Below are 56,592 nucleotides of genomic sequence, written 5' to 3'. Positions count from 1 at the left end.
AGGGGTACATTCCAGCTGAAAGTCTTTTTTTTTGCCAGCAGGAATTGATTTTTCAGTATATAACGCCTTCACAAAATCACGTTTTTCCTGTTTGATTACCGCCTCTTCTTTTTCTACAATACGCATGGAAAGGAGAGGGAATCAAATTGGATTCAATAGAAAAGATAAGCAAAAACTTGATTGAAGAGGCATATCTAACAAAGGCTTCTGATATTCACATCGTGCCGAGGGAGCGAGACGCTATCATTCATTTTCGGGTCGATCATGCCTTGCTGAAAAAAAGGAATATGAAAAAAGAAGAGTGCGTAAGACTGATTTCACATTTTAAATTTCTTTCTGCAATGGACATAGGGGAAAGGCGAAAGCCGCAAAACGGTTCGCTTACGTTAAAGCTGAAAGAGGGAAATGTTCATTTAAGAATGTCAACGCTTCCCACAATTAATGAAGAAAGCCTCGTGATCAGAGTGATGCCTCAATACAATATCCCTTCGATTGATAAACTGTCGTTATTTCCAAAGACAGGAGCCACATTACTCTCATTTTTAAAACATTCCCATGGCATGCTCATTTTTACCGGGCCGACTGGTTCAGGGAAGACTACCACATTATACTCTCTCGTTCAATACGCAAAAAAACACTTTAATCGAAATATTGTTACATTAGAGGACCCTGTTGAAACTAGGGACGAAGACGTTCTTCAGGTTCAGGTGAATGAAAAAGCCGGTGTAACTTATTCCGCAGGTCTGAAGGCAATTTTGCGCCATGACCCCGATATGATTATTTTAGGTGAGATCAGGGATGCGGAAACAGCTGAAATTGCGGTGCGGGCAGCGATGACGGGACATCTGGTGCTGACCAGTCTTCATACGAGAGATGCAAAGGGCGCAATTTACAGGCTGCTTGAATTCGGTATCAATATGAATGAAATTGAACAGACCATTATTGCAATAGCGGCTCAGCGCTTGGTTGATTTGGCTTGTCCATTTTGTGAAAACGGATGTTCATCAGTATATTGCCGTCAGTCACGAAATACCAGAAGAGCTAGCGTTTATGAGCTTCTTTATGGGAAAAACCTTCAGCAATGTATACAGGAGGCAAAAGGAAATCATGCAAATTACCAATATCAAACGCTTCGTCAAATTATCAGAAAAGGAATTGCGCTCGGCTATTTAACGACAAACAACTATGACCGGTGGGTTTATCATGAAAAAGATTAGAAAAACCTGGCCGTTAAAGGATCAGGCCCGGTTATTAAAGCGGCTCGGAGAAATGACGGCAAGCGGATATACACTTCTGGATGGATTGCGCCTGATGGAACTTCAGATGAATAAGAGGCAGTCAGCTGACTTGACTGACACGGTCACTCGTTTGAGGGAAGGAGCTCCATTTTATCAAGTATTAAAGCGTTTGTCATTTCATAAGGAAGCTGTAGGTATTTGTTATTTTGCTGAAACACATGGTGAACTGCCTGCTTCCATGATCCAGAGCGGAGAGCTGCTTGAACGAAAAATTGCACAGGCAGACCAGCTGAAAAGGGTGCTGCGCTATCCGCTTTTCCTCATCTTCACCGTTGCTGTCATGTTTTATATGTTACAGTCCATCATCATTCCTCAATTTTCCGGTATCTATCAATCGATGAATATGGAAACCTCACGTTCAACCGATATGCTTTTTGCTTTTTTTCAGCATATTGATCTTGTGATCATTTTGCTGATTCTTTTTTCAGCTGGTATCGGGATTTATTACTGGCTTGTGTTTAAGAAAAAATCACCTGCCAGGCAAATGCTTATTTGTGTCAGGATTCCTTTTGTTGGAAATCTTGTCAGGCTGTTTAACAGCTACTTTTTTTCTTTGCAGCTAAGCAGCCTTTTAAAATCAGGCCTCTCCATTTATGACAGCCTTCATGCATTTAAACATCAAACGTTTCTCCCTTTCTACCGCTGCGAGGCAGAACACGTGATTGAACGGCTAAAAGCCGGTGAATCAATTGAAGCGGCTATTTGTGGGAGCCCTTTTTTTGAAACTGATTTTTCAAAAGTCATATCCCATGGCCAGCTGAGCGGCCGTCTAGATCGTGAGCTTTTCACATACAGCCAGTTCATATTGCAGCGGCTGGAACATAAAGCGCAAAAATGGACAGGCATCCTTCAGCCGATGATTTATGGATTTGTTGCTGCAATGATCTTACTTGTGTATTTATCTATGCTTTTGCCTATGTATCAGATGATGAATCAAATGTGAAAGGAAGAAGCTGATGAATGAAAAAGGATTTACACTTGTTGAAATGTTGATCGTGCTCTTCATTATTTCGATATTGCTTTTAATTACAATACCGAACGTGACAAAACATAATCAAACCATTCAAAAAAAGGGCTGTGAAGGCTTACAAAACATGGTTAAAGCACAAATGACTGCTTTTGAGCTTGATCATGAAGGACAAACTCCGAGCCTTGCTGATTTGCAGTCAGAGGGCTATGTGAAAAAGGATGCTGTCTGTCCAAATGGGAAGCGCATTATCATCACTGGCGGAGAAGTTAAGGTTGAACATTAAATTAATCGAGGAGGAGGGGTTTACCCTTTTAGAAAGTTTGCTTGTGTTAAGCATTACCTCTATCCTCCTAATTGCCGTCTTCACCACACTTCCTCCTGCTTATGACAATACAGCTGTCCGACAGGCAGCATGGCAGCTGAAAAATGATTTGATGCTCGCACAACAGACTGCGATTTCCAGTCAACAAAGAACAAAAATTCTCTTTCACAAAAAAGAATATCAATTAGTCATGGGTGATACGGTAATTAAACGTCCTTATGCAACGGGACTTTCTATAAAACCTCTGACATTAAAAGACCGTTTGGAATTTAATGAGAAAGGGCACCCGAATGCAGGCGGGAAAATACAAGTAAAAGGCTATGCGACTTATGACATAACAGTTTATTTAGGGAGCGGGAGAGCCAATGTGGATAGGAAGTAAAGGTTTTTCTACAATAGAAACAATGTCTGCGCTAAGCCTATGGCTGTTTGTGCTGCTGACAGTTGTTCCCTTGTGGGACAAGCTGATAGCTGATGAAAATATGGCGGAATCACGAGAAATCGGTTATCAGATGATGAATGAGAGAATTAGCAAATATGTCATGACTGGTGAAGGAGCCGCGTCAAAAACGATGACAAAGAACAACCATACCTATGCTATGACGTGGGAGGAGGAGGGCGAATATCAAAACGTATGCATCTCAGCGGCAGCTTATAAAGAAAAATCATTTTGCCTCAGCATTCTGCAGACAGAATGGCTACACGCTTCTTAACGTATTATTTTCTCTCTCTGTCTTTTTGCTCATATCAGGATCGTTAGCGACGATTTTCCATCTGTTTTTATCTCGACAGCAGGAGCATGGCGGTTTCACACAGCAAGAATGGATGATTTCGATAGAACAGATGATGAATGAATGCAAGGAGTCACAGGCAGTTAAGACAGCCGAGCATGGGAGCGTTTTAATTTGCACCAATCTTTCCGGGCAAGACATCCGTTTTGAAGTTTATCATTCTATGGTAAGAAAAAGAGTGGATGGCAAAGGGCATGTTCCCATTTTAGATCATATTACAGCTATGAAAGCTGATATTGAAAATGGTGTTGTTTTGCTGAAAATTGAGAGTGAGAAAAAAGTGTATCAAACTTCTTTTCCGGTTTATTCGTATTTAGGAGGAGGGTGAATGTACCATACGAGGGGGTTTATTTATCCAGCAGTTCTTTTTGTGTCAGCGCTTGTGCTGTTAATCGTGAACTTTACTGCTGCTCAATATATTTCACGCTGCATGTTTGAGAAGGAAACGAAAGAGTTATATACAGGAGAGAATTTGCTTCAGAATGGTGCGCTTCTTTCAATTCGGCATGTTCTTGAGCAACAGAAAGGGCAGAAGGGTACGCAGCAATTTCCATATGGACAGGTTTCTTATTACATTCGCGATACATCGATAAAAGAGCAAAAAGAAATCAACTTAAAAGTGTTAACGGAGTCGGGAACAGAAAGAACTGCACTGATCGTGTTTGATCAAAAAAAGAAAAAAATGCTGAGCTGGACAGAATAAAGCAGTCGAAAGGGTATAAAAAAAGTCATATGAGATAACACTTCATAATAATTGAATGATGAGGTGATCACGTGAAAACGAATGACTATGTGAAATATATGACGCAGCAATTTGTCAAATATATAGATACTCCGAGAGATGAGCGAAAAGAACGAAAAGAGGTGCGGAAAGAAACAAAAACGCCCGCTTCCCAGCAGTGGTTCGGTATTTTACCCTATGGCTTCCGTCTTTGGCTCAAGCGGAAAAAATAACCGCAAATTAACGAATAAGGTCCTTCAAAAATGGAGGACCTTATTGATATTCTTCTAAAATGGCAATTTTATTGACCTTTTGGCTATAAGGATCAAATGAAATCGTCACAAAAACACCGAATTCTTTTGACCCTTCCCTCAAAGTTAAATGGTATTGCTTCACTGCTTCATCTTTTCTTTTGCGGTCCCATACTTTTTGTTTGAACAGTACCTGTGCGAGCGGGTACCTTTTTTTGGCTTCTTTTACAGCGATTTCTTCCCATTTGGACATGTGGCGGGCGGTTACGAGCGGTGCGTCTTCTGCGTGAGCGGCAGCGGTGCCGAAGACGAGAAGAGATAGACAAATCACACATTGTTTGATCATCATGCTGTCACCCTTTCTTTGTTTATTATTACCAAATTAGAGCGGGATATGCATTTAATTTCTCACATAACAATCCCAAAAATTTCTAAAAAATTGAAAACATGAGCAATATGGAGCGAGACTTTGTAATATGGCGAAATCATTCTTTTAAACGAACAAAATGGTCGATTTTGATGTTTTTAAATCTATAAATCGTTGATTATACTCTATTTGTGTAGTTCTTTAAAGAGAACAATTGTCATATCAAGTTACAGTGTTTTACAGGAGGTAAGATATGTTTCGATTGTTTCGCAATCAGCAAAAGGCGAAGACAAAACTGAAAGTGCTGCTTATCTTTCAGCTTTCAGTCATTTTCAGTCTGACTGCCGCAATATGCTTACAATTTTCCGATGATACAAGCGCTGCTTTTCATGATATTGAAACGTTGGATGTCTCACTTCAAACGTGTAAAGACTTTCAGCATACAGATCAAAACTGCCATTATGATAAACGCTGGGATCAAAGTGATTTGCACATATCAGATCAAACAAATACGAAAGGGACTGTATGCTCACCTATTACCTTATTTGCTGAGCTCAAAAATACAGGTGAGAAACTTAAGAAATCAAAGTGGAAGTGGGAGCTTCATAAGCTGGAAAATGCCCGCAAACCGTTAAAGAATGGGAATGTGATCGAAAAAGGGTTTGTCTCCAATCAAATTGGCGATTCACTTTATAAAATTGAGACGAAGAAAAAAATGAAACCCGGCATTTATGCATTTAAAGTATATAAACCGGCCGGCTACCCGGCAGACGGCAGTACATTTGAGTGGTCGGAGCCTATGACGCTTGCAAAATGCGATGAAAAACCGACAGTTCCTAAAAAAGAAACGAAGTCGCACGTCAACAAGGAAACAACACAAAAGGATATACAGAAAAAAACAATTAAAGAAGAAACATCTCAAGAAGCTGTAATAAAAGAAAATGAAACTCAAACAGATCAGAAGGAAAGCGGGGAAGAGGATGAAAAAAGCAATGAAGCTGATCAGTAATATTCTTTATGTGATCATCTTTACTCTTATTATAGTGCTGACACTTGTCGTGATTTCAACACGTTCATCCGGGGGAGAGCCGGCAGTGTTTGGGTACACGTTGAAATCAGTTCTGTCAGGTTCGATGGAGCCGGAGTTCAATACAGGTTCCTTAATATTGGTCAAAGAAATCACTGATGTGAAAGAGCTCCAAAAAGGTGACGTTATTACATTTATGCAGGATGCAAATACGGCGGTCACCCACAGAATTGTTGGCATCACTAAGCAAGAAGACCATTTGTTATTTAAAACAAAAGGTGATAATAATGCTGCAGCCGATTCAGCGCCTGTATCCGACGAAAATGTTCGCGCGCAATACACAGGTTTTCAGCTTCCATATGCCGGCTATATGCTTCATTTTGCCAGCCAGCCGATTGGAACGGCAATTTTATTAATTTTTCCTGGTGTGATGCTGCTAGTGTACGCTTTTGTGACGATCACCAGCGCCATCAGAGAAATTGAAAGAAAGACAAAAGCCTTGGAAACAGATACAAAGGACAGCACCATGTCCACTTAACCTCAGTTGTAAACCTGGCAACAGGTTTCGATATAAAAATATTCAATAAAAGGGGAGTTAGCCATGGGTATGAAAAAGAAATTGAGTTTAGGAGTTGCTTCTGCGGCATTAGGATTAGCTTTAGTTGGAGGAGGAACATGGGCAGCATTTAACGATATTAAATCAAAGGATGCTACTTTTGCATCAGGTACGCTTGATTTATCTGCTAAAGAGAATTCAGCGAGTGTGAACTTATCAAATCTAAAGCCGGGAGATAAGCTGACAAAGGATTTCCAATTTGAAAATAACGGCTCACTTGCGATCAAAGAAGTTTTAATGGCACTTAATTATGGAGATTTTAAAGCAAACGGCGGCAGCAATACATCTCCGGAAGATTTTCTCAGCCAGTTTGAAGTGACATTATTGACAGTTGGAAAAGAGGGCGGCAATGGTTACCCGAAAAACATTATTTTAGATGATGCGAACCTTAAAGACTTGTATTTGATGTCTGCTAAAAATGATGCAGCGGCTGCTGAAAAAATTAAAAAACAAATTGACCCTAAATTCTTACATGCAAGCGGTAAAGTCAATGTAGCAACAATTGACGGTAAAACTGCTCCTGAATATGATGGTGTTCCAAAAACACCAACTGATTTCGATCAGGTTCAAATGGAAATCCAATTCAAAGATGATAAAACAAAAGATGAAAACGGGCTTATGGTTCAAAATAAATACCAAGGCAACTCCATTAAGCTTCAATTCTCGTTCGAAGCTACACAGTGGAACGGCCTGACAATCAAAAAGGACCATACTGATAAAGACGGTTACGTGAAAGAAAATGAAAAAGCGCACAGCGAGGATAAAAATTAAAAACAGCAATAAAAAGAGGCGGCCCAGTATATTGTATACTGGGCCTTCTCCATGTTTATTGACAAAAGAGGAGTTAGTGCCTCTGCTCAGGCACTACTCCTCTTTTTGGGATTTTCTCCATTTTTGATAATCTAAAAATTCACGAAATTGTTTTTTCGATACCCCGGATGTCATTGCATCGCGAACCAATTTCTCCCATTCACTATCTAATTGACCATCGTATTCGGTTTCATGTTTCTCATCGAGCAAAGTATGAACCGAGACGTCCAGAACAGCGGAGACTTTTTCGAGAAATTGAATGGAGGGGTTCGTTTGTAGATTTCGTTCTATTGAGCTTAAATAAGACTTCGCTACCCCAGCTTTTTCAGCTAGTTCTGATAGTGAGTAGCCTTTTTCTTTACGGTATTGTTTAATACGCTGGCCAATCAATGTCATCACCTTCCTTGTGATATTATAGCACATTCAGAAAGGATTTACGGTATGACTTCTGGCTGCCGGACCAGGATGAGCAGACTTTTTGTTTAAAAGTAAATATTTTCGTATTTCTTCCGGGCTGATATTTGCCTCTTTGGCTTCCACCATTAATTCAACCCATTCTTGATCCAATTCAAAGTGCTCTTGTTTTGCATTTTTCATGCAGTTTCTCCTCCTAAAATACTTGTTTATGTATTTCAGCCAGTCCGGCCATGACTCATTGTATGCTTCATTAGTCTCTGGAAGTCATTTGCCATTACAATTACCAGAATTTTTTTCCAATATACTTTTATTATAATCGCATTTTCTTAAAAAAAACGAGAATGGTGTCGAATGGTAAAAAAGTTAGCTTGAAATATTATTTTGCAGATAAAACAATCCGCCATTTTCAATTTCAACTGAAATCTTTGGTTGATACAACGTTTTCAGCGCCTGTTTTTCTAGATGGTATTCTTCTGGTTTTTCTTCTATATGCTCGTAAAACTTATCAAGCAATGTCATATCATTTCTCCACCTGTCAACCGCCTGTTCCGCCCAGTCGGACGGCTCCTGCATAGCGGATTTGGAAATATAGTTTTCCATACGTTTAAGCCCGCTTTCTGGTTTGATCATAGGTGAAATAGTGAAGCAATAGTCACATATTTGAGATGTCAGTGAAAGCTGGGTCAGCTTGCTTTGAAAATCTTCAATAATCGTTCCAGAGACTAGGTGAAGACCTAGTGACAATAGCTTATCCTTTTTCATGTCGGACTGGTATGAAATCGTGACATTTATACCAAGCCAAGGCTGAAGTGGGACTTTGGCTCCGGCTGATTCAATTTTCTCATACATTCTGGTAAATCTCCCATTTTGTTTAACAGCTTTAAATATTTGAAAAAGGCGCGGGGCCCCAAAATATATAAATTCGCCATCTAGGTCTTTTGGCGCATTTTCTTTATCTGTAATAAAGGTGATTTTCATTGGATTCGGATCACCGCCTGTCTTCTCACGCCAATGCCAATAGAAAGGGCGGTTCATGATCTGTTTGTCCATTTCAACTGTAAGCTGTACTGTCATATAGCCTAAGCCTTGATCGACGATTTGGCAGCTGTTTGCTTGAAAAAAACGCAGCAGAAAATCGTGAACCTCTCGCTGTCTCACTACTAAAACCTCCTTACAGGCTAAGATCCTCTTTTTTCAGCAGGCTGCTGTTTTTTATAAGACAAAAATGAGGTTAAGTTATCCATTTTTATTTTCATTTCTTCTTCTGTTGCTGAGTGATACAAAATGTCATGAAGGTGTTCTTCAAAATTGTTCACTTGAATTTTCGTTAAAATATCATCAAGTTCGCCAACCACTTTTTCAAACAAATGAATTTTTTCATATAAAAGCTTTAGAATATGCTCTTCCACCGTATGTTTTGTTGCCATGTTATAAATGTGCACGTCACGCTCCTGCCCGAGCCTGTGAATTCTTCCGATTCTTTGCTCAAGTCGCATCGGGTTCCATGGCAAGTCATAGTTGATCATGTGATTGCAAAATTGAAGGTTAATCCCCTCACCGCCTGCTTCAGTTGCAATAAGGACTTGAATCTTTCCGCGGAAAAGGTCCTTCATCCAGTCTTTTTTCCCGCGTTTAAATCCGCCTCTAAACGGCACAGAACTGATCCCGTTTTGTTGAAGAAACCACTGCAAATAAATCTGGGTTGCCCGGTATTCTGTAAAAATGATGACCTTATCGTCAATCTTTTTGATTAAATCAACGACTTGAAGCGCTTTAGAATTTTGTGTCACTTGATTGATGCGCTCTATTAAAACTGAAATCGTATGCTCATCAATGGCAGGTGCTTGTTTCTCTTTTTGATCAAGCATTTTTTTCAGCGTCATATATACCGCTTCTCTGCTCGAACAGCATTCTCTTTGCAAGGTCATAATTGAGAACATGCTGGCCGGCTTATTGATACTTTCCTTCAAGCGGGAAATTTCATCATAAAGGGCCTGCTCTGAAGGAGAAAATTCAATCGGCACTGTTTCAACATGGCGCTGTTTCCAATTCAGCCCGGTATCATGCCGCCTATTGCGGATCATGACTTTATTCACAAGATCTTTTAAATGTTCATGCGCTTCTAAACTGGTTTTCTTGTTGGCGAACTCCTCCTGAAAGTGATTCTGGCTGCCTAAATGGCCCGGTTTTAGTAAGGACACCAAATTGAAAATCTCTTCAATACGGTTCTGAATTGGCGTCGCGGTAAGAAGCAGGCAATATTTTTTTACGAGATTCCGGACAAATTCATAGTTCTTCGTTTTGCTATTTTTCAGTTTGTGTGCCTCATCAATAATGACAAGGTCATATGGGATAGACAGAACGATTTCTCGATGGGGCGAGCGTTTCGCGGTATCGATTGATGAGACGACAATATCGCATTGTTCCCACACATAACTTTTCTTTTGTTCAACAGCCGGAATCAAAAATTTTTCCTGAAGCTCTTTGACCCACTGTGACACAAGGGAAGCGGGCACAAGGATCAAAATTTTTTTTGCTAACCCGCGAATCATATACTCTTTTAAAATTAAACCGGCTTCAACCGTTTTCCCGAGACCGACCTCATCTGCTAAAATCGCTTTCCCGTTCATTTTTTCAACCACTTTTTGCGCCACCTCAAGCTGGTGTGGGAGCGGCGTAAAGGAAGGCAGGTATAAAGGAGCCCGTAAGCCTTCAAACTCTGGAATTGCTAATGTTTTCTGGATTTCTGCAGAGAGTTTGTACAGTTCCCAGTTTGCCCAAGGGCCATCGTTTTTCAGCCTTTCAGCAAATTCTTCAGGCCATTTTGCATCGTAGATCATTTCTGCATTCATTGCTTTGAAACCGCCTTTCTTATTCTTCGATTCTTAAGATGAACAATATAAGTAAAATCTGCCCAAATTGCTGTTGCCCAGCATATAGTGATGATGGTAGGATATGAGTATGTATTTGATGTAAGATATTGCTATAGTATGTCCACAACAGCATGAAAATATGAGCGAATGACAGCAAGGGGAGAGACCTGACCGAAAACCTCGGGATACAGGCGCCGAAGGAGCAAACTGCGGAGTGAATCTCTCAGGCAAAAGAACTCTTGCTCGACGCAACTCTGGAGAGTGTTTGCGCGGATGTGCAAACCACCAAAGGGGACGTCTTTGCGTATGCAAAGTAAACTTTCAGGTGCCAGGACAGAGAACCTTCATTTTACATGAGGTGTTTCTCTGTCCTTTTTTGTATGTTTTTTAGCTGCGCCGTTGAAAAAGGGGAGGAATTAGATGCTGAAAAGAACGCCATTATTTGACCTGTATAAGGAATATGGAGGAAAAACGATTGATTTCGGTGGCTGGGAGCTGCCTGTCCAATTTTCTTCTATAAAAAAAGAACACGAGGCTGTCCGAACTGCAGCCGGTTTGTTTGATGTATCCCATATGGGAGAAATCGAAGTATCAGGAAACGACAGTCTGTCTTTTTTGCAAAGGCTGATGACAAATGATGTTTCCGCGTTAACACCGGGACGTGCTCAATATACGGCGATGTGTTATCCGGATGGCGGAACCGTCGATGATTTGCTTATCTATCAAAAAGGAGAAAACCGCTATCTGCTTGTCATTAATGCTTCTAATATAGATAAAGACTTGGCTTGGATGAAAGAACATGCAGCAGGTGATGTGCAGATTGACAATCAGTCAGATCAAATCGCGCTCTTGGCTGTACAGGGGCCGAAAGCAGAAGCAATCTTAAAAAATCTGACAGCTGCAGATGTGTCTGCCTTAAAGCCGTTTGCGTTTATGGATGAAGCCGATATTAGCGGTTGCAAAGCGCTTATTTCCCGAACTGGCTATACGGGTGAAGACGGGTATGAAATTTACTGCCGCAGTGATGATGCTGTTCATATTTGGAAAAAAATCATTGATGCAGGGGATGCATATGGACTGATTCCATGTGGTCTCGGAGCACGTGATACACTTCGATTTGAAGCGAAGCTCCCGCTGTATGGTCAGGAGCTGACCCGGGATATTACACCGATTGAAGCAGGTATAGGCTTTGCCGTAAAGCACAAAAAAGAGTCTGACTTTTTCGGGAAATCAGTATTGAGTGAACAAAAAGAAAACGGAGCGAAGCGTAAACTTGTCGGTCTCGAAATGATTGACAAAGGGATACCGCGGCACGGATATGAAGTTTTTCATATTGGCAAATCCGTAGGAAAGGTGACAACCGGCACGCAGTCACCCACATTAGGGAAAAACGTCGGCCTTGCCTTAATTGCTTCGGAAGCGAGTAATATCGGGACTGTTGTAGATGTAGAGATTCGCAAAAAATTAGTGAAAGCAAAGGTTGTCAAAACACCATTTTATAAACGCTAATATTTTTCTTGGAGAGAGGAGTCAACACATGAAGCACCGTTATTTGCCCGCAACAGAAAAGGATAAACAGGAAATGCTTGCCGCGATCGGCGTAAGCAGCGTCGATGATTTATTTGCTGATATACCGGAGAACGTCAAATATAAAAAAGAGTATCAAATCAAAAAAGCGAAATCAGAAACAGAATTAACAAGAGAACTGACAAAGCTGGCCTCTAAAAATCGTGATACCGTACAATATGCTTCTTTCTTAGGAGCGGGTGTATATGACCACTATCAGCCTGTCATTGTGGATCATGTCATTTCGCGCTCTGAGTTTTATACCGCATATACGCCTTATCAGCCAGAGATTTCACAAGGAGAGCTTCAGGCGATTTTTGAATTCCAAACGATGATCTGTGAGCTGACGGGAATGGATATCGCCAACTCCTCTATGTATGATGGCGGTACAGCTTTGGCAGAAGCAGCAATGCTTGCTTCAGGCCACACGAAAAAGAAAAAAATCGTTGTGTCAAAAACCGTGCATCCTGAATCACGGGAAGTGCTGAAAACGTACGCAAAAGGTCAGTATATCGAAGTTGTTGAAGTACCCGCTGCAGATGGCGTTACAGATCTTGATGCTTTGCGCCAAACCGTTTGCGAGGACACAGCCGCAGTGATCGTTCAATACCCGAATTTTTTTGGCCGGATTGAGCCGTTACAGGATATTGAGCCTATCGCTCATCAAGGGAAATCCATGTTTATTGTATCAGCCAACCCGCTTGCACTTGGCCTCCTCACGCCACCTGGCAAGTTTCACTCTGATATCGTCGTCGGTGATGCGCAGCCTTTCGGCATTCCTTCAGCATACGGCGGCCCGCACTGTGGCTTTTTTGCCGTTACGAAAAAATTGATGAGAAAGGTGCCGGGCCGCCTCGTCGGGCAAACGGAAGACGAAAACGGGAAAAGAGGCTTTGTGCTTACATTGCAAGCCAGGGAGCAGCATATTCGCCGGGATAAAGCAACATCAAATATTTGCTCGAACCAAGCGTTAAATGCGCTGGCGGCATCAGTGGCCATGACTGCTCTCGGAAAAAACGGTGTAAAAGAAATAGCCCGCCAAAATCTCTTAAAAGCCAACTATGCAAAGCAAGAAGCAAAAAAAGCAGGCCTTACCGTTATGTTTGACGGATCGATGTTTAATGAATTTGTCATCAAACTGAAGGAACCAGTGAGAGCTGTGAACCAGCGTTTGCTGGCAAAAGGAATGATTGGCGGATATGATCTTGGGCTGACGTACCCGGAGCTAAACTGTCATATGCTGGTTGCTGTAACGGAGCTGAGAACAAAAGAAGAAATTGACGCACTCATTCAGGAATTGGGGGATCGCCATGAGTAATCAGGATCAGGCACTTATTTTTGAGCTTTCCAGAGAAGGCCGTATCGGCTACAGTCTGCCGGAGCTCGATGTACCGGAAATCGAATTGGAGGACCTCTTGTCAGACACCTATATTCGTGACGAAGAAGCAGCGCTGCCGGAGGTTTCAGAGCTGGATATCATGCGCCATTATACGGCGCTCTCCAAACGCAATCACGGGGTGGATTCCGGCTTTTACCCGCTCGGTTCTTGCACGATGAAATATAATCCGAAAATCAATGAGAAAATCGCGCGTATTCCCGGTTTTGCTGCGATTCACCCCCTTCAGGATGAAAGCACGGTACAAGGCGCGTTAGAGCTTTTATATGATTTAAGCAAGCACCTTGAAGAAATAACGGGAATGGATGAAGTAACGCTTCAGCCTGCTGCCGGAGCGCACGGTGAATGGACGGGGCTGATGATGATCCGCGCCTATCATGAAGCGTGCGGGGATTTCAAGCGGACGAAGGTCATTGTCCCTGATTCCGCGCACGGGACGAATCCTGCATCAGCAACAGTAGCAGGCTTTGAAACCGTTACGGTGAAATCGAATGAAAATGGGCTTGTTGATTTAGAGGATTTAAAAAGAGCAGTGAATGAAGAAACTGCAGCTCTTATGCTGACGAATCCGAACACGCTCGGCTTGTTTGAGGAACAGATTACAGAGATGGCGGAGATTGTTCACGAAGCGGGAGGGAAATTGTACTATGACGGCGCTAATTTAAATGCCGTTTTAAGCAAAGCGAGACCTGGGGATATGGGATTTGACGTGGTGCACCTCAACCTGCATAAAACATTCACAGGCCCTCATGGCGGCGGAGGCCCCGGCTCAGGCCCTGTCGGCGTAAAACAAGATCTGATTCCGTATTTGCCAAAACCCGTTTTAGTCAAAAAAGAAGGGCGCTTTACGTTTGATTATGACCGCCCTCATGCGATCGGCCGCGTGAAGCCGTATTACGGCAACTTTGGCATTAATGTCAGAGCGTATACGTACATCCGTTCCATGGGGCCTGACGGGTTACAAGCTGTTACTGAGAACGCAGTGTTAAACGCCAACTATATGATGAGAAAGCTCGCGCCTTATTACGATCTTCCGTTTGACCGCCATTGCAAGCATGAATTTGTATTGTCAGGGAAGCGGCAGAAAAATCTGGGAGTGCGTACGCTTGATATTGCAAAACGGCTGCTTGATTTCGGCTATCATCCGCCGACAATTTATTTCCCGCTTAATGTTGAAGAATGCATCATGATTGAGCCGACAGAGACAGAATCAAAGGAAACACTGGATGCGTTTATTGATGCTATGATTCAAATCGCAAAAGAAGCGGAGGAGAATCCGGAGCTTGTTCAGGAGGCGCCGCATACAACGATTGTAAAACGAATGGATGAAACAAAAGCGGCGAGACACCCGGTGCTCAGATACGAGGCGGAAGAGAAATAAATAAAAACAGCTGTCTGCCAGACAGCTGTTTTGCTTTATTTCTTCGCTTTAATCTTTCCGCCCCATTTTTTAAAGCCGCCTTTTAGGTTATAAATCTCAGTGCAGCCGTTTTTGCGCAGGGTTTGTGCCGCGCGTCCGCTGCGGACACTGTTTTGGCAGTATAGGTAAACAGGCTTGTCCGGACGGATTTCATTTTTTCTCTGTTTCAGCTGAGACAGCGGGATGTTGCGGGCGCCCAAAATATGTCCGCCCTCAAACTCATTCGGTTCACGAACGTCAATAAGCTGCGCTTTGCGGTAACCCGCGCGGAATTCTTCTTCGGTAAGTGTTTTCATAATACGCTGCTGATAAACATATGAAGCAATCATATAGACAATAAATGCAGCAAAAATAATCAAAACGATCATATTAGACAATGTGATTCTACTCCTTTAGCATATAAAATCAAAACCCTGCTTCATAAAACAAGGCCATAGAGCCGTTTTCGACAAATACTATTATAGTAAAGCACAGCGTGATTGTCATCTATAATGGAACTAAAATATTTTTCATTTTCCCGGCAGTTTGATAAACTGATTCTATTAAAACGGTAAGGAAGGTCTTAAAATGCAAAAAGAAACTTGGCGGTTTATAGACTCAGGCAATGCAAGTCCTGCATTCAATATGGCGCTTGATGAAGCGCTTTTATATTGGCACAGCGAGAAGAAAATTCCCCCGGTTATCCGTTTTTATGGCTGGAATCCGGCGACGCTTTCTGTAGGGTATTTTCAAAATATTAAAAAGGAAATCAATTTTGAAGCAGTACATAAGTATAATCTCGGATTCGTCAGACGCCCGACCGGAGGGAGAGGCGTTCTGCACGATCAGGAATTGACATACAGCGTGATTGTTTCGGAAGAGCACCCCGAAATGCCGGCGACTGTTACTGAGGCATACCGGGTTATTTCAGAAGGCATACTTCAAGGCTTTAGAAATCTCGGCCTGGATGCTTACTTTGCCATCCCGAGAACCGAAAAAGAAAAAGAAAGCTTAAAAAATCCGCGGTCATCCGTTTGTTTTGACGCGCCTTCGTGGTATGAGCTAGTGGTTGAGGGCCGCAAGGTGGCGGGAAGCGCGCAAACGAGACAAAAAGGCGTGATTCTTCAGCATGGCTCCATTCTTCTTGATTTGGATGAGGACAAGCTGTTCGATCTGTTCTTATATCCAAATGAAAGAGTAAGAGAGCGGATGCAGCGCAATTTCAAAAATAAAGCGGTTGCCATTAATGAACTAACCGAAAAACGGGTGACGATGGATGAGGCTCGTAAAGCCTTTAAAGAAGGATTTGAAACAGGTCTTAACATTCATCTGGAGCCGTACGAACTTTCTCAGGAAGAGCTTGATTTCGTTCATCACTTGGCTGAAACAAAGTATGCTTCAGATGAATGGAATTATAAGCGGTAAACAGGGCTTTTGACCCGCGGAGCATCCTTGTTTTTTCAAGTTCATTAGTGTAAACTTGTAATGGTTTATAAAGTTAAGGTGCTTTTTGGGAGGGTTTCGATGACAACACCAAGTATGGAAGATTATATTGAACAGATTTATATGCTGATTGAAGAAAAAGGATATGCACGAGTTTCCGATATCGCGGAAGCATTGGCAGTCCATCCCTCCTCTGTAACAAAAATGGTTCAAAAACTAGATAAAGACGAATATTTAATTTATGAAAAATATCGCGGTCTCGTGTTAACGTCTAAAGGGAAAAAAATAGGCAAACGGCTGGTTTACAGACATGAATTGCTTGAGCAGTTTTTAAGAATCATTGGTGTTGATGAAGAGAAAATATATAACGATGTCGAAGGAATCGAACATCATTTAAGCTGGAACAGCATTGATCGCATCGGGGATCTTGTTCAATATTTTGAAGAAGATGATACCCGTAAAAAAGATCTGAAATCAATCCAAAAGAAAACAGAACATCATAATCAGTAAAAAGGCGGTCTCAAAGGAGGCCGTCTTTTTTGATGCGGTGCGCCACCCGTCATTCGTTGGTCTATTTCTTCGCGTGTTTTCTTAAAATGGTAATAAACGATCAGATGGAGGGGGAGGGAATGAGATGTATATTGACGGTGTGTTTTCCGGCGGAGGAGTAAAAGGCATTGCGCTTGCAGGTGCTTATGAAGCGCTTGAGGAAAAAGGCTTCCGCTTTAAAAGGGTTGCGGGTACAAGCGCGGGCGCCATTATTGCCGCTTTTATTGCGTCAGGTTACACCAGTAAGGAAATCCACGCTTTAATTGAAGAAGTGGACGGAGAGAAATTGCTGGATCAGAGGTACTCTTTTCTCCCCTTAAAAATGCTCCAGTGGGTGTCCATATACTGGCGTCTTGGATTATACAAAGGCGATACGATAGAAAAATGGATTGCTGATCTGTTAAGAGCGAAAGGCATAAGGGTTTTCGGCGATTTGCAGAAAGGGTCTCTGCGCCTTATTGCTTCTGATCTGACAAACGGCACCATGATTGTTTTGCCGGACGATTTGCCCCGTTACGGGTTAAATCCCGATATGTTCCCGGTTGCCAGAGCGGTCAGAATGAGCTGCAGCATTCCGTATTTTTTTGAACCGATAAAATTAAAAACGGACACAGGCACCGCCACGGTTGTTGACGGTGGTGTGTTAAGCAATTTCCCCATCTGGCTGTTTTCAAAGGAAAGAAAGCGGCCTGTGATCGGTGTGACGCTTGCGCCGCGTGAAAGGGAACGTCCGAAAAAAAATATCCGCAACGCCTTCGAACTGTTCGGCGCCCTGTTTGAAACGATGAAGGATGCCCATGACGCAAGACACATAGCATCACGCTATGAACAAAATATTATTTTTCTCCCTGTTGATGACGTAATGGCGACTGATTTTCATTTAACGCAACAAAAAAAACTAGCCCTGATTGAGCTAGGCAAAAGACGGACAGAGCTGTTTTTAAAGCAGTGGACCTATTAAAAAAGCGCTCTGTTTTTCTTTTTATTTTTTTTCCCTTCTATAACAGTCAGCTGAGTCTGGCTTTTTTTCTTGAGAATCATCGGCTTAGGCTTGCTGGCGCTCGGAACGCTTCGCAGGTGGCTGACACGTCCCTTATGTCCGGCGCGGTGTTTTGCTTTTTGTTCTTTCATCCGGCGCCGCGATTGTTTCGCCGCTTTTTTAAAGGCTGCTCCTTCGCTGCCCGCATTTCGATTCATTACATATTTCACAATAAAATAAATAATGATACCTGCCACGATGACGGTAACCGCCATTTTTGCCATTTCCCCGGGATTGGTTACCAGCACATAGAGGAAACCGAACGCTCCCAGCGCAATTAATACAGCAACAATAGGTTGTACACGATGATTCATAACTGTCCACCTCCGAAAGTAGTAGCAGGGCAACGGATTTTAGATGACGTTGTGAGAAGGCTTCTGATTTTGCTCAGACAATTCTTCGAGTCTGAGAAGTTCGTTAAAGCTTTCAATGGCAACTTCAACCTGGTCATCCTTAGGTTCCTTCGTAGTTAGCAGCTGAAGCCAAAGTCCCGGGTACCCTAGTAATTTCAGACCGCGAATATCACGCACTTTGTTTGTCAGCTGCAGAACTTCAAAGGATATACCAAGTACGACCGGTATCAGTGCGACACGATCTATCACACGCAGCCAAAGCGGATCTGTCGGAACGAGTAAATAAACAAACATGCCGACAATAATCGTAAATAAAATAAAGCTTGATCCGCAGCGGTAATGAAGCCGAGATTGGTTTTGGACATTCTCCACAGTAATTGGCAAATTCTGTTCATAACAGTTTATGACTTTATGTTCGGCTCCATGATATTGAAACACTCTTTTAATGAGCGGTGTCATGGACAAAAAATAGATGTAACCGAGCAGCAAAATCAACTTAAACAGGCTTTCAACCGCGATTTGAGCTATGTCCGATGAAAAAATCGGCCTTGTCAGTTCAGCTAAGAAAACCGGAACCAATGTAAATACGAATTTACTGAACAAAAATGAAAGGACGCCGATAACCGCGAGGCTGAGATACATAGACAGTCCAGACGATTTTTTTTCTTCCTGCTCAAGTGTCTCGTCTTCAGATGGATCGAGCCCGTAACGTTCGCTTGAAAAATTCAAATGCTTTGTGCCGTTTGCACTCGCTTCGATAATGGCCGCGATCCCCCGTAAAAACGGTATCTTTTTTACGATGTTCAGTTTCGGGTTGTGTTTGCGGGGAAGCTTAAAAAAGTTCATGCTTCCATCCGTTCTTCTGATGGCTGTAACGTAATGATGCTTTCCGCCAAACATAACGCCTTCCACAACAGCCTGCCCGCCGTAAACGGGCGGAATTTTATGTTTTGACATATTATCAACCTGCCTATTTCTTTAGGATTGCTAACCATTTCCTTTCACTCTATTGTACAGGAAACAGCGCTAAACCTCTAGATTGACAGGCTGAAAAATTGCCATAGCCTTGCTTTTTCTACATGCATTATACCCGTTATTTTCAAATTTTACTCGCAGCTGTCAAAAAGTGTGAGCTTTTTTATTGACATTTCATTTTTTGGGCACACTTTAACTGGAGGTGCCATGATGACAAGCGAAAAAGATACAGAACAAAATGAAGAATTGAATGAGAAGCAAGGGCCGCCTGTTTCGATGGCCGGCAGGGTGGCAGCAACAGGTTTTTGCGGAGGCGTATTATGGAGTTTCGTTGCTTATATCGCATATTTGTTTCATTTTTCTGAAATCAGTCCGAATATGATTTTGCAGCCGTTTGTGCTCGGAGAGTGGAAAAAACATGGACTAGGAACGGTGATCAGCATCATTTTGATTGGAGTGATTTCAATTGGCGCAGCGTTTCTTTATTTTCTTCTATTGAAACGTTTAAAAACAATGTGGCCGGGTATTTTATACGGCTTGGTGCTTTGGCTGCTCGTGTTTTTTGTTTTTAATCCGATTTTTCCAGATGTGCGCACGGTGAACGAACTGACATCAGATACCATTATTACGACGATTTGCATTTATTTGCTTTACGGGCTGTTTGTCGGGTATTCCATTTCATTTGAATACAATGAGCTGAATTCGGAAAAGCTGGCACGTGCGCTGGGAATGCATAGAGAATAGTGTATAAACCTTTTCCAGTATGATAAAATGTTCACGAGAAGTGAACATTTTTTGCATGAGAAACCCTCGCGAAAAGGAGAGATTATGTGCCTCATTTTTTGATTTTGAACGGACCGAATGTCAATCGGCTTGGGAAGCGTGAGCCTGAAGTATTCGGCCGCCAGACGCTGACCGATATTGAAACAGATTTATTTCAATTTGCTGAAGCCTTACATATCCAGCTCACTTTCTTCCAGTCTAATCACGAAGGTGATTTGATCGATGCGATACATGAGGCTGAGGAGCAATACAGCGGGATTGTTCTGAACCCCGGCGCCCTGAGCCATTACAGCTATGCGATCAGGGATGCTGTTTCAAGCATCAGTCTTCCTGTGGTTGAGGTGCATTTATCAAACTTATACGCCAGGGAAGAATTCAGGCATCAGTCGGTTATCGCTCCGGTTGCGAAAGGGCAGATTGTCGGTCTTGGAGCTGAAGGCTACAAGCTTGCTGTTCGCTACTTATTAAGCCAGCAAGGGGGAGAATAAGGATGAAGCTAGAGAAATTAAGAAACCTTTTTGAACAGCTGGGAATTGACGGCATGCTGATTACAAGCAGTACGAATGTACGCTATATGACAGGGTTTACAGGTTCTGCGGGTTTGGCTGTTATATCGGGTGACAAAGCAGCATTTATTACGGATTTTCGTTATACAGAGCAGGCAAAGGTTCAGGTAAAAGGTTTTGAGATCATTGAACATGGCGGCAGCCTGATTCAGACCACTGCCGACACTGTGGAATCGTTCGGCATCAAGCGTCTCGGCTTTGAACAGAACAGCATGACATATGGCACTTACGCTTCATACAGCGCCGTTATCAGTGAGGCCGAATTAGTGCCTGTGGCTGAATCCGTGGAAAAGTTGCGCTTGATTAAGTCTAGTGAAGAGATTAAGATATTAGAGGAAGCTGCGAAGATTGCAGATGATGCCTTCAAACATATCTTGACGTTTATGAAACCCGGCATTTCTGAAATCGCTGTTGCCAATGAGCTGGAATTTTATATGAGAAGCCAGGGAGCTGACAGCTCTTCTTTTGATATGATTGTCGCCTCGGGCCTTCGGTCAAGCCTTCCTCACGGTGTGGCCAGTGACAAACTGATTGAAAGCGGAGACCTTGTTACGCTTGATTTTGGCGCTTATTATAAAGGATATTGTTCTGATATTACCCGTACGGTCGCTGTGGGTCAGCCCAGTGATCAATTGAAGGAGATCTATCAGGTTGTATTTGATGCTCAGGCGCTCGGCGTCGCACATATTAAGCCGGGAATGACAGGAAAAGAGGCTGACGCCCTCACAAGGGATCACATTGCGGCAAAAGGCTACGGTGAATATTTCGGTCATTCAACCGGGCACGGGCTCGGCATGGAAGTTCATGAATCGCCGGGATTATCCGTCAGATCTTCAGCTATCCTTGAACCGGGCATGGTGGTCACAGTGGAGCCGGGCATTTACATACCAGAAACAGGCGGTGTCCGTATTGAAGATGACATCGTGATTACAGAAAACGGCAACCGGACAATCACCCATTCCCCAAAAGAACTTATTATTTTGTGATTGTAATATAGGAGGACATTAAACATGATTTCAGTTAACGATTTCCGTACAGGATTAACAATCGAAGTAGATGGCGGCATTTGGCGCGTCGTTGACTTCCAGCACGTAAAACCTGGAAAAGGTGCGGCATTTGTCCGCTCTAAACTTCGCAACCTTCGCACTGGCGCCATTCAGGAAAAAACCTTCCGCGCTGGTGAAAAAGTAGCGAAAGCGCAAATCGAAACAAAAACAATGCAATATCTATATGCAAACGGTGATCAGCACGTATTTATGGATACTTCTTCTTATGAGCAGCTTGAACTGAGCGCAACTCAAATCGAAGAAGAATTAAAATACCTGCTTGAAAACATGTCTGTGCATATCATGATGTACCAGGATGAAACACTTGGTATCGAACTTCCAAACACAGTTGAGCTGAAAGTTGTTGAAACTGAACCTGGTATTAAAGGTGATACAGCATCAGGCGGTACAAAACCTGCGAAAACTGAAACCGGGCTTGTTGTAAACGTGCCGTTCTTTGTGAATGAAGGCGACACACTTGTTGTCAATACATCAGACGGTTCTTACGTTTCAAGAGCATAGAAAGAAAAAAAGAAGTCTGTTCCCAAATTGGGAGCAGGCTTTTTTTGTGCCCAAAAACAGAATCTTTCTTTTATACGAAAATGACAAGACTACTTCAGCAAGCTAGAGCATATCATATAAAAAAACAGGAGGTTGGGAGAGTGCTATGAAATTTTTTCTTGGAAATATCAATTCTACTGTTTTAACAATGGCGGGATTACGAGTTTTATCCTCTATGATTGAGCTGACTGCAGCCATTATCATGCTTGTGACAAACGATGTCCGGAAGGCGGTTGTGGTTAACAGCATTCTTGCAATTGTAGGGCCGTTGATTTTTATCATTACGATGACAGTCGGAATCTACCAAATTGCCGGGCAGCTTTCGTATGCAAAGCTGATTCTGATTTTCACGGGTGTTGTTTTGATTTTGGCGGGTGTTCATAAATAAGGAGAGGCTTGTCATAAAGTCTGCCTCACATCATACATTTTAAAGAAGCCAATCGGTAGAAAGGAGGAGGCTCTGTTGAATGAAATCGCTGAGGTTCTCCCTGAATCCATGAAAAACGCCCTTTCTGAAATACCGGAACAACAATGGCTGGAAATCGAAGAAGTCAGAATCCGGGTCAACCGCCCTATTGAATTGATTCGAAAAGGACAACCTGTTTTTTTATCCTATGCGGGTACGGCCGAGGATGCCCATCTGATCCTGAGCCGGCTCAGCAACTATAGCATGTATACACTTGAAGAAGAGCTGAAGAAAGGGTATGTCACGATCAGAGGCGGTCACAGAGTCGGACTGGCAGGCAGAGTCATTACGGAAAACGGAGGTGTGAAAGGACTCCGTGACATCGCATCTTTTAATATACGAATTGCCAGGCAAAAGCTGGGGATTGCGGAGCCGCTGCTTCCGTACTTATATCAAACCAGCTGGCTGAATACGCTGATTATCGGACCGCCCCAAACCGGCAAAACAACACTTCTTCGGGACCTTGCGAGGCTCTCGAGCACCGGCAAAAACCGCATGCTGCCCGTAAAGACAGGCATCGTCGATGAACGGTCAGAAATTGCCGGATGTCTGCGCGGCATTCCGCAGCATCAATTTGGACAGAGAATTGACGTATTAGACGCCTGTCCAAAGGCTGAGGGGCTGATGATGATGATTCGATCCATGAGTCCTGAGGTGATGATTGTCGATGAAATCGGGCGTATGGAGGATACAGATGCGCTTCTGGAGGCGTTGCATGCAGGTGTTTCAGTAATCGTATCGGCGCATGGCTGGAGCATATCCGATCTCATGAAGCGGCCTTCATTGAAGCGTTTGTGGGAAGAAAGAGCCTTTGACCGCTATTTGGAATTATCAAGAGCAAAAGGGCCGGGCACAGTGAGCCGCATTTATGACAAAGACGGACATGTGCTGTCTAGGACGACGGACGTGAAAACATGCTGAAGCTGCTGGGCGCAGTATTCATTGTGGTAGCGACAACATGGACAGGTTTTGAGATGGCGAAGATTTATACAGAACGGCCGCGGCAAATCCGCCAGCTGCGTGCGGCGCTTCAATCCCTCGAGGCTGAAATCATGTACGGCCATACACCGCTTCATACCGCTTCACAGCAGATTGCCAAGCAGCTCGCACAGCCTGTTTCAGCTCTTTTTTCCGCATTCAGTGATCAGCTGGAAAAGGGAAGCGATTCCGCGAAAACGGCGTGGGAGCAAAGCTTAAAAAAGGTATGGGACACCATGTCTTTGAAAAAAAGCGAATACGAGGTGCTAAAGCAGTTTGGCGAGACGCTCGGGATTCATGATCGAATCTCACAGCAAAAGCACATCAAGCTGGCGCTGACACATTTGGAAGCCTCAGAAGCGGATGCTGAGCAGGCGCAAGCGAAAAACGAAAAGATGATAAAAAGTTTGGGCTTTTTAGCGGGCTTGTTACTCATTCTTCTATTGATGTAAACATGAGGGGAGCAAAAATAAAATGGGAGTAGATGTGAATGTCATATTTCAAATCGCCGGAGTGGGAATCGTGGTCGCTTTTTTACACACGATATTGGATCAGATGGGCAAGAAAGAATACGCTCAGTGGGTGACGCTGTTAGGTTTTATCTATATTTTATTTATGGTGGCCACCATTGTAGATGACCTATTTAAAAAGATAAAAGCTGTGTTTTTATTCCAAGGATAGGGGGGCTTGCAGATTGACATTGTTCAAATTGTAGGTTTAGGGCTGATCGCCACCTTCCTTTCTTTAATAGTAAAAGAACAAAAGCCGACTTTTGCTTTTTTAATCGTCGTTTTTGCCGGATGTGCCATTTTTCTTTATTTAGTAGACCAAATCTACGACATTATACGAATGATAGAAAAAATCGCGATTAATGCAAATGTCAACATGGTCTATGTTGAAACCATTTTAAAGATTATCGGAATCGCCTATATTGCTGAATTCGGGGCACAGCTCACAAAAGATGCCGGTCAAGGAGCCATCGCCTCGAAAATAGAATTGGCGGGGAAAATTTTAATTCTCGTTATGGCTGTGCCTATTTTAACCGTCATTATCGAAACGATTCTCGGACTCATACCTTCTATGTCATAACCGAAAGGAGGCGGTAGATTGAAGCGTTTTCAATGGGTTTTGCTTTTGGCCGTGCTGATCATAGCAGGGCGTGCAGAAATTGTACAAGCAGCCGGTAATGACGAACAAACGGAAGATCATGCTGAAACGGCCGAGCAATTAGCGGAAAGGACAGCAGCCTCGCTTGAAACAGATAAGATCGGAGAATTTTGGAATGATATTATGACAGAATACGGCGGACTGCTGCCGGAAAGCCAAAAAGGCAGCTTAATCGAGTTTATCAACGGCGAGAAATCATTCTCACCGCAAGAATGGCTGAAAGCTCTCTTTTCTTATTTGTTCCATGAAGTGCTAGCCAATGGAAAGCTGCTGGGCACATTGATTTTGCTCACGATTTTTTGCGTCATTCTGCAGCTTCTGCAAAATGCGTTTCAGCAAAGCACTGTCAGTAAGGTTGCATACTCAATTGTGTACATGGTGCTGATTATCCTTGCGCTGAACAGCTTTCATGTGGCAATCAATTATGCAACTGAGGCCATTCAGACGATGACCAGCTTTATCCTGGCACTCATTCCGCTCCTCTTGGCGCTTTTGGCTTCCTCAGGCGGAGCTGTATCTGCTGCCTTCTTTCATCCTGTTATCCTCTTTCTGATGAACACGAGCGGCCTCTTGATTCAAAATATCGTCATGCCGCTGATTTTCTTATCAGCGATTCTGAGCATTGTCAGCACAATGACCGAACAATACAAAGTAACGCAGCTGGCCAACCTGCTCAGAAATATCGCCATCGGAGCACTGGCTGTTTTTCTTACCATCTTTCTCGGCGTCATCTCTGTTCAGGGAGCCTCAGCTGCAGTGACAGACGGCATTACGCTCAGGACGGCTAAATTCATAACCGGAAATTTTATTCCAGTGCTTGGCCGGATGTTTACAGACGCAACAGATACAGTAATCAGCGCCTCCTTACTGCTGAAAAATACGGTAGGGATTCTGGGTGTCGCTATTTTGATCTGTATCGCGGCATTTCCGGCAATCAAAGTGCTTTCCCTCGCTTTTATTTATAAGCTGGCAGCCGCGATTCTTCAGCCGCTTGGAGGCGGGCCCGTCATCACCTGCCTCGACGTCATCAGCAAAAGCGTCATCTATATTTTTGCAGCTCTCGCCATTGTGTCCCTCATGTTTTTTTTAAGCCTTACTGTCATAATCACAGCCGGGAACCTCACAATGATGATGAAATAAAGGAGGCAGGCGAATGAGTTTTTTAACAGAATGGCTTACCACCATCGTGTTGTTTATCCTATTTGCAATTGTGATTGATATGCTGCTGCCAAGCTCCAGCATGCAAAAGTACGCAAAAATGGTAGTCAGCCTGCTCTTGATTGTCGTCATGCTTACGCCAATTTTTAAACTTTTCAAGACAGACCCCGAAGTCATCTTTGAATACCTCACAAAAAACGAGCAATCAGAGTCTGCCGACATAAAAAATCAAATCAATTCAAAAAAAATAGAAATACAAGCTTCCCAGCGCGCATATATTCTAGAAGAAATGGCTGTCCAACTAAAAAAGAAAGCGGAGGAGAGATTCAGTCATGATGAATATAAAGTAGGCAGCATCAAACTCACGGCAGGAGAAAAGGTAGATTCAGAAGAGGATATTAAAACAATCAGCGTGTATATGGCCCCGTCTTCTGAAAAAACGGTCCAAACGGTCGCGCCGGTCCACATTGATACAGATCATGCATACGTAACGAAAGAAGCAGCCGAACAAAAAGAAGCCAAACAGATCCAAACGCAGCTCGCGGACATTTGGGAAATCGGAAGTAAGAAAATTACGGTTCATATGGAAGGCGGGGAGAGTGTCGGCAATGAATAAAAACGGATTATGGAATGTATTGAAAAAGCAGTTTCTTCCGGGGCAAACGAAGGACGGCGAAAAGCCGAAGCTGACCAAATATCATTACTTTCTGTTCGTTTTTGTTCTCGGAGTTTCCTTTATGCTTGTCAGCCAGTTGTTTTCTTCACCTGAGAAAACAGAAAACGCCAAAACGATAACGGCCGTATCCTCACAAAATTCTGGAGGCAGCAAAGAGAAAACAGCTGAAGTGTTTAAAGCCTCAAAATCTGATGAGCCTAAAAACTCGATCGATGATTATGAAAAAGAATACGAAAATCAGCTGAAAGAAATTCTTGAAACAATCATTGGAGTGGATGATGTCTCGGTTGTCGTGAATGTTGATGCAACGTCCCTGAAAGTATATGAAAAAAACAAATCAAATAAAAATACGACCACTGAAGAAACAGACAAAGAAGGCGGAACAAGAAGTGTTACAGACCAGACATCGGAGGAAGAAATCGTCATGATCAAAAACGGCGATAAAGAAACACCAGTCGTCGTCCAAACGAAAAAACCTGATATACGGGGTGTACTCGTTGTTGCTCAAGGAGTGGACAACGTTCAAATAAAACAAACCATTATTGAAGCGGTGACACGGGTCCTGGATGTTCCAAGCCACCGGGTTGCGGTTGCCCCTAAAAAAATAAAGGAGGATTCATAAATGCTTAAAAAACAAACCGTTTGGCTATTAACAATGCTCAGTCTTGTCGTGGTGTTAAGCGTCTACTATATCATGTCGCCGGAAAGCAAAAACGCCGTGCAAATGCAAAGTGAAAAAAGCGCGTCTGACAGTGGAGAGGTCGCAACTGAAAAAGCGCCTGCCAAGCAAGACACGAAGGAAAAAAGCGGTACAGAAACTGAAAAAGGAAAAGAAGATGGAACAAAGGGAACGAAAGATTCATCAGCAGACAAGGAAACATCCGCTGAAGCCAGTGAAAAAGGAACTGTTGTTACGGAAACAGCCGATGATGATCTATTTACGACGTACCGTCTTGATTTAGAAGATGCCAGAAGCAAAGAAAGAGAAGAGCTGAATGCCATTGTGTCAAGCGATGATGCAACAGCCAAGGAGAAAAGCGAAGCATACGATAAAATGACGGCTCTCAGTGAAGTGGAAGGAACAGAAAAACAGCTGGAAACGCTGATTAAAACACAAGGTTACGAGGATGCGCTCGTCAATGCTGAAGGAGATAAAATCAATATTACAGTCAAATCAGACAAACACTCCAAATCGAAGGCGACAGCCATTATCGACCTTGTTGCAAAAGAAATCAAAACAATGAAAGATGTCGCTGTCACATTTGAACCCTCTAAATAAGAATGAGGAGAAAAAAGCCCGCTAAACAAGCGGGCTTTTTGCGTTGCTATCATATTAGAGTTGAATTCAAAAGTCCGCTCCTGTAAGATGAACATAGTATGTACTTTTAGTAGTAACCTATAAAAAAAGAAATTTCATACATAGGAGTGCGATTGAATGTTAAATATCAAAGAAATCCACGAGCTGATTAAAGCAATTGACGAGTCTACAATTGACGAATTCGTATATGAAAATGAAGGTGTATCCTTAAAACTGAAAAAACACGAAGCAGGCACTGTTCAAGTCATGCAGCAGGCGCCGGCAGCACCTGTACAGGCACAGGCTCCGCAGGCAGTTCAGCCGCAAGCGCAGCAAGCAGCGTCTGCACCTGCCCAAGAAGCACCAAAGCAAGATGAGAATCTACATAAAATCACTTCACCAATGGTAGGAACATTTTATGCATCTTCATCACCGGAAGCTGGCCCGTATGTAACAGCCGGTTCAAAAGTGAATGAAAACACAGTTGTCTGCATTGTAGAAGCGATGAAGCTTTTCAACGAAATCGAAGCAGAAGTGAAAGGCGAAATCGTTGAAGTATTAGTAGAAAACGGCCAGCTGGTCGAATACGGACAACCTCTATTTCTTGTAAAAGCAGAGTAAGGAGACTGAACATGATTAAAAAGCTATTGATCGCCAACAGAGGAGAAATTGCTGTCAGAATCATCAGAGCCTGCAGAGAGCTCGGTATTGAGACTGTCGCTGTTTATTCAGAAGCTGATAAAGATGCCCTTCATGTTCAAATGGCCGATGAAGCTTTTTGTATCGGGCCAAAAGCATCAAAAGACAGCTATTTAAACGTTACAAATATTGTGAGTGTTGCAAAGCTGACTGGCACGGACGCTATTCATCCGGGATATGGATTTTTAGCTGAAAATGCTGATTTCGCTGAATTATGTGAAGAAGTGAATGTCACGTTTGTCGGCCCGAGCGCTGACGCCATTTCAAAAATGGGAACAAAAGACGTTGCGCGGGAAACGATGAAACAGGCCGGCGTGCCAATCGTACCGGGTTCACAGGGAATTATAGAAAATGTGGAAGAAGCGGTTTCGCTTGCTAATGAAATTGGGTATCCTGTAATTATAAAAGCCACCGCAGGCGGAGGCGGAAAAGGAATCAGAGTTGCCCGCACTGAAGAGGAACTGATTAATGGCATTAAGATTACACAGCAGGAAGCTGCAACAGCATTCGGAAATCCAGGCGTATACATCGAAAAATACATAGAAGATTTTCGCCATGTTGAAATCCAAGTGCTTGCCGATAACTACGGAAACACCATCCATTTGGGAGAACGCGACTGCTCGATCCAAAGACGCCTGCAAAAGCTTTTGGAAGAATCACCATCTCCAGCCCTTGATTCAGAAATCAGGGAGCAGATGGGAGATGCAGCAGTAAAGGCTGCAAAAGCGGTTGGCTACACAGGTGCTGGAACAGTTGAATTTATCTATGACTACAATGAACAGCGCTATTACTTCATGGAAATGAACACGAGAATCCAGGTAGAGCACCCAGTCACAGAAATGGTGACGGGAACGGACCTGATTAAGGAACAAATCAAGGTGGCATCAGGAATGGAACTGGACCTTAAGCAAGAAGATGTTGAATTTGAAGGCTGGTCCATCGAATGCCGAATCAACGCAGAAAACCCAAGTAAAAATTTCATGCCGTCACCTGGTGAAATTAAAATGTACCTGCCTCCTGGCGGTCTTGGTGTCCGCGTCGATTCAGCTGCGTACCCGGGCTATTCCATCCCGCCGTACTATGACAGCATGATTGCAAAGGTAATCACATACGGAAAAACGAGGGATGAAGCAATTGCCCGCATGAAACGCGCATTGAGCGAATTCGTCATCGAAGGCATTGAGACAACAATCCCGTTCCATTTAAAACTGCTTGAACACGAAACATTTGTGAGCGGAGAGTTTAATACGAAATTTTTAGAAACATATGATGTAATGGGCTCATAATTTTTACGGAGGTGAATTGAATGAAAGACAACAGCTTGCTTAAAATGGATCAAGAAGATACGCATTTAGGTAAGGTTGAGATTGCACCGGAGGTCATTGAGGTCATTGCCGGCATTGCAGCATCAGAAGTTGATGGGGTTGCCGAAATGCGCGGAAACTTTGCGACAGGCGTCGTCGAGCGCTTTGGCAAAGTGAATCATGGCAAAGGCGTCAAAGTCGACCTGGCGGATGCCGGAATTACGATCGATGTATACTGTGTCGTTACATTTGGCGTTTCGATTCCGAAAGTTGCAGCGTCCGTTCAGGAAAACATTCGTCAAACCTTATTAAATATGACGTCTCTTTCGATTAACGAGATTAATATTCACATCGTCGGCATTCAATTTGACACAAAAGCCCAGGAAGTCCAAATCGACGAAGAAATGTAAATGGCTTAACACGAAACCAAGGGGAGGGCGGCCCTTTGGTTTTTTTACACGTTACCCTTTATTTCAAAGCATGAAGAAAGCCGGCTCAAAAGCCGAGTTTCTTCATGAACGTGAAATCCGAATGATCATATTAAGGTTTATGAAAATATTCGGTAATAGGGTGAAAAAACCTTGATTTCAATATGCGGATACGAAAAAAATATGTTATGATCTCTTTGTGGCTTAACGACAAGCGGATAAAGAGGATCAAAGGAGAAAGAAAATGAAAAGAAGAACAGCAAGAGAAAAAGCTTTGCAGGCACTATTTCAAATTGATGTCAGCGATATTGCAGTGAATGAAGCCATAGAACACGCACTGGATGAAGAAAAAACAGATCCTTTCTTTGAACAGCTTGTATACGGGGTATTGGAACACCAAGACCAGCTAGATGAAATGATCTCCAAGCATCTGGTGAATTGGAAGCTCGATCGGATAGCCAATGTTGACCGTGCGATTTTGCGCCTGGCAGCATATGAAATGGCATATGCCGAAGACATTCCGGTGAATGTCTCCATGAACGAAGCGATTGAGCTGGCAAAACGGTTTGGTGATGACAAAGCGACAAAGTTTGTAAATGGGGTTCTTTCTAACATTAAATCTGATATTGAACAATCATAGGAGGAAAGAAAATGACTGCAACAATCATCGACGGAAAAGAAACGGCTAGAGAAAAACGCGAACAATTGGCAAAAGAGGTAGAAGAGCTTAAAAAGCAAGGTGTCACTCCTGGACTGGCGGTTATTTTGATTGGAGATGATCCTGCTTCTCACTCTTACGTGCGAGGAAAGAAAAAAGCGGCTGAAACAATGGGAATGAATTTCAAGCTCGATCAATTTGACAGCAGCCTCACCGAAGCTGAACTGCTTTCCATTATTGATCAATATAACCAAGACCCTGAGTTTCACGGCATTCTCGTTCAGCTTCCGCTTCCAGATCATATTTCTGAAAAAGCGGTGATCGAACGTATCTCTCCTGATAAAGATGTAGACGGGTTTCATCCGTTAAACGTAGGGAAAATGCTGCTTGGTGAAGATACGTTTCTCCCTTGCACGCCTCATGGAATTGTTGAGCTTTTGAAGAAAACCAATATCGACCTTTCCGGTAAAGAGGTTGTTGTAGTCGGCCGAAGCAACATTGTCGGCAAACCTGTCGGCCAGCTTTTATTAAATGAAAACGCGACGGTTACTTACTGTCATTCAAGAACAGAAAATATTACTGAGCATACGAAAAAAGCGGACATCCTGGTGGTGGCAGTGGGAAGAGCCAACTTCATCAGTGCAGACCAGATCAAAGAGGGCGCTGTTGTCATTGACGTCGGCGTTAATCGTCTGGAAAGCGGAAAGCTTTGCGGAGACGTTGAATTTGAAGGGGCAAAGGAAAAAGCATCCTTCATCACGCCGGTTCCAGGCGGAGTAGGTCCGATGACCATCACGATGCTTGCGCATAATACTGTTAAATCTGCGAAACGTACGTTATCATAGATAATTGGAGATATTCACAGGCGGGGCGTATTGCCCGCCTTGAATATGAGCACGATACCCGCTTCTTCAGGCTCCTAAAGCCAGGGCGGGTTTTTCTTTAGTTATGGTGCAGGAATGCTTAGGAGAGGAGTTTTTAGACATGGGTGAAGCAGCGTATGTTACCGTCTCAGCGCTGACGAAGTATATAAAACGAAAATTCGATGTAGATCCTCACCTTGAAAATATTTGGATTAAAGGCGAATTATCGAATGTAAAGATACACACACGAGGCCACATTTATTTCACTTTGAAAGACGAAAACGCAAGAATGCAGTCGGTGATGTTCGCGAGACAAAGCGAGCGTCTGCCTTTTAAACCTGAAAACGGTATGAAAGTGCTGGTCAGAGGCGGAATTTCCGTATATGAACCGAGCGGAAACTATCAATTATATGCCAAAGAAATGCAGCCTGACGGGGTCGGAGCGCTTTATTTAGCGTACGAAGAATTAAAAAAGAAGCTTGCCGGAGAAGGTTTATTTGACGACCGCTACAAAAAACAAATCCCCGCATTTCCAGCCACAATCGGGGTTGTGACATCTCCAACGGGTGCCGCTGTCAGAGACGTTATTACAACTCTAAAAAGAAGATATCCCCTTGTGAAAGTCATTGTTCTTCCAGCGCTCGTACAAGGCGAAAATGCGAGCAGATCCATCGTTACGCGCATTGAAGAAGCAAATGAAAAAGAGATGTGCGACATATTAATTGTCGGGAGAGGCGGCGGTTCGATAGAAGAACTGTGGGCATTCAATGAAGAAATTGTAGCTCGCGCAATCTTTGCTTCCAATATTCCAATTATATCGGCAGTTGGGCATGAGACGGATTTTACGATCAGTGATTTTGTCGCAGATATCAGAGCAGCGACGCCGACAGGGGCAGCTGAGATTGCCGTGCCTCATACCACTGATTTAATCGAACGGACAAAAACAGCGGAAGTCAGGATGACAAGAGCGATGCAGCAGCATCTCGGCCAGAAAAAAGAACGGATTCAAACGCTGCAATCGTCCTATGCCTTTCGTTTTCCAAAGCGATTGTATGCGCAAAAAGAGCAGCAGTTTGACCTCGCGTACCAGCAGTTTCAAGCACAGCTGACCGCTCTTTTAGATCGGAAAAGCAGACAGTTGGAGCGGGAAACGTACAGATTAGAGGCGCTGCATCCTCATGAACAGCTGAAGCAAGCGAAAACACGCTACGAGGAACAAACAAATCAGCTGAGAAAAAATATGAATATCCAAATGAAGCAGCTGCATTCCCAATTCCAAACAGTTCTTGGCAAGCTGAATGCACTAAGTCCTCTTCAAGTGATGGAAAGAGGATACAGTCTTGCTTATAAAGAAGATAAACTCATTAAAAGTGTCAATCAGATAGAAGAGAAGGACCGGCTAGAAGTGAAGCTGACGGATGGCGTGCTGGCCTGTGAAGTATTAGAAAAGAGAGGGGAAGAAAAATGACAGACGTGAAAAAAAATGGAAACATGACATTTGAAGAAGCGATGAAAGGGCTTGAGAGCATTGTCTCAAAGCTTGAAGAGGGGGATGTGCCTCTAGAGCAAGCGATTAACTATTTCCAAGAAGGCATGGCTTTATCCAAAATGTGCCATGAAAAGCTGCAAAAAGTCGAAAAGCAAATGGACTTCATTTTAAAAGAAGACGGCGAACTGGCACCTTTCAGTGTTCAGGAGGAAGACGAAGGTGACAAATAAATTAACGAGTTTTCTGGCGGACCGGAAAAAAACAATTGAAAATCAGCTTTCTGTCTATACAGAAAAGCTTGATATGCCGGACTCATTAAAGAAATCTATGCTGTATTCTCTAGAGGCCGGCGGAAAGCGGTTGCGTCCTCTGATTGTACTGGCTGTATTAAACGCATATGGAAAAAGCGAACAAGACGGCATTCCGGTCGGCTGTGCTGTCGAAATGATTCACACGTATTCGCTAATTCATGATGATCTTCCATGCATGGATGATGACGATTTGCGCCGCGGGAAGCCGACAAATCATAAAGTATTTGGTGAAGCGACAGCAGTATTAGCGGGTGACGGACTGCTCACGGAAAGCTTTAAGCTCATCACCTCCCACGTGTCAGACGAGGTGTCAGCAGAAAAGCGCCTTCGGCTTGTCAATGAACTGATTTCAGCGGCAGGCACCGAGGGCATGGTCGGGGGACAAGTCGCTGATATGGAAGCGGAAAACCGCCAAGTCACGCTTGAAGAGCTGGAATCCATTCATGAACGGAAAACTGCCAAGCTTCTAGGTTTTTGTGTAATCGCCGGCGCGATTTTGGCGGATGCACCTGAGGAAGACATTGAAACCCTGCGTACCTTCAGCAGCCACATTGGAATCGGTTTTCAAATCAGAGACGATATTTTAGATTTAGAAGGCAGTGAAGAGAAAATCGGCAAACGTGTCGGCTCGGATACCACAAATGACAAATCGACTTACCCGTCACTTCTTTCACTGGAAGGGGCCAAACGTAAATTGGATGCTCATATAAAAGAGGCGAAGCGATTAATCGGCGGACTCTCTCTTCAACAAGACCTTTTGTATGAGCTTTGTGATTTAATTGCGGCAAGAGATCACTAAAACGATCCTAATTTGAAGCGGCTGCACGAGATATGGTAAAATGTAAGCAGTTTATATGAAAAATGAAAAGGAAAGCGCGTTTGTCTTTTTTTATGTCCGAGATGATTGTCCAGCTCGGCATTCTGGAAGACATGTGCCATTGCAGAAATTCATGCTGAAAGTGAGTTGATCCGCTTTGGATCTTTTATCAATACAGGACCCGTCGTTTTTAAAAAACATGTCCATTGATGAATTAGAGAAATTAAGTGATGAAATCCGTCAATTTTTAATTACAAGTTTATCCGCTTCCGGCGGCCACATCGGCCCAAACTTAGGTGTCGTAGAGCTTACTGTTGCATTGCATAAGGAATTTAACAGCCCGAAAGACAAGTTTTTATGGGATGTAGGCCATCAGTCGTATGTCCATAAGCTGCTGACAGGTCGCGGAAAAGAATTTGCGACGCTTCGCCAGTACAAAGGGCTTTGCGGATTTCCAAAGCGGAGCGAAAGCGAGCACGATGTTTGGGAAACCGGGCACAGCTCGACTTCTCTGTCAGGCGCGATGGGAATGGCAGCTGCGCGTGATATTAAAGGAACGGATGAATATATTATTCCGATTATTGGGGACGGCGCGCTGACCGGCGGAATGGCGCTTGAAGCCCTTAATCACATCGGCGACGAGAAAAAAGACATGATTGTCATTCTTAATGATAATGAAATGAGTATTGCACCAAATGTCGGCGCCATTCATTCTATGCTTGGACGGCTTCGCACTGCGGGGAAATACCAGTGGGTCAAAGATGAGCTTGAATACTTATTTAGAAAGATTCCGGCAGTTGGAGGCAAGCTTGCCGCGACAGCTGAACGGGTCAAAGACAGCCTGAAATACATGCTCGTCTCCGGAATGTTTTTCGAGGAGCTTGGTTTTACGTATTTGGGCCCGGTGGACGGACATTCTTATCATGAGCTGATTGAGAATCTTCAATACGCCAAAAAAACGAAAGGCCCTGTTCTCCTGCATGTCATCACGAAAAAAGGGAAGGGGTACAAACCGGCTGAGACCGATACAATTGGAACATGGCACGGTACCGGACCATACAAAATTAATACCGGTGACTTTGTAAAACCGAAAGCCGCAGCTCCTTCATGGAGCGGCCTTGTCAGTGGAACTGTGCAGCGAATGGCGCGCGAGGACGGACGCATTGTAGCCATTACGCCGGCTATGCCTGTCGGTTCAAAGCTTGAAGGATTCGCAAAGGAATTCCCTGACCGGATGTTCGACGTAGGAATCGCAGAACAGCATGCCGCAACAATGGCTGCAGCTATGGCGATGCAGGGTATGAAGCCGTTTTTGGCAATTTACTCAACCTTCCTGCAAAGGGCATATGACCAAGTCGTTCATGACATCTGCCGCCAAAACGCCAATGTGTTTATTGGAATTGACCGTGCAGGACTCGTTGGCGCAGATGGAGAGACACATCAAGGCGTGTTTGATATTGCGTTTATGCGTCACATTCCAAACATGGTCTTAATGATGCCGAAAGACGAAAATGAAGGCCAGCACATGGTTCATACAGCACTTAGCTATGACGAAGGTCCGATAGCGATGCGTTTTCCGCGCGGAAACGGACTCGGCGTAAAAATGGATGAACAGTTGAAAACGATTCCGATCGGTACGTGGGAGGTGCTGCGTCCAGGGAACGATGCTGTCATCTTAACATTCGGTACAACAATTGAAATGGCGATTGAGGCAGCCGAAGAGCTGCAGAAAGAAGGCCTTTCCGTGCGCGTTGTGAATGCGCGTTTTATTAAGCCGATTGATGAAAAGATGATGAAGAGTATCCTAAAAGAAGGCTTGCCAATTTTAACAATTGAAGAAGCGGTCTTAGAAGGCGGTTTCGGAAGCTCGATTTTAGAATTCGCTCATGATCAAGGTGAATATCATACACCGATCGACAGAATGGGTATCCCTGATCGGTTTATTGAACACGGAAGCGTAACCGCGCTTCTAGAGGAAATTGGACTGACAAAACAGCAGGTGGCAAACCGTATTAGATTACTGATGCCGCCAAAGACACACAAAGGAATTGGATCATGACGTCAAAGAAAGAACGATTAGATGTATTATTAGTGGAAAGAGGGCTGGCGGAAACGCGTGAAAAAGCCAAAAGAGCCATTATGGCGGGGATCGTCTATTCAAACGAAAACCGCTTGGACAAGCCTGGAGAAAAAATTGACCGCGACCTTCCGTTAACCGTAAAAGGAAACCCGCTGAGGTATGTGAGCAGGGGCGGTTTAAAGCTCGAAAAAGCGCTCAAGAAATTTCCCGTCTCTGTCAAAGATAAAATTATGATTGATATTGGCTCCTCCACTGGCGGTTTTACGGACTGCGCTTTGCAAAATGGAGCTAAACAGTCATACGCTGTGGATGTAGGCTATAATCAGCTTGCGTGGAAGCTCAGACAGGATGAACGGGTCGTCGTGATGGAACGGACGAACTTCCGTTATGCAACACCGGCAGACTTTACAAAGGGCATGCCGGAGTTTGCCACAATAGATGTGTCCTTTATTTCCCTGCGGCTCATCCTTCCTGTCCTTAAAACATTGCTCGTACCGGGCAGCGACTGCATGGCTCTTGTTAAGCCTCAGTTTGAAGCGGGACGGGAATCGGTCGGCAAAAAAGGGATTGTCAGAGATCCTAAAGTGCATGCTGATGTGCTCAAGCGAATGATCAGTTTTTCTGCCGCTGAAGGCTATATCTGTAAAGGCCTATCATTTTCTCCGATCACGGGAGGAGACGGAAATATTGAGTTTCTCCTTCATTTGTATTGGCCGGGAGAGGGACAGGCAGGTCAGGAACTGCCAGAAGAAGAGATCATGCGCGTTGTAGAAGAGGCACATACGACGTTAAAAGAAAAAAAAGCAGATGTACCGGAATAATAGTGCGCTATTATTCCTTTTTTCTGCATTCATGTACAATGTGCAGAGAATCATATAACATAAAAGAACAGATAAGCTGGAAATAGAGGTGCTTACATGAACAAAGGCCAGAGGCATATTAAAATCAGAGAGATTATTACGAGCAATGAAATCGAAACGCAGGATGAATTGGTCGACATGCTGAAGCAAGATGGCTACAAAGTGACGCAAGCCACGGTATCACGGGATATTAAAGAACTTCACCTTGTAAAAGTGCCTACGAATAATGGTTCTTACAAATACAGTCTTCCGGCGGACCAGCGTTTCAATCCGCTTTCAAAGCTAAAGCGGGCATTGATGGACGCATTTGTGAAAATAGACTCAGCAAGCCATATGATTGTGCTGAAAACGATGCCGGGCAATGCCCAGGCAATCGGGGCGCTGATGGACAATTTGGACTGGGATGAAATGATGGGGACCATTTGCGGAGATGATACGATTTTAATTATTTGCCGGACTCCTGAAGATACAGAAGGCGTAAAAAACAGGCTGCTTGAACTGCTGTAACAGAAAAACTAACAAAGATAAGAGGTGTAATGCTGTTTGTTAGCTGAACTATCGATTAAAAACTTTGCCATTATTGAGGAACTGACGGTTTCTTTTGAACGCGGGCTTACGGTTTTAACAGGAGAAACCGGAGCCGGCAAATCCATCATTATAGATGCCATTTCTCTTTTAGTCGGAGGCCGCGGATCATCTGAATTTGTTAGATATGGGGAAGCAAAAGCAGAACTTGAAGGGCTGTTTCTTTTGGAGAGCGGCCATCCCGTTTTAGGCGTATGCGCTGAGCAGGGAATCGACGTTTCAGACGAAATGATCATCATGAGAAGAGATATCAGCACGAGCGGGAAAAGCGTTTGCCGTGTCAATGGCAAGCTTGTCACGATTGCCTCGCTAAGAGAGATCGGCAGGCTTTTATTAGATATTCACGGGCAGCACGATAACCAGCTGTTAATGGAAGACGAAAATCATCTCCAGCTCTTGGACAAGTTTGCCGGAGCCGAAGTGGAAAGCGCGCTCCAAGCGTATCAGGAAGGGTACCAGCGGTATATGAAGCTGCTCAAAAAGCTAAAACAGCTTTCTGAAAGCGAACAGGAAATGGCCCACCGCCTTGATCTCATTCAATTTCAGCTCGAAGAAATCGAATCAGCAAAGCTTGAGATCAACGAAGATGAACAGCTTCAAGAAGAGCGTCAGCAAATTTCAAACTTTGAGAAGATATATGAATCGCTGCAAAATGCATATAATGCGCTTCGCAGTGAACAGAGCGGATTGGACTGGGTCGGAATGGCATCAGCCCAGCTTGAAGATATATCTAATATTAACGAACCGCTGAAAAAACTGTCTGAGAGTGTTTCGAACTCCTACTATCTGCTTGAGGACGCTACATTTCAGATGAGAAATATGCTGGATGAGCTTGAATATGATCCGGAACGCCTGAACTATATTGAGACGCGGCTCAATGAAATCAAACAGCTGAAACGAAAATACGGTGCCACTGTCGAGGACATTTTGGAATACGCTTCTAAAATTGAAGAAGAAATTGACCAAATTGAAAACAGGGACAGCCACCTACAAAGCCTGAAAAAGGAGCTTGACTCCGTTGGCAAGGATGTCGCAGTGGAAGCGGAAAATGTTTCTCAAATCCGGAAAACATGGGCGAAAAAACTGGCTGATGAGATTCATCGGGAATTAAAAAGCCTGTACATGGAAAAATCAACGTTTGATACGGAATTCAAAATCAGACAAGCGTCACGCAATGAAGAGGCACCGGTTGTAAACGGCCAGCCTGTTCAGCTGACTGAACAAGGGATCGATCTGGTGAAGTTTTTAATTTCAACCAATACAGGCGAGCCGCTGAAATCTCTTTCGAAAGTTGCTTCAGGTGGAGAGCTGTCACGGGTGATGCTTGCCATAAAAAGCATTTTTTCCTCACAGCAGGATGTGACATCGATCATTTTTGATGAGGTTGATACCGGTGTAAGCGGCAGGGTCGCACAGGCAATCGCTGAGAAGATCCATAAAGTGTCAATAGGATCACAAGTGCTTTGTATTACACACTTGCCTCAGGTGGCTGCCATGGCCGATACGCATCTTTATATTGCGAAGGAGTTAAAAGACGGCAGAACGACGACACGTGTCAAGCCGCTTTCTAAGCAGGAAAAAATAGTGGAAATCGGACGCATGATTGCAGGTGTCGAGGTAACCGATTTAACGAAACGCCATGCGAAAGAACTTTTAAAACAAGCGGATCAAGTCAAAACAACTGGGTAAGCTGCGCGAAAAGCGCAGCTTATTTTTTTGTTTACATCCATTCGTTCATCAGTATATCCAATGTTTTTCTTCATATGACAGTTATAAATAAGCCTCCAAAAGGCAAAATTAAATGATGTAGCAGCAAGTCATAAAGAAGGTGTGGGATAGGAGCGAGGAGAGTGAAGTAGTGAATGCCCGATAACATCAGAAAAGCAGTAGGTTTAATTCTCCTTGTTTCGTTATTAAGTGTAGGTTTATGCAAACCGCTAAAAGAGTATTTACTGATTCCAACGCAAATGAGAGTATTTGAAACCCAAACACAAGCGATTGAAACAAGCTTATCGGTAAACGCTCAGACATCAGAATCGTCAGAAGCGTTTACAGTAAAGAAAGATCCGCACGAAATTAAGGTGACAGGCAAAAAGTCAGGTGAGTCAGAATTAGTATACGATCTTGCCGGATTTCCAATTAAAAAAACAAAAGTGCAAGTTCTTCCTGATTTAAAGGTTATACCTGGCGGACAATCAATCGGTGTAAAACTTCATTCCGTCGGTGTTCTTGTCGTCGGATTTCATCAAATCAATACAAGTGAAGGCAAAAAATCTCCGGGAGAAACGGCCGGAATAGAAGCGGGCGACATTATTATTGAGATGAATGGACAGAAAATTGAAAAAATGAACGATGTAGCCCCATTTATCCAAAAAGCTGGAAAAACCGGTGAATCTTTAGATTTACTGATCAAACGTGACAAACAAAAAATCAAAACAAAGCTGATTCCACAAAAGGATGAACAAGAAGGCAAATACAGAATCGGATTATATATCAGGGATTCTGCTGCCGGCATCGGCACTATGACCTTTTATGAACCGAAAACAAAAAAATACGGAGCACTTGGACACGTGATTTCCGATATGGACACAAAGAAACCAATTGTGGTGGAGAATGGAGAAATCGTTAAATCCACTGTAACATCAATTGAAAAAGGGACAGGCGGTAATCCGGGAGAAAAACTGGCGCGATTTTCCTCAGAACGCAAAACGATCGGGGATATTAACAGAAACAGCCCATTTGGGATTTTCGGCACGCTGCATCAGCCGATTCAAAACAATATTTCAGATCAAGCACTGCCGGTTGCATTTTCTACTGAAGTCAAAAAAGGGCCGGCTGAAATTTTAACGGTTATTGATGATGACAAGGTGGAAAAATTTGATATTGAAATCGTCAGCACAACGCCCCAAAAATTCCCTGCGACAAAAGGAATGGTGTTGAAAATTACTGATCCAAGGCTGTTGAAAGAAACAGGGGGCATCGTACAGGGGATGAGCGGAAGCCCGATCATTCAAAATGGAAAAGTGATCGGAGCTGTCACCCATGTGTTTGTAAATGACCCGACAAGCGGCTACGGTGTTCATATTGAATGGATGCTGTCAGAAGCAGGAATCGATATTTACGGAAAAGAAAAAGCAAGCTGACTGCCGGAGTTTCCGGCAGTTTTTTTGTTTTGATCCCTCTTCACTTCTCAGAATACATACGGTAAAATATACAAAAGAAGATTTTTCGACAAATTCACGTTTCCTTGTTTGTCAAATTTCATTTTTAGTCGAAAAACAGAGAAAAACATAGAATAACAAAGATATGCCACTAATATTGGTGTTTATGATTTTTTTAGAGGGTATATAGCGGTTTTGTCGAATGTAAACATGTAGCAAGGGTGAATCCTGTTAACTACATTTGGGGAGGAAGAAACGTGGAGAAAATTAAAGTTTGTGTTGCTGATGATAATCGAGAGCTGGTAAGCCTGTTGAGTGAATATATAGAAGGACAGGAAGACATGGAAGTGATCGGCGTGGCTTATAACGGACAGGAATGCCTGTCGTTGTTTAAAGAAAAAGATCCCGATGTGCTCGTATTAGATATTATTATGCCGCATTTAGACGGACTTGCGGTTTTAGAGAGGCTGAGGGAATCAGATCTGAAAAAACAGCCGAATGTCATCATGCTGACAGCCTTTGGACAGGAAGATGTCACGAAAAAGGCCGTCGATTTAGGGGCGTCCTACTTTATTCTCAAACCGTTTGATATGGAAAACCTTGTCGGTCATATCCGCCAGGTCAGCGGAAATGCCAGCAGTGTGACGCATCGTGCGCCATCATCGCAAAGCAGCATTATACGCAGCAGCCAGCCTGAACCAAAGAAGAAAAATCTCGACGCGAGCATCACAAGCATTATCCATGAAATCGGCGTCCCAGCCCATATTAAAGGCTATCTCTATCTGCGTGAAGCAATCTCAATGGTATACAATGACATCGAATTGCTCGGCAGCATTACAAAAGTCCTCTATCCGGACATCGCCAAAAAATTCAACACAACCGCAAGCCGTGTAGAAAGAGCGATCCGCCATGCAATTGAAGTGGCATGGAGCAGAGGAAACATTGATTCCATTTCCTCGCTGTTCGGTTATACTGTCAGCATGACAAAAGCTAAACCGACAAACTCAGAGTTCATTGCGATGGTTGCGGATAAGCTTAGATTAGAACATAAGGCTTCTTAAACATGTGGATATTATGTGATAATTAAATCAAACGTCTTTTATTTATTGGTTTGCGCTGATAAATAGGAGGCGTTTTGTTTTTGGGGACATTTGTTATCATAGGTGATGGATATGAAAAATTTATTTTCCGTAAGGAGTGAGGTATGTGTTTGAAAAATATGGTCTGCTGATTGCTTTATTTATTCTTGCGCTTTGCGTCAATTCGAACATCATTACAGATTCACGCTTACTAGGCACCCTGATTGACTTTATCTCATTTACAGTCATGGTTTCATGTGTTCTCGCTGCTTGGATTATCAAAAACAAACAATCAGGATCAAATTGAAACCTTTCTCCTGCAAAATCGTAAGTAAAACGTATTGATGTAAAAAGGAGACATACGAATGAAAAAGAAAAAAACAAGAAAGCGTGATGGACTTTTCCTAGATTTTCTTTTTGAAGTAGGTGGGGAGCTCTTTCTTTTGCTGTTTCGGTGTGTACATAAACTATTTATATAAAGGGAAAAAAGACTGCCGAATCCGTTTCGGCAGTCTTTTCATATTAATCTTTATAAGGCACCCAGCCAGGCGTGTTCACAATGGCTTGCCATAGCGGTTCAGGCAAATGATATTTTTCTTTATCTGTGCCTTTGATTACTGTTTCGATTTGCTTTTCACGGCCTTCTTTTACTTTTACCGCCCAGTCAGGGTCAACTAAAACTTCTCGTCCCATTGCGACTAGTGGAATACCGTTTTCGATGACGGCCAGCGCGTCATCTGCGGAATGGATGGAACCGACGGCGATCAGCGGCACTTTGTTTCCGACACGTTCATTCAATAAGTCCATGCGTGTGCGAGTTGGATCTGCACCGCGGCGTGCTTTTGAGTTCACGTCCATCAGTGAAATATGAAGATAATCCAATTCTTTATCCCCTAAAGCGTCAACAAGCGTAAAGGTTTCAGTCATTGTCAACCCTGGTGTCTCAGGTTCTTCCGGAGACAGACGGTAGCCGACTAAGAACGCGCCCTTCGCATGTTCTGAAGCGGCTTTTTTCACTTCATCGACAATAGCGAGCGGGAAGGCTAATCGTTTTTCATCGCTTCCTCCCCAGCGGTCCGTGCGCTGATTGGTTTTTGGAGAATAAAACTGCTGAATCAAGTAGCCGTTTGCACCGTGAATTTCGACACCGTCAAAGCCGGCTTCAATGGCTCGTCTTGTCGCTTCTCCAAACGCCTTCACAATGTGTTCCACTTCTTCTTCTGTTAATGCGCGAGCAATTTGTTTGCCGTTATCAAACACGTCACTTGGCCCCACAACATCCTGTTGAGGAACGAGCTCAGATGGGCATTCGATGCCGCCATGATGAATTTGCACAACGGCTTTAGCGCCTTGTGCCTGAATGGCTTGTGCTAATGTTTTTAAACCCGGAATGTTGGAATCGTCGTGGATGGCCGGCTGCCCAGGAAATGCTTTTCCGTCCGGTGTGACATTTGCGCAGGCTGTAATCACCATTCCCATCTCTTTTGAACGAGGGATGATGTAGTCAAGCTCTGCTTCAGAAATTGTACCGTCTTCATTAGAAGCGTAATGAGTCATTGGTGCGACTGCGATCCGGTTGTCGATTGTAACACCGCTTTTAAACGTGAAGGGTTCAAACAGCGGCTTATACTTAGGATTCATTTGATCATCTTCTTTCGTTTGGATTCGCACATATTCTAGCCTATATGTAAAAATTAATGCAATTGATCTGCTTTACCGGCTGAATATCTTGAGTGCAGAGTGATATTTTCGCCGCTCTTTTTCAGGGCCTTTGTAGCCGCCGCTGATTTGGTGGCCGATGGAGCATGTGATGAGAGCGGCCGCCAGCAGCAGAACGAATTTTTTCAAGGAAATATCCTTTCAAAGGTTACGCCTGGCTGATCTAGCAGTCAAACCATTTGCTCACCCAATTCACAAATTTTTAAAAATGAATAAAAAGTTGCTTCTTTCCGCTAATTTTTTCTAATTAGCGCCTCATTTAGAGCCATCCTCATAGACAAATCTGCTCGTTATCTTTCTAACAACAGGAAATGATCGGGTCGTATAGCCCTTTTGAAAATCATGGAACTTGATCGCCTGCATTCACGTTGTCTTTACAAATCCGCCATTCTGGTCAAAGATAAAAGCCAAACATCAGGAAGAGGTGATCGTGTGAAACAAACGGTTCTTTTGCTATTTACTGCGCTTTTTCTTTCGGGATGCAGTGTAGCAAGTGCGGATGACTCAGCACCAAGGTTTACCGAAGAGGGAAAATTTATTGGCTCGGCTGATCCTCATACGATTGCGGTTTCTCTCAATGGAGAAGAAACCATGATACAAGTTCCGAAGGATAAACGTGATGAATGTGAATCCTTGCCAGACCAGAAAAAAGTTTTGGTGAAATATACAAAGAAGGATAATGGGACTTTACAGCTGGAAGATATTCAGCTGCGAAAGAATTCGTCATAAAAAGACCGGAGGGAGAAAGTTGAGAATGTTATGGAGGAGCTTGGCGCTGTGCGGATTGGCTTTGACGCTCGCGCCTTGTGCACAGGCGGCAGAGCCGATAGAAGGGAAAACCGTGTATATTGATGCCGGACACGGCGGTGAAGACAGTGGAGCAGTCGGAAACGGGCTCTTTGAAAAGGATATTAATTTGGCTGTTTCAGAGCATGTGACGGACAAGCTAAAAGCGGAGGGAGCCAATCCTGTTGCATCCAGATCAGACGATCATTTTCTGACCTTGGAGGACAGAGTCGCAAAGGCAAGTGCCAATCACGCTGATCTTTTTGTCAGCATTCATGTAAATTCCGGGGTTGCTTCAGCTTCAGGAACAGAAACGTATTTTCAATCTGATTATGAAGGGGAAAACAGCCGGCGTCTGGCAGCCGATATTCAGTCGCAGCTCGTTTCATCCTTACAAACGAGAGACAGGGGCGTGAAAGAATCAGACTTTTACGTCATTACATATTCACAAATGCCAAGTGTGTTGGCGGAGCTTGGGTTTATCACGAACAGCTCTGACGCGGACAAGCTGGGAAATGAAGAATACCAGCAAAAGGCAGCAGATGCGATTGTCAACGGCATTGATTCTTATTATGATCAGTAGATAAATATAGCCTTAATCCTAGAGTGGATCCGACAAAATAAGTATAATGGAGAAAACTTAGGGCTTGAGGTGAAACGATGACAAAGATTTTTGCCCACCGGGGGGCATCAGGACACTTTCCCGAAAATACAATGCTTGCATTTGAAAAAGGAATTGAAGCCGGAGCGGACGGGATAGAGCTTGATGTACAACTGACAAAAGACGGACGCATTGTTGTGATTCATGATGAAAGGCTTAACCGCACGACATCGCTTAAAGGATTCGTGAAGGATACAGACTATGATGTGATCAAGACTGCGAATGCGGCCGCTGGTCATGATCAGGCGTACAGCGATCTGAAAGTGCCACTATTAGAAGACGTGCTCTCGTGGGCAGTAAAAAAGGATTCTCTCATCAACATTGAATTGAAAAACAGCGTGATTCGCTATGAGGGAATGGAAGAAAAAGTGTTGGAGGCAGTGAAGCGATTCAATATAGAGGAGAGAGTCATCCTATCCACATTTAATCATGAAAGTGTAGCACTATGCGCTCGGCTTGCGCCCCATATCGAACGGGCGGTATTAACTGCAGATGTGCTTTATCAGCCGGATCAATATATCGCGTCTATTCCAGCTACCGGCTATCACCCGAAGCTAAACAGCCCCGGGGTCACAGATGAAGTGCTGAAGAAAATGAGGAGCAGTTCGATTAAGGTAAGGCCGTATACAGTCAATCGGCCGGAAGATATGAAGCACCTCATTGAACTGGGAGCAGACGGCATGTTTACCGATTTTCCTGCAAAGGCTGCGGCATTGCTGAAAAATGAATAGTTGCTTTAGAAGAAGGCTGTTGACACAGCCTTCTTTTTTTATACATTCGTGCCCGTTTCGAAGCATACATTCATAGAAGACAACTAGAATTTGTAAGCGCTGTCTATCTTCTGAATGAGGTGAAACCATGAGGAAAACAGTCATTGTAAGTGCTGCAAGAACGCCATTTGGCAAATTCGGCGGAGTATTGAAAGCGGTGAAAGCTGCCGAGCTTGGGGGCATTGTGATGAAGGAGGCGTTGCAACGGGCTGGAGTCTCTGGAGATGATGTAGAAGGAAATGTCATGGGCATGGTTGTCCAGGCCGGCTCAGGACAGATCCCTTCCCGTCAAGCTGCCCGTCTTGCTGGAATGCCTTGGAGTGTGCCGTCAGAAACACTGAATAAAGTCTGTGCTTCGGGTCTTCGCGCTGTCACTTTATGTGATCAAATGGTTCGGGCGCAGGATGCGGACATACTTGTTGCCGGGGGGATGGAAAGCATGAGCAATATTCCGTATGCCATTCCCGCTGGACGCTGGGGAGCACGGATGGGGGACGGCGAGCTAAGGGATTTAATGGTGTATGACGGGTTAACGTGCGCATTTGACGAAGTGCATATGGCTGTTCACGGAAATACAGCGGCCAAGGAATATGCAATTTCACGAAGAGAGCAGGATGAATGGGCGTTGAGAAGCCATGCGCGGGCAGCTAAAGCAGCCGATGAAGGGAAATTTCAGGATGAAATTGTTCCCGTCAACTGGATCGGTCGAAAAGGAAAATCAAACGTTGTTGATAAGGATGAAGCGATTCGCCGTGACACAAGTCTGGATCAGCTCGCGAAACTTTCTCCGATTTATACAAGTGATGGTTCGATCACAGCCGGCAATGCTCCCGGGGTCAATGACGGAGCTGGCGCATTCGTGCTGATGTCGGAGGAAAAAGCAGCTGAGCTTGGCAAACAGCCTCTGGCTACAATTCTTGGTTTTTCAACTATGGGAATGCCAGCGCATGAACTGGCGGCAGCACCGGGGTTTGCCATTAATAAGCTCCTGAAAAAGAACGGTTTAACTGCCCAAGATATTGACTTGTTTGAAGTAAATGAAGCGTTTGCATCTGTTGTGTTAACATGTGAAAAAATCGTAGGTTTCGATCTTGAAAAAGTAAATGTGAACGGCGGTGCGATCGCGCTTGGCCACCCGATCGGCGCGAGCGGGGCGAGAATTCTCATGACGCTCGTTTACGAATTAAAGCGACGGGGAGGGGGACTGGGTGTTGCCGCCATTTGCAGTGGGGCAGCCCAAGGAGATGCCGTCTTAGTGCAGGTTCATTAAAACATGATGAAAAAGGGGATTTAAATGGAAATCAAACAAATCATGATAGCTGGCGCAGGTCAGATGGGAAGCGGCATTGCACAAGCAGCTGCTGACGCAGGTTTTTATGTGCGGATGTACGATGTGAGTCCGGAAGCTGCGGAGGCAGGATTGAAGCGGCTGAAGAAACAGCTGGCCCGTGACGCTGAGAAAGGAAAAAGGACCGAGGCGGAAGTGAGGAGTATCATCAGCCGCATTTCGATTTCTCAAACGCTTGAGGAGGCAGAGCATGCGGACATTGTGATTGAGGCTATCGCTGAAAACATGGCGGCGAAAACCAAAATGTTTAAAACACTTGATCGCATTTGCCCGTCTCATACGATTTTGGCCAGCAATACATCTTCCTTGCCTATTACAGAGATCGCTGCTGTGACAAATCGGCCTCAACGGGTCATTGGCATGCATTTTATGAATCCCGTCCCTGTGATGAAGCTGGTTGAAGTAATACGCGGCTTGGCTACATCAGAGGAAACGGCATTAGATGTTATGGCATTAGCGGAAAAGATGGGGAAAACACCGGTTGAAGTCAATGATTTTCCGGGGTTTGTTTCCAATCGTGTGCTTCTTCCAATGATTAATGAAGCCATCTATTGCGTGTATGAGGGAGTGGCGAAGCCAGAGGCAATAGACGAGGTGATGAAGCTGGGCATGAATCATCCGATGGGTCCGCTTGCACTAGCGGATTTAATCGGACTGGATACGTGCTTATCCATTATGGAAGTTCTTCACTCGGGCCTTGGCGATTCTAAATACCGTCCTTGCCCGCTGCTCCGCAAGTATGTCAAAGCAGGCTGGCTTGGCAAAAAGAGCGGACGCGGTTTTTATGAGTATGAGGAGAGGACTTCCTGAAGTCAATTCCATCGGGGGTGGCCGAGTTGCATATAACCCAAGAGCAAGTCATGATGCGAAAAATGGTGCGTGATTTTGCCCGAAAAGAAATTGCTCCCGCTGCGGAAATTATGGAGAAAACGGACGAATTTCCCTTTCAGCTGATCAAAAAAATGGGTGAACACGGGCTGATGGGAATACCGGTGCCGGAACAGTACGGCGGTGCCGGGGCGGACGTTGTTTCTTATATTTTGGCGATTCATGAGATTTCAAAAATCAGCGCGGCTGTCGGCGTGATTCTCTCCGTTCATACCTCGGTCGGCACAAATCCGATTCTGTACTTCGGCAATGAGGAACAAAAGATGAAATATATACCGAAGCTTGCTTCAGGAGACCATTTAGGGGCCTTTGCGCTGACGGAGCCTTACTCAGGATCGGATGCCGGAAGCCTTCGCACAACGGCAATTAAAAAGAACGGCAAATACGTATTAAACGGATCGAAAATATTCATAACGAATGGCGGAGCAGCTGATATCTATATCACATTTGCTTTAACGGCTCCGGATCAAGGCAGGCACGGGATTTCGGCTTTTATTGTTGAAAAAAACACACCCGGTTTTACCGTTGGGAAAAAAGAAAAAAAGCTGGGGCTTTATGGCTCTAATACTACGGAACTGATTTTTGATAACGCAGAAGTGCTTGAAGCTAATTTGCTTGGCGAAGAGGGTGACGGCTTCAACATTGCCATGGCGAATTTAAATGTCGGCCGGATCGGCATTGCGGCACAGGCGCTCGGTATTGCAGAGGCGGCTCTTGAGCATGCCGTTGCTTATGCGAAGCAGCGAGTGCAATTTGGAAGGCCGATCGCAGCCAATCAAGGCATATCATTTAAGCTGGCTGACATGGCGACTAGGGCTGAGGCGGCAAGGCATCTTGTCTACCACGCCGCAGACCTCCATAACCGCGGCCTGGCATGTGGAAAAGAGGCGTCTATGGCTAAACAATTTGCTTCCGATGCAGCGGTGAAGGCGGCGTTAGACGCCGTCCAAATTTATGGGGGATATGGCTATATGAAGGATTACCCCGTTGAGCGGCTGCTTCGCGATGCAAAGGTGACGCAAATCTATGAAGGGACGAATGAGATTCAAAGACTGATTATTTCCAAGTATTTGCTTGGCGGGACCTGATAACCAAAAAAACGCAAAAACGGAGGTTGAGGATATGGAGGAGAAACAGCACTACTCTCCAGGGTTGGACGGTGTGATTGCGGCAGAAACTCACATTTCTTATCTTGACACGCAGTCCAGCCAGATTTTGATACGAGGCTATGATTTAATAGATCTTTCTAAAACAAAAAGTTATCTGGAGCTTGTCCATTTATTGCTGGAAGGGAGGCTGCCGGAAGAAAGTGAAAGAGAGACGCTGGAAAGTAAAATAAACAGTGCGTCAAGCCTGCCTGCTGATCATCTCCGTCTGCTTGAGCTGCTCCCTGAGCACACGCATCCAATGGATAGCCTGCGTACCGGCCTGTCGGCACTTGCCGGTTATGATCGGCAAATTGATGATCGGTCTCCTTCCGCTAACAAGGAGCGCGCATATCAGCTTCTTGGGAAAATGCCTGCCCTCACTGCTGCCAGCTACAGGATCATCAATAAAAAAGAGCCGATTCTTCCGCTTCAATCCCTGTCCTACAGTGCGAATTTTCTATACATGATGACAGGCAAATTGCCGTCCTCATTGGAAGAACAGATTTTTGACCGGTCGCTCGTCCTGTATAGTGAGCATGAGATGCCGAATTCAACTTTTGCGGCCAGAGTCATCGCATCTACTCACTCGGATCTTTATGGCGCTTTGACAGGAGCTGTCGCTTCCCTGAAAGGGAATCTTCACGGAGGGGCAAACGAGGCTGTAATGTATATGCTTTTGGAGGCAAAAACGACGTCTGAATTTGAGCAGCTTCTGCAAACAAAACTGAAAAGAAAAGAAAAAATCATGGGCTTCGGCCACCGTGTGTATATGAAAAAAATGGATCCGAGAGCACTCATGATGAAAGAAGCGCTGCAGCAATTATGCGATAAAGCCGGTGACCATCGTTTATATGAGATGTGTGAAGCAGGTGAGCGGCTGATGGAGAAGGAAAAAGGGCTTTACCCGAACTTGGATTACTATGCTGCCCCGGTTTATTGGATGCTCGGCATACCGATCCCTTTATATACGCCTGTCTTTTTCAGTGCGAGAACATCCGGTTTATGCGCTCATGTGATTGAACAGCATTCCAATAATCGACTCTTCCGTCCCCGTGTCAGTTACATGGGCCCGCGATATCAAACAGAATCATGAAAGGAGCTGGCAGAATGCAGAAAACGGATCGTGTTATCGAAGAAATCACAGACTATGTGCTTGAGAAAGAGATTACAAGTTCCGAAGCGTATACAACAGCAGGGCATGTATTGCTGGATACCCTGGGCTGCGGGATTTTGGCGCTGCGGTATCCAGAGTGCACAAAGCTGCTTGGCCCGATTGTTCCAGGAACGACTGTGCCAAATGGAAGCAAAGTGCCGGGAACGTCCTATGTTCTCGATCCTGTGAGGGCAGCGTTTAATATCGGCTGCATGATTCGCTGGCTCGATTACAATGATACGTGGCTGGCAGCGGAGTGGGGGCATCCATCCGATAACTTGGGGGGCATCCTTGCTGTTTGTGATTATGTATCAAGAGTGAGGCTGTCTGAAGGAAAAGAGCCTTTAACGGTACGCGACGTACTCGAGATGATGATTAAAGCGCACGAAATTCAAGGCGTCCTTGCGTTAGAAAACAGCCTGAATCGAGTGGGTCTTGATCATGTGCTGTTGGTTAAAGTTGCGACAACAGCTGTTGCAGCAAAGCTTTTAGGCGGCGGGAGAGAAGAAATCAAAAATGCGCTTTCGAATGCATGGATTGACAATGCAGCATTAAGAACATACCGGCATTCACCAAATACAGGCTCTCGCAAATCATGGGCAGCAGGAGATGCAACGAGCAGAGGTGTTCATTTGGCGCTGATGTCGTTAAAAGGGGAAATGGGGTATCCGACAGCATTGAGCGCACCGGGTTGGGGGTTCCAGGACGTTCTATTCAATAAGAAAGAGATCAAGCTCGCCCGTCCGCTCGACGCTTATGTCATGGAAAATGTGTTATTTAAAGTGTCTTATCCAGCAGAATTTCACGCTCAAACAGCGGCAGAGTGCGCCGTTATTTTACATCCGCGGGTAAAGGACCGAATTGATGAGATCGATCGTATTGTCATCAGTACGCATGAATCCGCTATCCGAATCATTGATAAAAAAGGCCCGCTTCACAATCCGGCAGACCGTGATCACTGCCTCCAATATATTACAGCAATCGGTTTGCTTTTTGGTGATATCACCGCACAGCATTATGAAGCTGAAACTGCGAGTGATCCGAGAATAGATAAATTACGTGATAAAATGGAGGTGACTGAAAATAAAGCATATACCGAGGATTATTTGAAACCTGATAAGCGTTCTATTTCAAATGCCGTTCAGGTTCATTTTAAAGACGGAACGAGCACGGAAATGGTGGAATGTGAGTTTCCTCTTGGCCACCGTTTTCGAAGAGAGGAGGCAGTGCCAAAACTGCTGGAAAAGTTTTCTGGCAATCTCAAAAGCCATTTTCCTGATAAACAGTGCAAACACATTTATGAGCGCTGTACCAGCGAGACTTTACAAACGATGCGCGTAAATGAATTCGTAGACATGTTCTGCATGTAAAAGGAGGATTTGTGTCATGTCGTGGATCGTCAATCAGCAATCGTCACAAGAAGAGCTTGCCGGGCGTTTCCGCAAGCTGATGTCGGCGCCGGACATTCTTCAAATTCCCGGCGCCCATGACGGGATGGCAGCGTTGCTCGCGAAGGAGGCCGGTTTTTCTGCTATATATTTGTCTGGTGCGGCTTATACAGCCAGCAGGGGACTTCCTGATCTAGGGATCATCACGTCGGCAGAAATGGCGGATCGAGCCAAAGACCTTGTGCGTGCTGCTGATCTGCCTCTGCTAGTGGATATCGATACGGGATTTGGCGGTGTGTTAAATGCCGCCCGAACCGCCCGGGAGATGCTTGAAGCCAGGGTAGCAGCCGTTCAAATAGAAGACCAGCAGCTCCCAAAAAAATGCGGGCATTTAAATGGCAAACAGCTCGTTCCGATCAAGGAAATGGCGCAAAAAATAAAAGCCATTAAACAAGCGGCACCCACCCTTATTGTTGTTGCCCGAACAGATGCCAGGGCGCAGGAAGGGCTTGATGCTGCAATAAAACGGTCAGCGGCCTACATTGAGGCGGGAGCAGACGCGATTTTCCCGGAAGCGCTCCAGGCAGAGAATGAATTCCGCCAGTTTGCTGAGCATATCTCCGTTCCGCTCCTTGCGAATATGACGGAGTTTGGGAAAACGCCGTATTATCGTGCCGATGAATTCGAAGATATGGGGTTTCGCATGGTGATATATCCTGTCACCTCGCTTCGAGCGGCGGCAAAAGCTTATGAGCGGATATTTGGTTTGATGAAGGAGCACGGCTCACAAAAAGAAGGACTTCATCATTTGCAGACACGAAAAGAACTGTACGATACCATCTCTTATTATGACTATGAAGCATTAGATAAAACGATTGCCAAGACCGTTTTGCCTGACGAATAGTGTGACAAAAAAAAGCCGGAGCATTCTCCGGCTTTTTTTTGCAGTTATCGTTTTCTGAATCGCGGGCTGACATGATTGCGTTTTCTGTCTCTGTATAGAATGAACCCGGCCAGCACATAGAGGCCGATCGCGAAAAAGATGAATCCTGACAACCCTTGGAGCCAAAGAGCTGAAAATGGCTTTATTGCATGGCCGAAAAGTGTATCTCTCATCAGTTTAATGCCTAAAGCGGAAATGGCCCCGGGGATGACTAATATCAAAAGCGCAAGAAGTCGGCTCATCTTCAGAAAACCCCTTTATCTTTTCATTTCCTTTATTGTCCAGCGGAAAAAATATTTTGTCAAGAGAAGAAAACGTGGTAACATAGGGTTGTGCAAATTATTGCAACGGAATAATTAGGTGTGCAAATTTTTTCATACAAAGGGGTATCGGGATGCAAAAGGTACTGATAGTAGGTGCCGGCAAAAGGGGAACGGCGTTATTACATATTCTGATCAAAACAGCCATCATAGATATCATTGCCGTAGTTGACAAAGACCCCAAGGCGCCGGGATTGAAAGAAGCAGAACAGTATGGGATTGCCGTTTCATCTGATTGGAAACCTTACATACAACAAAAACCGGATATCGTCATTCATACCACCGGCGATCAAGCCGTGTTTGACGAACTCCTTCAAAGAAAGCATGAAGATACCATTGTCATGCCGGGGAAAATGGCATACATCGTTTTTCAGCTGATGGAAGAAAAGCAGCACCTGATTCAAATGCTAAAAGAGCAAACATACAAACACGACAGAATTTTTAATTCCACCCATGACGGGATGATTTTTATTGATATCAATGAAGAGATCATTCTCTTTAACCATATGGCCGAAAAAATGGTCGGGAAAAAACGCGAGGAAGTCATCGGACGGCCAATAAAAGAAGTCATTCCGAGCACTAAGATGCCGCGGATTTTAAAAACAAGAGTGCCTGAATACAACCAGAAGCAGCTTTTAGGCGATCATTTGCAAATTGTGACCACAAGGCTGCCGATTATTGATGAAGGCGGGCGTCTGCTCGGGGCTCTTTGTGTGTTTAAAGATATCACCGATGCGGTCGAGCTGGCGGAGGAAGTGACCAACTTAAAGCAGGTCCGTACGATGCTGGAGGCGATTATCCAATCCTCCGATGAGGCGATTTCTGTCGTTGATGAAAACGGCATCGGGCTCCTAATCAATAAAGCATATACGAAAATGACCGGGCTATCTGAAAAAGAAGTTATCGGCAAGCCTGCAAACACGGATATTTCCGAAGGCGAAAGCATGCATTTAAAGGTGCTTGAAACAAGACGCCCTGTCCGCGGTGTCAGAATGAAGGTCGGCCCGAATGAAAAAGAGGTCATCGTCAATGTAGCACCGGTGATTGTGGACGGTATTTTGAAAGGCAGCGTCGGTGTGATTCACGATGTGTCCGAAATTAAAATGCTGACAGCGGAGCTTAACCGCGCCAGGCAAATTATTCGCACGCTTGAAGCGAAATACACGTTTGACGACATTATCGGCAAAAGCGAGCAAATGCTGGTTGCGCTTGAGCAGGCGAAGCTCGGTGCGAAAACGCCGGCAACGATTTTGTTGCGCGGAGAGTCAGGAACAGGAAAAGAACTGTTTGCCCATGCTATCCATAACGAAAGCGACCGGAAATACAATAAATTTATTCGCGTGAATTGTGCAGCCCTTTCTGAAAACCTGCTTGAATCAGAATTGTTCGGCTATGAGGATGGTGCGTTTTCAGGGGCGAAGCGGGGCGGTAAAAAGGGTTTATTTGAAGAAGCAAATAACGGCAGTATTTTCTTAGATGAAATCGGTGAGCTGACACAAAATATGCAGGCCAAATTGCTGCGCGTCCTTCAAGAAAAGGAAATCGTCAGAGTGGGCGGCACGAAAGCGATCCCTGTCAACGTCAGAGTGATCGCGGCAACAAATGTAAATATTGAAAAGGCGATGGCGGATGGAAAGTTTCGCGAAGACCTGTATTACCGGATCAACCGCTATCCGATCTCCATTCCGCCTTTGCGGCAGCGGTTGGAGGACATTGAAGCACTAAGCGTCAGACTTATACAAAAGATCAACCGGGATTACGGCAGGAATGTAAAAGGGCTCTCGCAGCAAGCCTTGCGCGCCTTATCTGCTTACCATTGGCCTGGGAATGTCCGCGAGCTTGAAAATGTTCTTGGACGAGCCATGATTTTTCTCAATCCGCATATGGAATGGATTGAAAAAGATCACTTGCCTATATTTGAACTTGAGCAAAAAGAAAATGACACAGATCTGAGGGCAGGTTTTGATTTTCCGGATATTGAAGGCGAAAAGCTGTCTGTCGCAGTAGAAAAATTTGAAGCACATTTGATCCAGCAAACGCTCGAAAAGCATCATTTTAACCGGACAAAAACAGCAAAAGCTCTCGGTGTCAGCATTCGGAACTTATATTACAAAATGGATAAATATGGCCTTGCAAATGAAGGCATGCAATAATTTGCAGAATAAACGCAAACATCTGCACGAATGTTTCGATATATCTGGTATGACAGCACCCTTAAGAGCTGGCATGGAACTTGCATAATAAAAGGCGGAGTCGAAACAAGAAAGGTGGTAACAGATGAAGCTGAAAGATTTAATCGGCAAAGCGTCGATACACAAAAATAAGACCATTGCGGTTGCTCATGCTGAGGATGAGGAAGTGATCCGGGCTGTAAAGCTGGCAGCCGAGCACCTATCTGTCCGTTTCTTGTTAACGGGCGACAGCACAAAACTGAACGAGCTGACATCATCCATGCAAGGGCATCAAGTGGAAATCATCCATGCCGATACTCCTGAGGAATCGGCGAAATTAGCGGTTCGTGCTGTGCATCATAAAACAGCGGACGTGTTAATGAAAGGCAATGTGCCGACTTCTGTTTTGCTTAAAGCGGTATTGAACAGACAGGAGGGACTTCGGTCAGCAAGTGTCCTTTCCCACGTGGCTGTCTTCGATATACCGGGTTTTGACCGGCTGATGTTTGTGACAGATTCGGCAATGAATATTGCTCCTTCGCTGGAAGAGCTTCGGCAGATTTTGCAAAATGCCGTTCATGTGGCCCATGCAGTGGGGAACAATATGCCAAAAGCAGCTGCTCTTGCAGCGGTCGAAACGGTGAACCCCAAAATGGAAGCAACCGTGAATGCAGCTGCTCTAGCTCAAATGTACAAAAGGGGCCAGATCAAAGGCTGCATTGTTGATGGACCGCTTGCTTTAGATAACGCAGTTTCACAAATTGCCGCGGCTCAGAAAAAAATTTCGGGAGACGTAGCGGGCAACGCAGATATCCTTCTCGTCCCAACAATTGAGGCCGGCAATATTTTATATAAATCACTGATTTATTTTGCCAAGGCCAGCGTGGCGGCTGTCATTACAGGAGCAAAAGCACCGATTGCCTTAACAAGCAGAGCGGACTCTGCTGAAAATAAACTGTATTCCATTGCGCTGGCAATATGCGCATCTGAAGAATACACACATTAGGAGGAACGAACATGGAACTTTTTAAATATATGGAGAAATACGATTACGAACAATTGGTATTCTGCCAGGATGAACA

At 44.3% G+C, this 56,592-nt stretch carries 68 protein-coding genes and 1 riboswitch (1 of these 69 running past the window's edge); of the genes, 57 read left to right on the top strand and 11 right to left on the bottom strand.

Going from position 1 to position 56,592, the window contains the following annotated elements; all coding sequences use genetic code 11:
- The first annotated feature begins 146 nt into the window (after positions 1-146).
- From comGA to JQX68_RS12635, 8 genes are all read left to right on the top strand, one after another.
- Entirely contained in the window at positions 147-1,217 is a 1,071-nt protein-coding gene (gene comGA, locus JQX68_RS12670; protein WP_040082636.1) for a competence protein ComGA, read from the top strand.
- On the top strand, positions 1,204-2,241 hold the full coding sequence (comGB, locus tag JQX68_RS12665) for a competence type IV pilus assembly protein ComGB (RefSeq protein WP_147772235.1): 1,038 nt from the start codon (positions 1,204-1,206) through the stop codon (positions 2,239-2,241). The genes comGA and comGB overlap by 14 nt, the downstream gene beginning before the upstream one ends.
- A 13-nt stretch (positions 2,242-2,254) precedes the next feature.
- Positions 2,255-2,551 carry a comG operon protein ComGC gene (gene comGC, locus JQX68_RS12660; RefSeq protein ID WP_003230162.1) on the top strand — a complete coding sequence of 99 codons (297 nt, stop codon included), beginning with the start codon at positions 2,255-2,257 and terminating at the stop codon, positions 2,549-2,551.
- Positions 2,541-2,972, top strand: coding sequence for a competence type IV pilus minor pilin ComGD (comGD, locus tag JQX68_RS12655; RefSeq protein WP_147772234.1), 432 nt, complete (start codon positions 2,541-2,543; stop codon positions 2,970-2,972). The genes comGC and comGD overlap by 11 nt, the downstream gene beginning before the upstream one ends.
- Entirely contained in the window at positions 2,956-3,303 is a 348-nt protein-coding gene (comGE, locus tag JQX68_RS12650; RefSeq protein WP_147772233.1) for a competence type IV pilus minor pilin ComGE, read from the top strand. Before comGD ends, comGE begins: the two co-directional genes overlap by 17 nt.
- Before the next feature lie 25 nt (positions 3,304-3,328).
- Positions 3,329-3,709, top strand: coding sequence for a ComGF family competence protein (locus JQX68_RS12645; protein WP_014664591.1), 381 nt, complete (start codon positions 3,329-3,331; stop codon positions 3,707-3,709).
- The gene (comGG, locus tag JQX68_RS12640) at positions 3,710-4,084 is read left to right on the top strand and encodes a competence type IV pilus minor pilin ComGG (protein WP_147772232.1); all 375 of its coding nucleotides are present in this window, start codon (positions 3,710-3,712) and stop codon (positions 4,082-4,084) included.
- Positions 4,085-4,155: 71 nt separating this feature from the next.
- Entirely contained in the window at positions 4,156-4,335 is a 180-nt protein-coding gene (locus tag JQX68_RS12635; RefSeq protein WP_014480252.1) for a YqzE family protein, read from the top strand.
- A gap of 40 nt (positions 4,336-4,375) precedes the next feature.
- On the opposite strand, the gene JQX68_RS12630 is transcribed toward JQX68_RS12635, so the two are convergent.
- Positions 4,376-4,702 carry a YqzG/YhdC family protein gene (locus tag JQX68_RS12630; RefSeq protein ID WP_014664589.1) on the bottom strand — a complete coding sequence of 109 codons (327 nt, stop codon included), beginning with the start codon at positions 4,700-4,702 and terminating at the stop codon, positions 4,376-4,378.
- 271 nt (positions 4,703-4,973) lie between these two features.
- Here JQX68_RS12630 and tapA point away from each other — a divergent pair, with 271 nt between their 5' ends.
- The 3 genes from tapA (at position 4,974) to tasA (ending at position 7,134) form a co-directional block, all read left to right on the top strand.
- Complete coding sequence (gene tapA / locus JQX68_RS12625) at positions 4,974-5,729, top strand: amyloid fiber anchoring/assembly protein TapA (protein WP_147772231.1); 756 nt, start codon at positions 4,974-4,976, stop codon at positions 5,727-5,729.
- Positions 5,713-6,285, top strand: a complete 573-nt coding sequence (sipW, locus tag JQX68_RS12620) for a signal peptidase I SipW (protein ID WP_147772443.1) — start codon at positions 5,713-5,715, stop codon at positions 6,283-6,285. Before tapA ends, sipW begins: the two co-directional genes overlap by 17 nt.
- Positions 6,286-6,348: 63 nt before the next feature.
- A complete protein-coding gene (gene tasA / locus JQX68_RS12615; protein WP_014664586.1) occupies positions 6,349-7,134 on the top strand; it encodes a biofilm matrix protein TasA in 786 nt (261 codons plus the stop codon).
- A gap of 93 nt (positions 7,135-7,227) precedes the next feature.
- Here the strand turns inward: tasA and sinR are convergent, their stop codons facing one another.
- The 4 genes from sinR to JQX68_RS12595 form a co-directional block, all read right to left on the bottom strand.
- A complete protein-coding gene (sinR, locus tag JQX68_RS12610; protein ID WP_003226345.1) occupies positions 7,228-7,563 on the bottom strand; it encodes a transcriptional regulator SinR in 336 nt (111 codons plus the stop codon).
- Positions 7,564-7,596: 33 nt separating this feature from the next.
- Entirely contained in the window at positions 7,597-7,770 is a 174-nt protein-coding gene (gene sinI, locus JQX68_RS12605) for an anti-repressor SinI (RefSeq protein WP_003230187.1), read from the bottom strand.
- A 183-nt stretch (positions 7,771-7,953) separates the two neighbouring features.
- Entirely contained in the window at positions 7,954-8,748 is a 795-nt protein-coding gene (locus JQX68_RS12600; RefSeq protein ID WP_069839479.1) for a YqhG family protein, read from the bottom strand.
- 20 nt (positions 8,749-8,768) lie between these two features.
- Entirely contained in the window at positions 8,769-10,442 is a 1,674-nt protein-coding gene (locus JQX68_RS12595) for a DEAD/DEAH box helicase (RefSeq protein ID WP_069149860.1), read from the bottom strand.
- 168 nt (positions 10,443-10,610) lie between these two features.
- Positions 10,611-10,712, top strand: a riboswitch (glycine riboswitch).
- A gap of 171 nt (positions 10,713-10,883) precedes the next feature.
- Between JQX68_RS12595 and gcvT the strand changes: the two genes are divergently transcribed.
- Genes gcvT through gcvPB form a run of 3 tightly spaced genes read left to right on the top strand, consistent with a single transcriptional unit; the run spans position 10,884 to position 14,806 of the window.
- Complete coding sequence (gcvT, locus tag JQX68_RS12590; protein WP_147772230.1) at positions 10,884-11,972, top strand: glycine cleavage system aminomethyltransferase GcvT; 1,089 nt, start codon at positions 10,884-10,886, stop codon at positions 11,970-11,972.
- Between the two features lie 28 nt (positions 11,973-12,000).
- Positions 12,001-13,347: an aminomethyl-transferring glycine dehydrogenase subunit GcvPA gene (gene gcvPA, locus JQX68_RS12585; RefSeq protein ID WP_069149858.1), complete on the top strand. Its 1,347-nt coding sequence runs from the start codon at positions 12,001-12,003 to the stop codon at positions 13,345-13,347.
- Positions 13,340-14,806, top strand: coding sequence for an aminomethyl-transferring glycine dehydrogenase subunit GcvPB (gene gcvPB / locus JQX68_RS12580; protein WP_147772228.1), 1,467 nt, complete (start codon positions 13,340-13,342; stop codon positions 14,804-14,806). The genes gcvPA and gcvPB overlap by 8 nt, the downstream gene beginning before the upstream one ends.
- Positions 14,807-14,841: 35 nt before the next feature.
- Here the strand turns inward: gcvPB and JQX68_RS12575 are convergent, their stop codons facing one another.
- Positions 14,842-15,222, bottom strand: coding sequence for a rhodanese-like domain-containing protein (locus JQX68_RS12575; protein WP_014664580.1), 381 nt, complete (start codon positions 15,220-15,222; stop codon positions 14,842-14,844).
- Positions 15,223-15,412: 190 nt separating this feature from the next.
- On the opposite strand from JQX68_RS12575, the gene lipM reads away from it, so the two are divergent.
- From lipM to JQX68_RS12560, 3 genes are all read left to right on the top strand, one after another.
- The gene (lipM, locus tag JQX68_RS12570) at positions 15,413-16,249 is read left to right on the top strand and encodes an octanoyltransferase LipM (RefSeq protein ID WP_136654208.1); all 837 of its coding nucleotides are present in this window, start codon (positions 15,413-15,415) and stop codon (positions 16,247-16,249) included.
- A gap of 99 nt (positions 16,250-16,348) precedes the next feature.
- Positions 16,349-16,777 (top strand): transcriptional regulator MntR, encoded by a 429-nt coding sequence (gene mntR, locus JQX68_RS12565; RefSeq protein WP_014664578.1) that lies wholly within the window; start codon positions 16,349-16,351, stop codon positions 16,775-16,777.
- Positions 16,778-16,901: 124 nt separating this feature from the next.
- Positions 16,902-17,777, top strand: a complete 876-nt coding sequence (locus JQX68_RS12560) for a patatin-like phospholipase family protein (protein WP_014664577.1) — start codon at positions 16,902-16,904, stop codon at positions 17,775-17,777.
- On the opposite strand, the gene JQX68_RS12555 is transcribed toward JQX68_RS12560, so the two are convergent.
- On the bottom strand, positions 17,774-18,169 hold the full coding sequence (locus JQX68_RS12555; RefSeq protein ID WP_014664576.1) for an SA1362 family protein: 396 nt from the start codon (positions 18,167-18,169) through the stop codon (positions 17,774-17,776). The two genes, JQX68_RS12560 and JQX68_RS12555, sit on opposite strands and share 4 nt — an antisense overlap.
- Before the next feature lie 39 nt (positions 18,170-18,208).
- Positions 18,209-19,165: a DUF1385 domain-containing protein gene (locus tag JQX68_RS12550; RefSeq protein WP_040082656.1), complete on the bottom strand. Its 957-nt coding sequence runs from the start codon at positions 19,163-19,165 to the stop codon at positions 18,209-18,211.
- Positions 19,166-19,390: 225 nt separating this feature from the next.
- On the opposite strand from JQX68_RS12550, the gene JQX68_RS12545 reads away from it, so the two are divergent.
- The 28 genes from JQX68_RS12545 to JQX68_RS12410 all read left to right on the top strand — a co-directional run bounded on the left by JQX68_RS12545 (position 19,391) and on the right by JQX68_RS12410 (position 42,522).
- Positions 19,391-19,927, top strand: coding sequence for a YqhR family membrane protein (locus JQX68_RS12545; protein ID WP_014664574.1), 537 nt, complete (start codon positions 19,391-19,393; stop codon positions 19,925-19,927).
- An 86-nt stretch (positions 19,928-20,013) separates the two neighbouring features.
- Positions 20,014-20,454 carry a type II 3-dehydroquinate dehydratase gene (gene aroQ, locus JQX68_RS12540; RefSeq protein WP_014664573.1) on the top strand — a complete coding sequence of 147 codons (441 nt, stop codon included), beginning with the start codon at positions 20,014-20,016 and terminating at the stop codon, positions 20,452-20,454.
- A gap of 2 nt (positions 20,455-20,456) precedes the next feature.
- Positions 20,457-21,518: an aminopeptidase PapA gene (papA, locus tag JQX68_RS12535; RefSeq protein WP_014664572.1), complete on the top strand. Its 1,062-nt coding sequence runs from the start codon at positions 20,457-20,459 to the stop codon at positions 21,516-21,518.
- A 24-nt stretch (positions 21,519-21,542) separates the two neighbouring features.
- Positions 21,543-22,100 (top strand): elongation factor P, encoded by a 558-nt coding sequence (gene efp / locus JQX68_RS12530; RefSeq protein ID WP_003226377.1) that lies wholly within the window; start codon positions 21,543-21,545, stop codon positions 22,098-22,100.
- Between the two features lie 145 nt (positions 22,101-22,245).
- Positions 22,246-22,527, top strand: a complete 282-nt coding sequence (locus tag JQX68_RS12525) for a YqhV family protein (protein ID WP_014664571.1) — start codon at positions 22,246-22,248, stop codon at positions 22,525-22,527.
- Positions 22,528-22,602: 75 nt separating this feature from the next.
- A complete protein-coding gene (gene spoIIIAA / locus JQX68_RS12520) occupies positions 22,603-23,526 on the top strand; it encodes a stage III sporulation protein AA (RefSeq protein ID WP_147772227.1) in 924 nt (307 codons plus the stop codon).
- Positions 23,520-24,035, top strand: a complete 516-nt coding sequence (spoIIIAB, locus tag JQX68_RS12515) for a stage III sporulation protein SpoIIIAB (protein WP_071578607.1) — start codon at positions 23,520-23,522, stop codon at positions 24,033-24,035. Before spoIIIAA ends, spoIIIAB begins: the two co-directional genes overlap by 7 nt.
- A gap of 22 nt (positions 24,036-24,057) precedes the next feature.
- A complete protein-coding gene (spoIIIAC, locus tag JQX68_RS12510) occupies positions 24,058-24,264 on the top strand; it encodes a stage III sporulation protein AC (RefSeq protein WP_003153142.1) in 207 nt (68 codons plus the stop codon).
- A 6-nt stretch (positions 24,265-24,270) separates the two neighbouring features.
- A complete protein-coding gene (gene spoIIIAD, locus JQX68_RS12505; protein WP_003230228.1) occupies positions 24,271-24,672 on the top strand; it encodes a stage III sporulation protein AD in 402 nt (133 codons plus the stop codon).
- Positions 24,673-24,690: 18 nt separating this feature from the next.
- Complete coding sequence (gene spoIIIAE, locus JQX68_RS12500) at positions 24,691-25,890, top strand: stage III sporulation protein AE (RefSeq protein WP_014664567.1); 1,200 nt, start codon at positions 24,691-24,693, stop codon at positions 25,888-25,890.
- Positions 25,891-25,903: 13 nt separating this feature from the next.
- Positions 25,904-26,524, top strand: coding sequence for a stage III sporulation protein AF (spoIIIAF, locus tag JQX68_RS12495; protein WP_040082662.1), 621 nt, complete (start codon positions 25,904-25,906; stop codon positions 26,522-26,524).
- Positions 26,517-27,206 carry a stage III sporulation protein AG gene (spoIIIAG, locus tag JQX68_RS12490; protein WP_040082663.1) on the top strand — a complete coding sequence of 230 codons (690 nt, stop codon included), beginning with the start codon at positions 26,517-26,519 and terminating at the stop codon, positions 27,204-27,206. Before spoIIIAF ends, spoIIIAG begins: the two co-directional genes overlap by 8 nt.
- Positions 27,207-27,863, top strand: coding sequence for a stage III sporulation ratchet engulfment protein SpoIIIAH (spoIIIAH, locus tag JQX68_RS12485; RefSeq protein WP_003230250.1), 657 nt, complete (start codon positions 27,207-27,209; stop codon positions 27,861-27,863). It begins immediately after the preceding gene.
- Between the two features lie 156 nt (positions 27,864-28,019).
- Positions 28,020-28,502 (top strand): acetyl-CoA carboxylase biotin carboxyl carrier protein, encoded by a 483-nt coding sequence (accB, locus tag JQX68_RS12480; protein ID WP_014664564.1) that lies wholly within the window; start codon positions 28,020-28,022, stop codon positions 28,500-28,502.
- An 11-nt stretch (positions 28,503-28,513) separates the two neighbouring features.
- On the top strand, positions 28,514-29,866 hold the full coding sequence (accC, locus tag JQX68_RS12475) for an acetyl-CoA carboxylase biotin carboxylase subunit (RefSeq protein WP_014664563.1): 1,353 nt from the start codon (positions 28,514-28,516) through the stop codon (positions 29,864-29,866).
- Between the two features lie 20 nt (positions 29,867-29,886).
- Entirely contained in the window at positions 29,887-30,294 is a 408-nt protein-coding gene (yqhY, locus tag JQX68_RS12470; protein ID WP_147772226.1) for a fatty acid biosynthesis protein YqhY, read from the top strand.
- Between the two features lie 262 nt (positions 30,295-30,556).
- Positions 30,557-30,952 carry a transcription antitermination factor NusB gene (nusB, locus tag JQX68_RS12465; RefSeq protein ID WP_014664562.1) on the top strand — a complete coding sequence of 132 codons (396 nt, stop codon included), beginning with the start codon at positions 30,557-30,559 and terminating at the stop codon, positions 30,950-30,952.
- Positions 30,953-30,963: 11 nt separating this feature from the next.
- Positions 30,964-31,815 carry a bifunctional methylenetetrahydrofolate dehydrogenase/methenyltetrahydrofolate cyclohydrolase FolD gene (gene folD / locus JQX68_RS12460; protein ID WP_003226403.1) on the top strand — a complete coding sequence of 284 codons (852 nt, stop codon included), beginning with the start codon at positions 30,964-30,966 and terminating at the stop codon, positions 31,813-31,815.
- 139 nt (positions 31,816-31,954) lie between these two features.
- Complete coding sequence (gene xseA, locus JQX68_RS12455; RefSeq protein ID WP_128422312.1) at positions 31,955-33,301, top strand: exodeoxyribonuclease VII large subunit; 1,347 nt, start codon at positions 31,955-31,957, stop codon at positions 33,299-33,301.
- Positions 33,298-33,552 (top strand): exodeoxyribonuclease VII small subunit, encoded by a 255-nt coding sequence (locus JQX68_RS12450; RefSeq protein ID WP_147772225.1) that lies wholly within the window; start codon positions 33,298-33,300, stop codon positions 33,550-33,552. Before xseA ends, JQX68_RS12450 begins: the two co-directional genes overlap by 4 nt.
- A complete protein-coding gene (locus JQX68_RS12445) occupies positions 33,542-34,432 on the top strand; it encodes a polyprenyl synthetase family protein (RefSeq protein WP_014664560.1) in 891 nt (296 codons plus the stop codon). Before JQX68_RS12450 ends, JQX68_RS12445 begins: the two co-directional genes overlap by 11 nt.
- A gap of 175 nt (positions 34,433-34,607) precedes the next feature.
- Positions 34,608-36,509 (top strand): 1-deoxy-D-xylulose-5-phosphate synthase, encoded by a 1,902-nt coding sequence (gene dxs / locus JQX68_RS12440; protein ID WP_069839471.1) that lies wholly within the window; start codon positions 34,608-34,610, stop codon positions 36,507-36,509.
- Positions 36,506-37,351 (top strand): TlyA family RNA methyltransferase, encoded by an 846-nt coding sequence (locus JQX68_RS12435; protein WP_128422311.1) that lies wholly within the window; start codon positions 36,506-36,508, stop codon positions 37,349-37,351. The genes dxs and JQX68_RS12435 overlap by 4 nt, the downstream gene beginning before the upstream one ends.
- Before the next feature lie 96 nt (positions 37,352-37,447).
- Complete coding sequence (gene argR / locus JQX68_RS12430) at positions 37,448-37,897, top strand: arginine repressor ArgR (protein ID WP_003230265.1); 450 nt, start codon at positions 37,448-37,450, stop codon at positions 37,895-37,897.
- A 36-nt stretch (positions 37,898-37,933) separates the two neighbouring features.
- Positions 37,934-39,664 (top strand): DNA repair protein RecN, encoded by a 1,731-nt coding sequence (gene recN / locus JQX68_RS12425; RefSeq protein WP_147772224.1) that lies wholly within the window; start codon positions 37,934-37,936, stop codon positions 39,662-39,664.
- Between the two features lie 173 nt (positions 39,665-39,837).
- Complete coding sequence (gene spoIVB, locus JQX68_RS12420) at positions 39,838-41,118, top strand: SpoIVB peptidase (protein ID WP_069149849.1); 1,281 nt, start codon at positions 39,838-39,840, stop codon at positions 41,116-41,118.
- Between the two features lie 275 nt (positions 41,119-41,393).
- Positions 41,394-42,197, top strand: a complete 804-nt coding sequence (gene spo0A, locus JQX68_RS12415) for a sporulation transcription factor Spo0A (RefSeq protein ID WP_003226427.1) — start codon at positions 41,394-41,396, stop codon at positions 42,195-42,197.
- A gap of 145 nt (positions 42,198-42,342) precedes the next feature.
- Positions 42,343-42,522: a hypothetical protein gene (locus JQX68_RS12410; RefSeq protein WP_014664554.1), complete on the top strand. Its 180-nt coding sequence runs from the start codon at positions 42,343-42,345 to the stop codon at positions 42,520-42,522.
- A gap of 215 nt (positions 42,523-42,737) precedes the next feature.
- Here the strand turns inward: JQX68_RS12410 and JQX68_RS12405 are convergent, their stop codons facing one another.
- Positions 42,738-43,856, bottom strand: coding sequence for an NADH-dependent flavin oxidoreductase (locus JQX68_RS12405; RefSeq protein ID WP_041521374.1), 1,119 nt, complete (start codon positions 43,854-43,856; stop codon positions 42,738-42,740).
- A gap of 72 nt (positions 43,857-43,928) precedes the next feature.
- A complete protein-coding gene (locus tag JQX68_RS12400) occupies positions 43,929-44,069 on the bottom strand; it encodes a hypothetical protein (protein WP_373922682.1) in 141 nt (46 codons plus the stop codon).
- A 297-nt stretch (positions 44,070-44,366) separates the two neighbouring features.
- Here JQX68_RS12400 and JQX68_RS12395 point away from each other — a divergent pair, with 297 nt between their 5' ends.
- From JQX68_RS12395 to prpB, 9 genes are all read left to right on the top strand, one after another.
- Entirely contained in the window at positions 44,367-44,663 is a 297-nt protein-coding gene (locus JQX68_RS12395) for a hypothetical protein (protein ID WP_014664550.1), read from the top strand.
- A 19-nt stretch (positions 44,664-44,682) separates the two neighbouring features.
- A complete protein-coding gene (locus JQX68_RS12390; RefSeq protein WP_081483628.1) occupies positions 44,683-45,303 on the top strand; it encodes an N-acetylmuramoyl-L-alanine amidase family protein in 621 nt (206 codons plus the stop codon).
- Between the two features lie 77 nt (positions 45,304-45,380).
- Positions 45,381-46,112 carry a glycerophosphodiester phosphodiesterase gene (locus tag JQX68_RS12385; RefSeq protein WP_147772223.1) on the top strand — a complete coding sequence of 244 codons (732 nt, stop codon included), beginning with the start codon at positions 45,381-45,383 and terminating at the stop codon, positions 46,110-46,112.
- 127 nt (positions 46,113-46,239) lie between these two features.
- The gene (locus JQX68_RS12380; RefSeq protein ID WP_147772222.1) at positions 46,240-47,421 is read left to right on the top strand and encodes an acetyl-CoA C-acetyltransferase; all 1,182 of its coding nucleotides are present in this window, start codon (positions 46,240-46,242) and stop codon (positions 47,419-47,421) included.
- A gap of 24 nt (positions 47,422-47,445) precedes the next feature.
- Complete coding sequence (locus JQX68_RS12375; protein WP_147772221.1) at positions 47,446-48,309, top strand: 3-hydroxybutyryl-CoA dehydrogenase; 864 nt, start codon at positions 47,446-47,448, stop codon at positions 48,307-48,309.
- A 26-nt stretch (positions 48,310-48,335) separates the two neighbouring features.
- On the top strand, positions 48,336-49,475 hold the full coding sequence (locus JQX68_RS12370; RefSeq protein WP_147772220.1) for an acyl-CoA dehydrogenase: 1,140 nt from the start codon (positions 48,336-48,338) through the stop codon (positions 49,473-49,475).
- Positions 49,476-49,509: 34 nt separating this feature from the next.
- A complete protein-coding gene (gene mmgD / locus JQX68_RS12365; protein WP_134975356.1) occupies positions 49,510-50,628 on the top strand; it encodes a citrate synthase in 1,119 nt (372 codons plus the stop codon).
- Between the two features lie 14 nt (positions 50,629-50,642).
- On the top strand, positions 50,643-52,058 hold the full coding sequence (locus tag JQX68_RS12360; RefSeq protein WP_147772219.1) for a bifunctional 2-methylcitrate dehydratase/aconitate hydratase: 1,416 nt from the start codon (positions 50,643-50,645) through the stop codon (positions 52,056-52,058).
- A gap of 16 nt (positions 52,059-52,074) precedes the next feature.
- Entirely contained in the window at positions 52,075-52,980 is a 906-nt protein-coding gene (gene prpB / locus JQX68_RS12355) for a methylisocitrate lyase (protein ID WP_040082683.1), read from the top strand.
- Between the two features lie 44 nt (positions 52,981-53,024).
- Here the strand turns inward: prpB and JQX68_RS12350 are convergent, their stop codons facing one another.
- Positions 53,025-53,261 (bottom strand): DUF2627 domain-containing protein, encoded by a 237-nt coding sequence (locus tag JQX68_RS12350; RefSeq protein WP_147772218.1) that lies wholly within the window; start codon positions 53,259-53,261, stop codon positions 53,025-53,027.
- A gap of 152 nt (positions 53,262-53,413) precedes the next feature.
- Here JQX68_RS12350 and JQX68_RS12345 point away from each other — a divergent pair, with 152 nt between their 5' ends.
- From JQX68_RS12345 to bcd, 3 genes are all read left to right on the top strand, one after another.
- Positions 53,414-55,492 carry a sigma-54 interaction domain-containing protein gene (locus JQX68_RS12345; RefSeq protein WP_095431659.1) on the top strand — a complete coding sequence of 693 codons (2,079 nt, stop codon included), beginning with the start codon at positions 53,414-53,416 and terminating at the stop codon, positions 55,490-55,492.
- A 124-nt stretch (positions 55,493-55,616) separates the two neighbouring features.
- Positions 55,617-56,516: a phosphate butyryltransferase gene (gene yqiS, locus JQX68_RS12340; protein ID WP_147772217.1), complete on the top strand. Its 900-nt coding sequence runs from the start codon at positions 55,617-55,619 to the stop codon at positions 56,514-56,516.
- A gap of 11 nt (positions 56,517-56,527) precedes the next feature.
- On the top strand, positions 56,528-56,592 hold the 5' portion of the coding sequence (gene bcd / locus JQX68_RS12335) for a branched-chain amino acid dehydrogenase (RefSeq protein WP_003230309.1). Its footprint extends 1,030 nt past the window's final position; only the first 65 of its 1,095 coding nucleotides appear in the window; the start codon lies at positions 56,528-56,530; the stop codon falls past the right edge of the window.

The organism is Bacillus sp. LJBS06 (assembly GCF_016924995.1).
Taxonomy (GTDB): Bacteria; Bacillota; Bacilli; order Bacillales; family Bacillaceae; genus Bacillus; species Bacillus stercoris.
Note: the sequence above shows the minus strand (reverse complement) of the source record. Positions and strands in the feature narration are given on the sequence as shown.

Bases quoted from the DNA above. Each gene is read 5' to 3' on its own strand.
- gcvPA (WP_069149858.1), top strand. From the start codon at position 12,001: ATGAAGCACCGTTATTTGCCCGCAACAGAAAAGGATAAACAGGAAATG.
- folD (WP_003226403.1), top strand. From the start codon at position 30,964: ATGACTGCAACAATCATCGACGGAAAAGAAACGGCTAGAGAAAAACGC.
- spoIIIAH (WP_003230250.1), top strand. From the start codon at position 27,207: ATGCTTAAAAAACAAACCGTTTGGCTATTAACAATGCTCAGTCTTGTC.
- accC (WP_014664563.1), top strand. From the start codon at position 28,514: ATGATTAAAAAGCTATTGATCGCCAACAGAGGAGAAATTGCTGTCAGA.
- JQX68_RS12450 (WP_147772225.1), top strand. From the start codon at position 33,298: ATGACAGACGTGAAAAAAAATGGAAACATGACATTTGAAGAAGCGATG.
- JQX68_RS12550 (WP_040082656.1), bottom strand. From the start codon at position 19,165: ATGTCAAAACATAAAATTCCGCCCGTTTACGGCGGGCAGGCTGTTGTG.
- yqhY (WP_147772226.1), top strand. From the start codon at position 29,887: ATGAAAGACAACAGCTTGCTTAAAATGGATCAAGAAGATACGCATTTA.
- spoIIIAB (WP_071578607.1), top strand. From the start codon at position 23,520: ATGCTGAAGCTGCTGGGCGCAGTATTCATTGTGGTAGCGACAACATGG.
- tasA (WP_014664586.1), top strand. From the start codon at position 6,349: ATGGGTATGAAAAAGAAATTGAGTTTAGGAGTTGCTTCTGCGGCATTA.
- tapA (WP_147772231.1), top strand. From the start codon at position 4,974: ATGTTTCGATTGTTTCGCAATCAGCAAAAGGCGAAGACAAAACTGAAA.
- JQX68_RS12435 (WP_128422311.1), top strand. From the start codon at position 36,506: ATGACGTCAAAGAAAGAACGATTAGATGTATTATTAGTGGAAAGAGGG.
- accB (WP_014664564.1), top strand. From the start codon at position 28,020: ATGTTAAATATCAAAGAAATCCACGAGCTGATTAAAGCAATTGACGAG.
- spoIIIAF (WP_040082662.1), top strand. From the start codon at position 25,904: ATGAGTTTTTTAACAGAATGGCTTACCACCATCGTGTTGTTTATCCTA.
- yqiS (WP_147772217.1), top strand. From the start codon at position 55,617: ATGAAGCTGAAAGATTTAATCGGCAAAGCGTCGATACACAAAAATAAG.
- comGC (WP_003230162.1), top strand. From the start codon at position 2,255: ATGAATGAAAAAGGATTTACACTTGTTGAAATGTTGATCGTGCTCTTC.
- spoIIIAC (WP_003153142.1), top strand. From the start codon at position 24,058: ATGGGAGTAGATGTGAATGTCATATTTCAAATCGCCGGAGTGGGAATC.
- prpB (WP_040082683.1), top strand. From the start codon at position 52,075: ATGTCGTGGATCGTCAATCAGCAATCGTCACAAGAAGAGCTTGCCGGG.
- sipW (WP_147772443.1), top strand. From the start codon at position 5,713: ATGAAGCTGATCAGTAATATTCTTTATGTGATCATCTTTACTCTTATT.
- lipM (WP_136654208.1), top strand. From the start codon at position 15,413: ATGCAAAAAGAAACTTGGCGGTTTATAGACTCAGGCAATGCAAGTCCT.
- argR (WP_003230265.1), top strand. From the start codon at position 37,448: ATGAACAAAGGCCAGAGGCATATTAAAATCAGAGAGATTATTACGAGC.
- papA (WP_014664572.1), top strand. From the start codon at position 20,457: ATGAAGCTAGAGAAATTAAGAAACCTTTTTGAACAGCTGGGAATTGAC.
- JQX68_RS12525 (WP_014664571.1), top strand. From the start codon at position 22,246: ATGAAATTTTTTCTTGGAAATATCAATTCTACTGTTTTAACAATGGCG.
- spoIIIAG (WP_040082663.1), top strand. From the start codon at position 26,517: ATGAATAAAAACGGATTATGGAATGTATTGAAAAAGCAGTTTCTTCCG.
- JQX68_RS12560 (WP_014664577.1), top strand. From the start codon at position 16,902: ATGTATATTGACGGTGTGTTTTCCGGCGGAGGAGTAAAAGGCATTGCG.
- gcvPB (WP_147772228.1), top strand. From the start codon at position 13,340: ATGAGTAATCAGGATCAGGCACTTATTTTTGAGCTTTCCAGAGAAGGC.
- JQX68_RS12375 (WP_147772221.1), top strand. From the start codon at position 47,446: ATGGAAATCAAACAAATCATGATAGCTGGCGCAGGTCAGATGGGAAGC.
- JQX68_RS12345 (WP_095431659.1), top strand. From the start codon at position 53,414: ATGCAAAAGGTACTGATAGTAGGTGCCGGCAAAAGGGGAACGGCGTTA.
- gcvT (WP_147772230.1), top strand. From the start codon at position 10,884: ATGCTGAAAAGAACGCCATTATTTGACCTGTATAAGGAATATGGAGGA.
- JQX68_RS12595 (WP_069149860.1), bottom strand. From the start codon at position 10,442: ATGAATGCAGAAATGATCTACGATGCAAAATGGCCTGAAGAATTTGCT.
- JQX68_RS12405 (WP_041521374.1), bottom strand. From the start codon at position 43,856: ATGAATCCTAAGTATAAGCCGCTGTTTGAACCCTTCACGTTTAAAAGC.
- JQX68_RS12630 (WP_014664589.1), bottom strand. From the start codon at position 4,702: ATGATGATCAAACAATGTGTGATTTGTCTATCTCTTCTCGTCTTCGGC.
- JQX68_RS12350 (WP_147772218.1), bottom strand. From the start codon at position 53,261: ATGAGCCGACTTCTTGCGCTTTTGATATTAGTCATCCCCGGGGCCATT.
- efp (WP_003226377.1), top strand. From the start codon at position 21,543: ATGATTTCAGTTAACGATTTCCGTACAGGATTAACAATCGAAGTAGAT.
- comGG (WP_147772232.1), top strand. From the start codon at position 3,710: ATGTACCATACGAGGGGGTTTATTTATCCAGCAGTTCTTTTTGTGTCA.
- JQX68_RS12555 (WP_014664576.1), bottom strand. From the start codon at position 18,169: ATGAATCATCGTGTACAACCTATTGTTGCTGTATTAATTGCGCTGGGA.
- comGE (WP_147772233.1), top strand. From the start codon at position 2,956: ATGTGGATAGGAAGTAAAGGTTTTTCTACAATAGAAACAATGTCTGCG.
- JQX68_RS12385 (WP_147772223.1), top strand. From the start codon at position 45,381: ATGACAAAGATTTTTGCCCACCGGGGGGCATCAGGACACTTTCCCGAA.
- JQX68_RS12380 (WP_147772222.1), top strand. From the start codon at position 46,240: ATGAGGAAAACAGTCATTGTAAGTGCTGCAAGAACGCCATTTGGCAAA.
- spoIVB (WP_069149849.1), top strand. From the start codon at position 39,838: ATGCCCGATAACATCAGAAAAGCAGTAGGTTTAATTCTCCTTGTTTCG.
- JQX68_RS12545 (WP_014664574.1), top strand. From the start codon at position 19,391: ATGATGACAAGCGAAAAAGATACAGAACAAAATGAAGAATTGAATGAG.
- mntR (WP_014664578.1), top strand. From the start codon at position 16,349: ATGACAACACCAAGTATGGAAGATTATATTGAACAGATTTATATGCTG.
- mmgD (WP_134975356.1), top strand. From the start codon at position 49,510: ATGGAGGAGAAACAGCACTACTCTCCAGGGTTGGACGGTGTGATTGCG.
- sinI (WP_003230187.1), bottom strand. From the start codon at position 7,770: ATGAAAAATGCAAAACAAGAGCACTTTGAATTGGATCAAGAATGGGTT.
- xseA (WP_128422312.1), top strand. From the start codon at position 31,955: ATGGGTGAAGCAGCGTATGTTACCGTCTCAGCGCTGACGAAGTATATA.
- nusB (WP_014664562.1), top strand. From the start codon at position 30,557: ATGAAAAGAAGAACAGCAAGAGAAAAAGCTTTGCAGGCACTATTTCAA.
- comGB (WP_147772235.1), top strand. From the start codon at position 1,204: ATGAAAAAGATTAGAAAAACCTGGCCGTTAAAGGATCAGGCCCGGTTA.
- JQX68_RS12360 (WP_147772219.1), top strand. From the start codon at position 50,643: ATGCAGAAAACGGATCGTGTTATCGAAGAAATCACAGACTATGTGCTT.